This window comes from Paenibacillus sp. Root52 (assembly GCF_001426865.1).
Taxonomy (GTDB): Bacteria; Bacillota; Bacilli; order Paenibacillales; family Paenibacillaceae; genus Paenibacillus.
This window is the reverse complement of sequence record NZ_LMFO01000012.1, coordinates 621640-679310: the sequence shown is the minus strand read 5'-3', so window position 1 is coordinate 679310 and position 57671 is coordinate 621640. Positions and strand designations below refer to the sequence as shown.

Here is a 57671-nt window from a genome sequence, read left to right as displayed (position 1 = left end):
CGCCAAGTTGATCTTTACCTTCAATAATTTTAACCTTCATCTCACGCATCCCCGCATAAAAGGCCGCATACATTCCGGCAGGGCCGCCTCCAATGATGGTTACATCATAAATATCTTCTTCACGCATTGTGGACACATCCTGATTAATTAGTTATGGAATGCGAGACTCGGTAACAGAGTTCTTTTTCTAGAATTCATTTTTTTCCTCAAAAGCAGCAACAATATCATCAATGACATAGCTATCTGCAAGCGGAGCCATACCCAGATTAAACCACTCTTTGCCACCTACCATGTACACATGATCTTCCTTGACGGCTTTTAGATTTTTCCACAATGATGTCGTTAACATCTGTTCGAATCTCTTTTTAATCTCCGGATTATTCTCGTCATCAAGCTGAACGATTAGATGATCTGCATCGTACTCAGGCAGCACTTCTAGGGATACGGACAATGCCTTTTCGGACTGCGGGAAATTAGGAACTGGCTTCATTCCAAGTCTTTTGTGAACAAAGTTGCCTCGGTCGATGTTCTCTCCATGCATTACAATTTCCTTTTCCATTACCCGAATGTATAGCACCGTCTCATCGCCAATCAGTTTGTTCAATGTATTAGCGGCCGTCTTCTCCTTCTCTACTAAATCTTGTATGACCTTCTCGGCCTGCTCTTCCTTGTTTACAATTTTGGCGATGTCACGTAGCTCATCACGCCAATCATCACGACCTAGCAATAATACAGTTGGTGCAATTAGCGTCAACTGATCGTAGTCTTTCTGCGACCACCAGGCTGGAGCAATAATCAAGTCTGGGTTCGCTTCCATAATGGCTTCAAAATTTGGTGTTTTGCCAATGCCCATTTTCATCGTATTCGAGAAAGGCTCTGACAAATAAGAAGGGGAATCGTCATGATAATTTTGAACAGCAACAGGCACAATGCCAAGGGCATACAAGAATTCTGGATATACTACGGATAGCCCAACCACCCTTTGTGGTGTTGCTGGAATTTCAATTTCTCCCATCTCACTACTCACAGTCTTTACGATACTTTCTTGTGACGTTGCTCCACTCTCCGCATAATCCTGTCCGGAGCCTGTGCTTACTTCCTGCCCCTTCGCACCACACGCGGTAATTACGAGCAGAATCAATATTGTGCTTACTAATGCTAGCCATTTAAATCTCATTTCTGTATGTACCCCCTATATGTCAATAAGTAATGACAATGTCTAATTAATAATAATTATCATTATCATTGTGATATAGGAGTAGTATAATCAAATTCAGTCTAGCATGATATTGACGATTCAGACTTTTTACTATGGACGATCGTGCCACAGCTTTAATAGTTCATGCAGCATAAGTTCATGGGTGAACGCAGTATAATCCAGAAGAACGCTAGACATTAATACGTCCATCTTACCGTTTCGTACCGCAGCAATGTTATTCCACTCGTCCGAAGCTCGAAGGCATGTCCAAGTCTGTTTAGAAGTCTCATCTTCACCTATGATCAACAATAATCTTCCAAAATGGAGCGTGGATACTTCCTGTAGGGTGACGGAATCCTTGTTCCATAGAGTCTCTGCACCTGCAGGAACATTCATTTCCATATCTTCATAGAAAACAGAAGCAATGCTAGCAGAACCAAGCACCTGCAAATGCTCGCCGTACACTTTGAGCACAAGCAATTCGTCCTCACGAATGGTCACTGCAAGCTCTTCCTTCACTTGAGCTGCACGCTCTTCGTACCTCTTAAGCCACACCTCTGCGATATCTGATCTATCCAAAAAACGAGCAACCACTCTCAAATGCTCTTTCCAGTCATTGTTTTCCCAAGGGACGGTGCAAACGGGAGCAACGGACTGAAGCTGACTTTGTAAAGACTCGGACAGATCTGTGGATACTGTCACAATATAATCTGGTGAAAGTGATTGAAGCTGTTCTACCCAAGTGTTCTCCCCTAATGCGAGCGGGATCACCTTGTCCGTCTGATATTTCCGCCGGTAATAATACGTCCATGGATGACTTGCTGGAGCGGCACATGGGATGATCTGCAGTGCAAGCAGGATCCCGATACTGAGCGGATGAACGGCAGCAATTTTTTGTTTGCTATTTCGTAGGAATGCCGCTGGTGGAATACCCGAGATTTGTTTGAATTTGCGGCGGAAATACGATTCATCCTGATAACCTACATATGATGCAACATCCTTGAGTCGATAATTGTGATCGCTCCTCATCAACATCTGAGCTTGCTTGATTCGGTAAGAGGTCAAATAGTCCATTGCACTACAACCATATCTCTTCTTAAAAACACGCATAAAGTGCCTTGAACTCATTCGCGCAACAGCTGCCAACTCTTGAATGCTTAATTTATTCGTATAGTTCTGCTCCAAGTAGACCTTCACCTGTTCAACAGGTAATGCCTGTTCGTTCTCTGCTGCAAGAACACCATCAGAAAATATCGTATACATTAGCTCCTGAAAACGAATCTGACCATAATACCGTTGCAAGCCGTCTTTGTCCAAGATGAACTGATAGATCATCTGACAGAGTTCACCAACAACGACCGATGAAAGGGAAGTGAGCTCACCGTTCACCTCATAACGGAGAAGCTGCTTCATTCGATCCAAAGCGACCACTTTGTCTTGCTCTCGTGTAAACATTACATCAAAGCTCATATGATACACACCGTATTCATCTAAGGAATGTACATTCGCCTCTACTAATTGCCCAGGAAAGCCGATATACAGTCCACCTGAACGCAGCTCCACAAAATTCCCATCGATCCTTAACCAGCCCTGTCCACTAACCACAAATATAAGCATATACGTTTCAATAAAATGCTTTTTCAAAGACCATTCGCTCGTATTCTCATTCGTATGATCTATATAAGTGAGTTTAAAATGAATATGATCCAGCGGATCAAACCGAGCTGATGGTATGTTCACATAGATATCGTGCAAAAGTGTTCCCCCCAGCCCTAATGTAGATTTCCCTAAGCTGTTTCAATATAACATATGAAACCTTGCATGATCTAAGATAATACACTTCATTAGATGACCATCGTTTATGGATATGTTGAATTGACAATATGGGAAGTACTAGATAGAAAAACACTCCAGTAACCTTTATACCTTGCCTCCAACGGATAGGGTACTCTTATCCGAGAAGATCAAGTCAAAAGAATACTAGAGTGTTATAACGCTTAAGAAATGTTCAAGTTTGCTCTACAAAAATTTGTACTGAGCCTCAATAAGCCCATTATACACACCTTGCTGTTTAATCAACTGCTCATGATTTCCTTCTTCTTTAATTTCACCATGATCCAGTACAATAATATTGTCCGCATTACGAATCGTCGAGAGACGGTGAGCGACCATAAAGGATGTTCGACCTTGCAACAAAACCTTCAACGCCTCCTGGATTTTCAGTTCAGTTTCCGTGTCAATACTTGCTGTCGCTTCATCCAGAATCAAGATACGTGGATCTGCCAGCAATGCACGAGCGAAGGATAATAGTTGGCGTTGACCCATGGATAAGACATTTCCGCGCTCTTCAACTTCAGTATCATATCCACCCGGAAGCTTCATAATGAATTCATGAGCGTTTACTGCTTTTGCAGCTTCCTCCACTTCTTCATTTGTTGCATCCAACCGCCCGAATCGAATATTATCACGGATCGTACCTGAGAAGATAAATGTATCCTGCAACACGATACTGATCTGACTGCGCAAGCTCCCTACAGTTACATCCCGAACATCCCGACCATCAATCGTTAAACGCCCGTCAGATATATCATAGAAGCGGCTGATTAGGTTAATGATTGTACTCTTACCAGAGCCTGTGTGACCCACCAGTGCAATTGATTGACCTGCGTCTGCCTTAAAGCTGATTCCCTTCAGCGCCTGTCTGCCTTTCTCATACTCGAATACAACATTGTCAAATACGATATCCCCTTTAATTGAAGGAAGTGGCTTCGCACCTGGTTTGTCTGCAATACTTGGCTTCTCATCCATGAATTCGAAGATCCGTTCAGAAGAAGCCATCGCAACCAGCAATTGATTGTACATTTGACCTAGACGATTGATTGGATCCCAGAAGTTACCAACGTAGTTGGCAAAGGCAACAAGCAAGCCGACAGTCAACTGATTATCTTGAATCAGGTATGCACCAAACCAGAACAGAATCAATGTACCGAAACCACCCGTAATTTCAATGAGTGGTCCGAAGCCCTGGTTCATCGCCGATGCTCTATCCCAAGACTTCTTGCTGGACAGGTTCATGTTGTCAAAGTATTTCATGTTCTCTTTTTCCTGCGTATACGCTTGAGTCACTCGAATCCCTTGAATGGATTCATTCAAGTGGGAGTTAATACGGGAGTTCTTCATACGCACGTCCTGCCAAGCACGGCGAATCAATACGCGCAGTTTGGTCGAGATAATAAACATGATTGGAACCGTGATAATGACAGCAAGCCCCAGCTTCCAGTTGATTAGCAACAAAATTACGATGATACCAAGCAACTGCACACAGTCAATCATGACGTTAACTGCACCATTTGTGAACAAGTCCTGCAAGGAGTTAATGTCATTCGTGACACGTACAAGCACTGAGCCTGCTGGTCTTTTGTCAAAAAAGTTAAAGGACAATTTCTGAATATGCTTGAACAGGTCTGATCGAAGATCGTAAATGACTCGCTGTCCAATAATATTGGTCAATTTGATCCGATACGTATTGGCAGCCCACTGAATTAAATACAGTACAAGTACCGAACCAGCGATCAAATAAAGTAATGTCATACTAGGCAATCCCGTCTGAGGTGCTATCGCACGGTCAATCGCCAAACTGATTAAGAACGGTACAGACAATTTGGTGATTGTTCCCAATATCATCATTAAGATGACCAGTGGCAAGAGCTGTCTTGCATAAGGCTTCATATATGCAAACAATCGACCAAACTCTTTCCAGTTAAACGGTTTTTCTATAATTTCGTCATCTTGATATACGAATCGTTCATTTAATTTCTGATTCGAGGTTCCCTTGACCTCGCGCCTATCTGCTACCGTATCGGCACTCATGAATTCACCTGCTCCCCAGCCTCCCGCTTACCGCGGGCAATGTAATCTGCATATTGAATCTTATAAACATCCTGATATGGTCCAGGTACTTCAATAAGTTCTTGGTGTTTACCGCGCTGCACGACACGTCCTTCATCGAGCACCAGAATCTCATCCGCATGTCGGAGTGAAGATATCCGGTGGGCAATAATAAATGTCGTTCTGCCACGCATAACCTCTTGGAAGCCGGATTGAATCTCATGCTCGGTTTCCATATCTACCGCACTGGTTGCATCATCAAGCACTAGAATTTTCGGGTTTTTCAACAAAGCTCTTGCGATGGCGATCCGCTGTTTCTGACCACCTGAAAGACCCATTCCACGCTCTCCGACAACCGTGTCATAACCACCAGGGAATTCCATAATGAAATCATGTGCTTTGGCCAGCTTCGCTGCCCGGATGATTTCATCCATTGTGACATTTTTCAATCCGTAGGAAATATTGTTACGAATACTTGAGGAGAACAGGAACGTCTCCTGGAACACTGAAGCAATCTGACTACGTAAACTACGAATACCGATGTCTTTAATATTTTTTCCATCTAGCTTAATCGTTCCCGAGTTAACGTTATACGCCCTCATCAGGAGCTGAATAATCGTCGATTTTCCTGACCCTGTTCCGCCGAGGAAACCGATAACCGTTCCAGGAGGTGCATCAAAATTGATATCTGTCACGGCTGGCATTTTGTTGCCATACGCAAAAGTTACGGACTCGAAGGTTACATGTCCATTAACATGATCAGCCTCCATAATAAGTGGATCTTCTGTTTCTTGTACATCTACTGGCGTATTCAACAGTTCTAGTACGCGTTCACCCGAAGCTTTTGATTGAGTATAGTTGTTGATATGGAAACCTAGGTTCCACATTGGTCCAATTATGTACCAGATCAAACTGAAAAAGGCAACGAGTTCACCAAGTGTTAGCGTTTGCTGAATAACCATTCTGCCACCGATGACCAAGAGCAAGACCACACTTACAGAAGCGAGGATCTCCATGATCGGAAAATAATGACTCCATAAAGTTGCCGCATGAATCTGATTCGTTTTGTAACGTTCATTGCGTGTAGAGAACTTCTCCACTTCATATGGTTCACGAGCAAAAGACTTAACCGTACGCACACCTGTAATATTCTCCTGTACGGCTGTCGTGAGTGAACTCAGCGCGAGTCGCATTTCTTGGAACGCAGGGTGAATTCGGGATTCGAATCTTAGCGCAACGAAGGCAAGTAGAGGAATACAAATGAGTGTATACAGGGTAAGCTGCCAACTCATCGTCATCATCATAATTGCGCCGAATACGACCATCAATACCATGTTGAGAATCTGGGCGAAGCCAAATCCGATAAAGTTCCGGATCGCTTCCAAATCTCCCGTGAGGCGGGACATCAGATCTCCCGTTTTGGCCGTGTCATAATAACGGAAGGATAAAAATTGAAGCTTTTCATAACAAGCATTACGTAACCGGTATGCCAAAAAGTTACCCAGTCGGCCTCCAAAGAAACCGTGTAAAAATTGCATACCTGCCTTCAAAATAACAACACCTAACACAGTTAAAGCAAGTATGGGAACGTCTTCAAAACTTCGCGGTATAATTACGTCATCAATCAAAATCCTAAGCAGGTTCGGATACACAAGCCCGAGTGCAGTCGCTAAGGCGAGGAACAAGATTGATACAAATAAATACGATCGCTTTTCCCAAAAAAAGGTTTGCAGTTGCCTGAGAACATCCATGTTTCTCCTCCTCTTGTCTAGTTCAAAATAGTATGAACATTTATGAAGTTTATCACCGTCCCCCCTTCGCGGCAAAGCGAATAACAGACCATATTCAGGCTACTTTCTCCTTAATGCGGCATTAACAGGGGTAAACAACCACCTATCAATCAAATGTTTGAATATTCTCTTCATTTCAGGTTGTTCGTACAAAAAAAAGGCTCCCTTGTTGACCTCTTGGTCGGGAGCCTTTTTGAACATGAATTCATAGGTACACACTTCGTGTAGATTTATTCGTGTACGAATTGCTGTACTTGTAGGGAAAGAGCATTCCATTCGTCCGCAAGTATGCCACTTGTCAACGTTTCGTTCAGCGCGTTTACCGCTTCTTGAAGTCTCTCCTCTAACTGTCTGGCTTGATATTGTAATGACTGCTGAAGCTGCACATCATAGAATTCAATAAGCTTATGCTGGGCAGGAGGTAACACATCAGCAACCATTTGTTTAATAACAGGCTCCAATATTTCTTGCAGTCGCTGACGTCCACCTCCTTCGAAGAACTGCTTAGGATTGCGTAAATAACTCTGATAGGTTTTCCAGCCGGATGGCTCCTCTAATCGAATCTCCTCAAGAACCGGTGTTGTCCATTCCTCATTAAAGGATAAGGATAGATCCATCCCTCCAGATAAACGTTTCAATTCCTCAATACAATCCGTGATCTGCTTCTGCAGCCATGTCTGACCCGTCTGTTCTAATCGTAGTGTGGTTGCCAGTAGCTCCTGTTCAAGCTCAACTGCAATCATGCGCAACAGTTCACGTCCACATGCAGCAAAGGCGCTTTTCAATTGACCGCGATCTTCTCGTAGTACTGACGGATGAAATGCCTCAGCCATAAACGTACCGAGTCGATATGCGAGTCGCTGTCTCACATGAAAGAGCAACTCACCTGTTTCTTGTGTCAGCTCCTCCTTCATGGATCGTTCAGAGAGGGTACGAATACGGCCTACGGATTGGTCCATGATGGCATTCAGCTCCAGGCGACGCTGCTCTAATACCTCTTCACCTTGCACCGCATCCTCTGCTCTCTGCTTCAATCGCTGCACTACACGGGTCAATTCTTCCGCTGCTCCGTGAACGGCAAGATCGGCAAGCTCTCTACCAGCGAAGCGATTGAATTCTTCTTCAAACCGCGTGAAGCCCGATTGCTGAAGCAACTCAGCATTACCGGTGCTCTTACCATCCATCGCAAGCAAGCTGGACACCGGGAATAATCGAGGGGAACGAATTCCATTGGTACGAAGCTGGGTACTCACATGATCCAGAACTTGTTCCAATTCCTCTTCTGATGAAGAAAGATCACTCGCATTCACAACAAAGAACATCTGATCCATTGCTGAGCTGTCCTTCACCCGGCCTAATTGAGTCAGGAATTGTCGATCTCCCTGTGAGAAGGCATGGTTATAATACGTTACAAATATAAGCGCATCCGCATTCTTCATATAATTAAACGTTACTCCGGTATGTCGGGCATTCACCGAGTCAGCTCCTGGCGTATCCACCAGGACAATGCCTTGCTCCGTAACTGCACAACTATAGTAGAGGTCTATGCTATCAACAAAGCAGGACTTCCGTTCATTTGCCACAAAGTTACGATAACCGGCCAGATCAACTAACACATCTTGACCTAATTGATCCGCAGTATCCTCCCAACCAGCCGCAGCCGCCTGCAAAAAGCTATAATGAGGTCTTCCTGCTGGATGTATATCTTGAGGCGATAGCGATTTGACGCGTTTCTGCCAATCGGCTTCAGGCTCACCCAAGCCAAGCAAACGGAATGAATATGCAAGATCCTCTTGGAAAGCATTCCGAGTCTTCATCCGGACTCGGGCAGTGCCATGCTCCGCTCCACCGGACGGAGCCATAATGCGGTTAATCGCCGCTGTTGTTGGGTGCGGCGAGACCGGTAAGATAGCTTCGCCGAGCAAAGCGTTGGCGAAGGAGGACTTACCTGCGCTGAACGCACCGAACAGCGCGAGTGTAAACGTGCCGCCGGCAAGCGAAGCCGCGCGTGCACGCAGATCCCGTACCGCCGACCCCATGGCGGGGTACGGCTCTACCACCGCAGCGGCGGCTTCCAGCCGTGCCGCCGCTGCGTCCAGGCGCCGGCGACGCTCAGCGCCAGCCGCCGGGTGCCCTTGCGCCGCTGCTGCTGTGCGCGGCGGCGTTGCCTGTGGCTGCGCAGCCACAGGCGTGGTGCCCGTGTGCGAGCCGGGAGCTTCGCTCGGCGGCTCGTGCGCGGGCACTTGCGGGCTCCGCACCTCCGGCAATAGCTCGGAGGGGAGGGAGCCCGCAGGAGGCAGCAGGCTTCGCAGCCCTGCTGCCTCCGCTGCGGCGGCGCGCTGAAGCGCAGTGTAGCGCGTCGCCGCAGCGGATTGCGCCAGCAACGCTGTGCGGCTGGCGTCCAGCGCTTGAAGCGCGGCTTCGCCTTGCGCGCTCAGCGCTTCAAGCATGCGGTCGACCAGCATCATGGCCGACTTGCGGTAGCGAGCCTCAATCTCGCCTCGCAACTCTTTGCTATATTGAAGTATATACTCAGGAGACAACTCTGCACTTGCACTTCGTTTCATCTCAAGCAAAGCCTCATCCACGACAGGAAGCTCTGCATTCAGCGCTTGTTCCCACCCAGCTCCCCAGAGATGATGAGATTCACCTAGCTGTCTAAGCATCGTGCGGATATGAACCTCCACTTGTCCTTGAACTTGGTCTTGCAGCAATCCAGCAAGCTCTGTCGCTCGGCGTTGTTTCTCCTGCTCCGTTTTGCCGCCCGAAAATAGGAGTCCCACCCGGAATCCAGGTTTGCGACTTTCCAGAAATGCACCTGCCGACGTACGGATATCTGCTGGTGTGAGATTGGCATTGGCCAGAAGAGGTTCAAGTTCTGCCCGAAACTTCTCTCGTTCCCGTGAGGGCTTGGAACGAAGCTCAGCTTCTTCTTGCTGAATTGCCGCTAGCTCATGCTCCAATCTCTCCAAGCCTTCCGGCCCACCGATTTCCTCAAGTAAACTCGCTTCTTCCTCTTCTCGTTCTTCTGCTCGCCGCTCTAAATGTTGTTCTGTCACATGACTAGCGGAACTCACCAAACTATGCTGGATCAGACCCTCTTTATGTTCCAACATATGTTCAATAAGCTCAGGAATCTGCTTCCACTGGTTGTAGCGGTGATCCTTGTCTCGAAGTGATGTGAACAGTAGCCCATCATATCGAACTTCCCAAGCATTAAAGATCGTTTCAACACCTTCAATATACGTATCAAACGAAAGCTCTTTTTCTCGATGCTTATCAATCTGATTCACGATCAAGAACAACGGTTTGCCCCAATCCGACAAACTTTTAGCAAATGACAAGTTGCTCTCTGATTGCACATGATTATAATCCATCACATAGAACACCACGTCAGCTAAATGAAGTGCTGAATGTGTCGCCAATCCATGACCTCGATCTGTTGAATCCACACCAGGTGTATCTAACAGTACTGCATCATTTTTTAGCAAGGGAATATCATCCCATACTTCAATCGAACGATATGCGCCACCATTTTTGCAATACGCTTCTAACTGCTCAGGGGAAACCTCCAGCGTACTGCCCACGCCTGATGCATTGTCAGCGCTTTCGTGATCCGTCGTATGAATAATCGCTCGCGGTGCACCATTACGGATTGATACGACGTTAGCACTTGTAGGCACAGGACTTGAAGGCAGTACCCGTTTACCACACAAGCTATTAATCAGACTAGACTTACCGGCTGAGAAGTGCCCGCAGAATGCGATGGTCAATTGCTTCATTTCCGCCTTGCGGATCAGATCTGTTATAGCCTGTACTGCCGTATGGTCTCTCGCCTGCTCCATTGCCTCTCGCAGTGGAAGCAGAGGTTTAGCCATCTCTACTGGATAATCTGTTTTCGTCATGACTGGCCTTTCCCCCTGGCTCCTCAAATTGGCATCATTCGTGATAATGCCTTTCTCTTATAGAAGTTGTTCAAAAAGTCCCATTGGATTATAAAAGAAAAAATCACATACTTACTCAGCGTTTTCAGCATTAAAGTTGGATTCTTTTTGAACTCGCATTTATAATAGTCCCATTTTAACATTACCTCGTGCGAATTTGAACGATTTCTATGTATTAACGCACAGACAAAACATCTACCATGCTCTACAGATCCTGCCGGCTCAACCTATAATGAATTCCATATATATAAAAAAATAAAACCGAATATATCGGTTTTATCGATGGTACTTCACGAACATGCTGCACCTTTAGTATGCGGTATTGCTTCGTAATGAGCATGCCAACATAGATGCAACATATCCATGGGTATAGGTGTAAAATTAAGAAACCGCGTTCTCCATTGTAGGCAACAAGATTTCAAATACTTGTCCATGCTGAAGAATTGTAATATTTCTTCCTTTGTCTCTCATAACTACAACTTCTGGTTTTGTGGACATGCGCTCCAAATAATGCTCAGGCACATCGCCAGAATGACTTACAGTGATACCTTCTACTTCTTTTTCTTCATTTTCAGCCATTTCTTGCTCCACAACTTGCTCAAAAATATCGGAGAAGGCTTCAAAATTGTCAGTGTAAACGGAAATGCATTTCATCGTTACTCATCCTCTTCTAATCATTAATTTATTTTTCGTTTAGGGGTACTACTACGTTCCTTATCTTTCCTGATTTGGGACGTTTTCATACGCTTTTTCCCTTCCCTGCATATATCCAGCAGAGGGCAGATATGGCACGCTGGGTTCTGAGCCTTACAATGGTAGCGTCCAAAAAAGATGATCCGGTGATGGGTCAACGTCCACTCATCTCGGGGTACGCGCTTCATCAATTTTTTCTCGACTTCAAGAACAGAGTCATCCCATCCAGCTAGTCCTAGCCGTTTGGATACACGTTCTACATGCGTATCCACCGCAATGGCAGGAACACCAAACGCATTAGAAACAACAACGTTTGCGGTTTTCCGTCCGACCCCTGGTAGCGTCACAAGCTGATCATGTTCCTGCGGTACATCACCGCCATACTGCTCTATTAAAATACGGCACATGTTCTGAATATGCTTGGCCTTGTTCCGATACAGGCCGATTCGCCGAATATCCTGTTCCAATTCCTCTATAGGAACCGCCAGATAATCAGCAGGGCTCGTATACTTTTGAAACAAGTCTGCGGTTACCTTGTTTACTGTTTCGTCAGTGCATTGGGCCGACAATAGGACAGCTACCGTCAATTCAAACGCATTGCTGTGATTTAATTCGCAATGTGCATCAGGAAACATCGATTCCATCGTATCGAGTATGTGCCTAACTGTCGCTGCATTCATGAAGAGCTACCTCCCACAGAATCACCACACATGGTGGAGCCTTACTTCCAAACTTATTTCGAGTACTTTACGAGGACACAAAAGCTTGCAAAAAAAACGTCCTGATGCGGGAAAGATCCCGCATCAAGACGGTCATTCTTTGATCCTCGAAAAGAAACGATTACTGTTTTTGGATCTCCATCACGATGTTGTTCAGGAGATACAATACAATATTATCATTATCTCTGAGAGATTGCACGCTTAAAGTGTTGTCGCTCTGGTGAACATATACTCCTGTACCCAGTGCAAAACGATAGTTAGTATCCGTAGTTGTCTCACGCTTCACCAGAATTTGGTTCCCTACGCCATCGTAAGACCAGAACTGTTTGCTCAGGATTGTCATCACTCTGAAACGAGTGGAGTTATCCGTATCCTTCGTCATTTCGACTCGATCACCCACAGTAAGACTTCCCAGTGTCGTTAAAGTAGAACCTGATTTAATTACTTTGACGGGGCCACTAACCGGAACTGTCTCGGACTGACCGTTGAATAGTTTCAGTGTAACTGAAGTTGCATCAACTGAAGTGACCTCAGCGAGTGTACGTTTCACAACCTGAACAGCTTTCGGAGTAATTCCTTCAAACGTAACGTTGATCAAGTTTCCTACTGTCAATTGTGAAGCAGTTAACGTCTGACCGCTTTCTCCAGTCAGCGTCGCTTGATCAAAGTAAAATTGACTTGTCAGCAAATCTGATTTTACACGAATACGACCATTCGTTTCAATACCCGTAATTTCGAATTGAGCAACGGATTTCAACGCTACCTTTTGGATATAATCCTGGTTCGCGCCCAACGTGATTGTAACGTTGTCGCCAATTTTCAAATCTGCGAGACTTGCACCAGACTTATTATACATTTCCACTGTAGGAGCGATTGTATAAGGAACGGTGACTGTCTGATTACCAGACAACAAGCTAATTTTTCGGTTGGAAGTATCAATATTGCTAATGGTACCCTCATACTTGTAAACAACCTTAACGGAAAGCGCACGAGTACCCACATACGTAAGATCCAGCTTGCGTCCTTCGCTTAGTAGAGACTCTAGACCTGCCATGGTTGGCTTTGTCGAATTATAATCCAACTTTGTTTTTTCATCCAATGTAAATACGAACGGTTTTTTGTTGCTATCCAGCACAGTAAGTACTTTGGTTTTTGCGTTATAAGATACGACAGATGCACCATTCATCGGTTCCATTTGGCGGCCAATGACCTGGATACGTGTCACACGATCTTCAGCGTTCAGTGTTAACTCTACTTGATCTCCATTTGTTGCATCTGTGATCAGATCATTTAATGAAGCATCCTGTATTCCGTTAATGACAACTTCCGGTTTCTCAACCAGCAGCTTAGCTTCAAGGGAGCCACCTTCACGCTTGAATGTCAATGTAGACTGATTACCACCAATTTCCACCAGTGTGCCTCGAACAGACTGCTCCACACCCTGTGACAATTCAATCGTTTGTAAAACGCTATCTCTCACCGTATATTTCACAGCACTTCCCGGCTTAAGCTCAGCTAGCGTCAGAATCCGATCCTGATAACGAATCATAAGACTGTCACTATACGTGTACTGCTCTGTTGTTCCTGCAGTAGTAACCAGCTTGATCGTTTTACCAGATGTCACGACTTCAGCGATCACTCCAGTATCACTTTTGTTAATAATGCCTGATTTGACACGGATAACCACTGTCTTTTTGTCAGCGGAGAAAGTCTCACGTTGCACTTCAATGGTACTATCCGCTGTAATATCCGATAATTTAATTGCTGTTCCGTTCTGATCAATGAATGCTGTTGATTCATCGTATCCAAACGTCTCGTAGTTTTCACCAACGAAAACACCAATTTTATTACCTGACAACGAACGTGCAAATGTTCCTTCTACTGTCTCTACCTGAGGTGTTGCATCGATTACTTCCACATAGGAAGCATTGCCTGCTGAACCTACCACCAGCACTTTGGTATACAATTGAACATTCGCTTGTGGTGAACGAGTTTCACTGTCCTTTGTGAAATAAGGCGTATTGCTGTTCACGGCAAAAGTCGTCAGCTTACCATCAACGACCATCGTAATTCGACCTTCTTCAAGTCCAGTAACATATCCTGTGTATGTGTTAGGATAAGCTGTATCTGTCAACGATTCACCTCTACTAAAGAACGTAGCAAGTTGTGCACGTGTAACAGAGCCTGTTGGATTAAACTTGTTTCCATCTACACCTTTAGCAAGATCTAGACTAACTGCTAGGTTTACATAACCTTTGCTACCATCAGAGATGCTTGCATTATCGGCAAAGCTTGTCGATTGATTATTTTGAGCTTTTGCTTCTGCATCCTTGTTCAACGAACGAATAAGTAACTTCGTAATCCACTCACGAGTAGCAGGCTTCTGTCCCCAAGATGTTTTGGACACATCGACCGCTTCTTCTTCCGATTTATCAATCAATCCCAGTTCCAACGCCAATGCGACGTAAGGCTTGAAGTAGTTGCCTACTTCCATAGTTGTCGGTAATGCCGCAGCCGAGCTGTCATTCAACTGGTTTTGTTTATTCATAAACCGAATGGCCATGGTTACCGCTTCTTGTTGCGTTACCGCGTCTCCTGGACGAAATAAGCCTTTTTCACCGAGGAGAATTCCTTGGTACGCCAGTTTGTATACGTGTTTTTCAGCCCAATATCCTGCTTTGATATCACTGAACAAACCGGTTGGTGCAGCCGTATTACTTACTGCAGTTGTCTGGCTCTGCCCAGCATCTGTTGCTTCAGCTGCCAAGGCAGCTCCGCCAGCACTAAGAGCCATCATGCCTGCAAGCACGGCTGAAACTACTTTTTTAGAGTGTGATGGATTATTATATTTAAAAGTCACCTATGATTCCCCTCTCTCGTGTAAAGCGGCTGAAATTCCGCAGAGTACACGGTAAAACAACATTTGAAGATCTCTATTAAGATTTCGTCATTGGATGTTCCAAATCCACATGGCCCATCAAACTCTCGGACTGTTGTCCGTCCACCAATAGATCAACTGTTTTCACTTCATCAAACTGGAAGAATGTTTTTTTCAATGCATCAATGGCGAACACTTCTCCACCAGCACCAAGTCTAGCCGTATCCGGCATGTGGATATCCAGTGTAAGAGCACCATCCTTGAATTGAACAGACTTCAGCTCGATCTCCTTGGACCACAGTGGAACGAGTGTGTCATCTGTACTTTGTTGTAATGCTTCAAAAGCAGACTTATATTTGTCTTCTTCTGCCACATAGGTCACAGTTGCCGTAGATTCATGCAGTTCTAACTCCTCTGGATCTGTGAAGAATACGTTGATCGTTTTCTTCTCTGTCGCTTGCGAAGTATCTGTTTTTCCTGTGTTCTCCGAGCTTGGGCTTGTACCCCCTGTTGAATTCGTACCTTCTGATTCAGACGTAGTCGTGTCTGGTGTTGGTGTCGAAGACGTTTCATCTGGCTCTACAGTGGTAGGTTCAGTAATTTCCGTCTCACCTTGCACTTCTGTCACAGTATCCTCGGAACCTGCACCTTGCGTCTGAGGTGGAGCGGCTGTCGGTTTATTTCCACATCCCGCAGCGACCGCCATAACCGTTACTAGTAGTGCTGCAATCCATAATTTTTTGTTCATTCTAACTCCGCCTCCTGTACATAAGGAATTCACCCTTATTTGATTCCCAGATACTCCTTGATCCCTGCAACGATACCTTTGGCTACACTATTTTGGAAACTTTCCGTAAACAGTGCTGCTTCGTCACTCTTGTTGCTCAGGAATCCACCTTCCAGCAGAACAGCGGGCATCGTTGTTTCGCGAGTTACATGGAGACTAGCCGTTTTAACACCGCGATCCTTCAACCCTGATGATTGCAATAAATGCTTATGCATTACTTTTGCTAGTGCCTGGCTGGTAGCACGAGAATAAAATGTCTCTACACCATTCGCCGCCGCAGGTCCACTGTTAGCATGGATAGAGATAAAAATATCTGCTTTCAGACTTTCAGCGATCCTCACTCGTTCTTTCAACGCTAAAAATGTATCATCGCTGCGCGTCAGCACAACGTCAATGTTCGATTCTTTTTTTAACAAGGCTTCTACTTTCAGTGCCATTGCTAAGTTAAAGTCTTTTTCTCGTTTGCCTGTTACGCCGATCGCACCTGGATCTTGGTCACCGTGCCCTGCATCAACAACAACTACCTTTTTACCATTGTTGCCTACTGGTGGCTGTGGTGTTGCGCCTTCTTTGTTCAAGTCAACGATAACTAAGCCAGAATCGTTCTGTACGTCATAACCTTTGCTACCTGACAAATCAATAACAAATCTTACGGTTGATGGCGTATTGCTGTATAACGAATAACGAATCTTGGATACATCTGGGTATCCGTTCACAACAAGTTGTCCATTCTGATTGCTATCAAGAGCTTGTCCTTGACTGAAAGAATCAGCAAATGCCGTATTAGGCAGATCGATAACAATTCGATCCGGTCCTGTCATCGTGAAGACGTTCGGCTTCGTATCTCCGCTCGTTGCAATTAAGAAGCGGTTATCGCTGAAGCTGATGCCGTTCACCAGTACAAGACCTTCCTGCGTATCTCCGCTGTTATTGCCGGAGTTCGGGGGAGTAGTCGTTCCGTTTCCGGAACCTGAATTCTGGGTAACTAATGTTACCGTCTTCGTGGTATTGTTCCAACCCACCTTAAGACCCATTTGTTCACCAACAAATCGGAGCGGAACAAGTGTCGTACCATTTTTCACGAGTGGCGGGACATCCAGGTTCACGTTACTGCCGTTCACCGTTGCCGTCTTCTGTCCAACAATCATCTGCATGGCAGTGTTGTCTTTGCTTATAGTCACGGTGCTTGTCTTCTGTTGCCAGTCCACACCATATCCCAGGCTTTCGGAAATGACCCGAATTGGAACCATCACACTGCTGTTGATGTTTTCCGCTTTGGCATCCGAAGGTTGCACAATCTCTTTCCCATCTAGGATAATTTTCGTATCTGTTGCTGCATGACTATAGCCCGGGAAAACGAGCCCAAAGACAAATAACAGTACCAAAAAACCGAACTTCTTCATCCTTCACCCCTACCATTCTCATATTTTTTTGCCACACGTTGCGGAATTTCAGCTCTGACTGACTACTTGGGCATTACCAGACACCTATTAGACGCCTCCAACACGCAAAAGTTGCGAATATATTCCATCATCACTGAAAAAAAAACGTTGTTAAATCAAGCTTTTTCTACATTTTTATGGTTTTAATTTCCCATTATTCACAACTATGCATCTTGAAACAACGAACTGGCCTAATCATTAGAATTACGACTATTTCAATCTTTGTTCAAAAATTCTACTATTCCATCGACGATGGCTTGTGCACATTTGTTCTGATAATCTTCGGTGAACATTATCGCTTCATCCGATTCATTACTTAAAAATCCAAGCTCTAGAAGAACGGCTGGCATTGTTGTTTCCCTCGTCACGTGCAAACTTGCCGTCTTAATGCCACGATCCTTAAGTCCCGTAATAGGCAGTACATATTTATGAAGGATATCCGCCAACTCCTTGCTCTCTGAGCGAGTGTACAGCGTTTCTACCCCATTAGGCACAGGTGTCGTAAATTTATTACCGTGAATGGACACAAAAACATCAGCATGATTCATTTCAGCTAAATCAACACGCTGCTGCAAGGACAGTTCCGTATCATCCTTCCGTGTAATGACAGTCTGAATGTCCGTATAGGGCTGGAGTAGTGCTTGTACTTTGAGTCCTACAGCCAGATTAAAGTCCTTTTCATATTTGCCTGTCACACTAACCGCTCCAGACTGTCTTCCTCCATGCCCTGGATCAATGATAACGACCTTTGTCCCGTTAGGAACTTGCACAGCAGGAGGCGGAGTGATTGTTGTCTCTCCACCACTCGGGGTAAGATCGATGAGTATCTTTTGATTGTCTCCCTGTGACCACTTCGCAGTAGCGACATGACTTAAGTCAAAGACAACTCGCACAGTAGCGGGAGAATTGCTAAAGTTAGCATACCGAATCTGGGTAACAAATGCGGAGTCCGTGACTAGAAAACTGCCACTTCCATCTGGCTTGGAAGCTTGTCCTTGAATAAATTGTTGTGAGAATGTAGTTCCCGGCAAATCTACAATGATACGATCCGGATTCGTAAGCGTGGACAGCTTCGGAGTGATGTTTCCGTTGGTTTCCAAACTAAGCTGATTTCCGCTAAAGTTAATGCTATTTAGCTCTGAAAGATTGACCGATACAGGTGTTTCTATCAAATCTTCCTCGTTATCTACTTCTACTACCGGAGGAAGGCTAGATAGGCTTACGGTCTTGGTTCCATTGTCCCAACCTACATTTAGACCCATGCCCTCACCAACAAAGCGCAACGGAACTAAAGTCGTTCCTTGTCTGATTAAAGGAGGCGCATCCAAGCTTACTTTGGTTCCATTAACAGTGGCTTCCTCTTGCCCAGCAACCATCTGAATACTTCTTGCTCCTTTTAGCACACTAACCGTCTGCGTTGCTTTCTCCCACTTCACTTCATAGCCCAAATTTTCGGACACCACTCGGATGGGAACCATCACTGTCTTGCCCGTATTTTCAGCAGGAGCTCCCGTTTGCTGCTCAATCGTTACACCGTCCAGTACGATGGAAGGAGGCGTGTCAGCATGTACCATTGTAGGAAATACGCAAAGGAATAAAATAAATACAAAGACTGCCGACCATTTTCTCATACATCATCCACCATTCTGTTGGTCTGTTGAGATTTCCAATATCTCTAGGTACAAGCACTTGTCTTACGTTATGTAGCCTTCCATAATCTACTAACCAGTTTATCAGATATCCTGTCATATTCCGGTTACAACGTTGTCATAATTGGTCGGAAATATGGCGAAAAAGAATAAACGTCGGTAGATGTTTTTTTATTTGTGAATGTAGAATCTATCAATCGTGTTTGTATTGACGTTAGCACTTTTAATGAGGTAACTTTGATTATACATATTATGGAACTTCAAATAGGTCACGAGGTCTAAGATATTACAATTACAATCTATGCACATGGAGGTATGGCGTGTTTACTTTATATAAGAAGAAACCGGATGGTAAACTACTGTACGCAGAATACTGGATCGAAGATGGACAGCTTGTCGAACATGCTGGAACCGTTGGCACGTTAGGCACAACAAGTCGAATTGATTTTCCCGCGGAATATCATCATACAAACGAATTCAAACGTGATTTTCTATCACGGTATACTAGTCAAGGCTATGAAGAAGCTTCCAAGCAAGAGGCTGTCATCTTAATCATCCAATATCCTATGAAGAGCATATCAGGGAGCAAACGTGATCTATGGCTTAAGGATAAAGTAATGGAGGTATTAACAAGTGAGCTGGGCTGGAGAGGTCTAGGATTCATAGACGGCTTCGATATGGGCAAGACCAGCAATCCGGTAATACAATACGCCTTGAACATATACTGCCATGTTGTAGATGAGAAGCTCGGCATTCAAGCCGTCAAGCGTGTACTTAGAGAAACAAGATTGGATTACACTCAGGTCAAAATCGCATCGAGAGCCATGAACTGTGATACAGCATATGTGTTACAATATTCGGCCAAGAAAGACTCCGTATTTTACGTATAAGAGCTCGATGAATGATAGTAGCAATCGATCAACATATGCTGAAATGAAAAAAGCTTCTGAATCACAGACTGGAACCAGGTCCATACTGTGAATCAGAAGCTTTTACTCTTATTATTTTAGCAATTAACCAAACAATTTTGCCGCATGGCGTTGCTCATATGCTGTAATTTCATCGTCATGTTGAAGTGTCAAACCGATATCATCCAGTCCTTGCAATAGGAACTGACGACGGTGCTCATCCAGGTCAAACTCAATACGCAACCCGTGTGCATCTGTAATCGTTTTGTTTTCAAGACTTACATTCAATTCGTAGCCATCATGAGTTGCAGTGCGTTGGAACAGATCTTCCACCTGTTCTTCTGACAACTTGATCGGCAAAATTCCGTTTTTGAAGCAGTTGTTATAGAAGATATCCGCAAAAGATGGTGCAATCACACAACGGAATCCGTAGTCCATGATCGCCCATGGTGCGTGTTCACGAGAAGATCCACAGCCAAAGTTAGCGCGAGAGATCAGAACTGATGCCCCTTCATAACGTGCTTTGTTCATTTCGAAAGAAGGAATGTTGTTGCCCTCTTCGTCAAAACGCCATTCGTAGAACAAAAATTGTCCAAATCCAGTGCGTTCAATCCGTTTCAAAAATTGTTTAGGAATAATTGCGTCTGTATCTACATTGACCCGGTCAACCGGTGCAACGATGCCTTGCAGTGTTTTGAAAGCTTCCATATGATCCGTTCTCCCTTCTATTCGTTACAATTAGATAACTGCTTCCGTCTTGAAATTCCAGTCACGTACATCAACAAAGTGACCTTTAACCGCCGCTGCGGCTGCCATTGCTGGAGATACCAAATGCGTACGTCCTCCGCGTCCTTGACGTCCTTCAAAGTTACGGTTGGATGTTGAAGCACAACGTTGACCTGGTTTCAATACGTCTGGGTTCATCGCAAGACACATACTGCATCCTGCATCACGCCATTCAAAGCCAGCTTCTGTGAAGATTTTATCAAGTCCTTCTTTTTCAGCCTGGATTTTGACACGTCCTGATCCCGGAACAACAATTGCCGTAACATTACTGGAAACCGTGTGGCCTTTGGCTACTTGTGCAGCCGCACGCAAATCCTCGATCCGTCCATTAGTACAAGAACCGATGAACACATAATCCACTGGAATTTCGGAGATTGGTGTTCCAGGGGTAAGACCCATATATTCAAGCGCTTTTTCTGCCGCTTTACGTTCATTTTCAGTAGGTAGTTCCGCAGGAACAGGTACTTTGGAAGAAATGTCAGTTCCCATACCTGGGCTAGTGCCCCAAGTTACTTGTGGAATCAATGACTCTACATCGATCTCAACTACGCGATCAAACTCCGCGCCTTCATCGGTCACAAGCTCTTTCCAAGCTGCAACAGCTTCGTCGAATTTTGCATCTGCAGGTACATACTCACGGCCACGCAGATATTCAAATGTTGTTTCGTCTGGAGCAATCATACCTGCTCTTGCGCCACCTTCGATGGACATGTTGCAGACCGTCATACGCTCTTCCATGCTCAGTTCACGAATAGATTCGCCTGTGTACTCGATAACGTATCCAGTTGCGAAGTCAGTACCATATTTAGCGATTACTGCGAGGATCATATCCTTCGCCGTTACACCCGGGTTGCGTTTACCAACAAAACGAACTTCCATCGTTTTGGCTTTGGCTTGTTGTAAACATTGAGTCGCCATAACATGCTCTACTTCACTTGTTCCGATCCCGAAGGCAAGTGCACCAAACGCACCGTGGGTTGAGGTATGGCTATCACCACAGACAATCGTTTTACCTGGATGAGTCAGACCCAATTCAGGACCCATAACGTGTACGACACCTTGATCAATCGTGTCCAAGTCATATAGCTTAACGCCGAAATCACGGCAGTTCTGCGACAACGTATCAATTTGTTGTTTGGAGATTGGATCAGTAATGTTAAAACGATCTTTCGTTGGAACGTTGTGATCCATTGTTGCAAATGTCAGTTCAGGGCGACGAACTTTACGACCGCTCAAACGCAGACCTTCAAATGCTTGTGGAGAAGTTACTTCGTGTACAAGGTGCAGATCGATATAAAGAATGCTTGGCTTGCCTTCTTCCTGATGAATTACGTGGTTTTCCCAAATTTTCTCAAACATCGTTTTTTTACTCATCATTTTCACCTCATTATAAGTTCGTTCCTTGGAAGAGCCTCTTGTTTCGTCCACATCAGTGAAGCTCTTGAATGACATAAATATATCACTCGTCCATTCATTGTTCCAAGATATAATATCTATAGATGTAATAGGATTAACCTATAACGAGGAAAAACCAAATAAACCACTGCTCTCAGCAGAGGTTTCAATTGATAACAATTATCATTATCATAACCCTATACTACGTTTCTAAACGGATTGTGTCAATGTATTTTAGCAAAAAAGGATTAAACGACTTGAGGGTGATATAATAGTGGCAATGATGAAAGGAATGACCAATGACGATGGAATTTAGACAGCTCCAATATACGTTGCAGATTGCGGCAGAACGTAATTTTTCCCGTGCAGCAGAGAAGCTACATATCGCACAACCTTCGTTAAGCCAGCAATTATCCAAATTAGAAAAAGAATTGGGCGTGCTCCTTTTTCAACGAAATACGAGCACAGTGGAATTGACCCATGCTGGTGTTACCTTTGTTGAACAGGCTCAGAAAATCGTGGATGCGGTTGAGTTGCTCAGACAGGAAATGTCAGACATTTCACAACTTCGTAAAGGCAAAGTCGTTGTAGGCAGTATGCCAATTACCGGCTCCCATCTACTACCGCATGTTCTGCCTGCATTTCAACAAACTTATCCTGAGATTGAAGTAACGTTGCTGGAGGACTCGGGTCTTACGCTAGAGAAACTAACGGCAAGCGGCAAAGCCGATCTTAGCTTGTTATCCCTTCCGCTACAAGAACCAAGTCTATCCTATGTTGTAATCGGTGAAGAACGAATTGATTTGGCCGTGCCTCCAACGCATCCATTAGCACAGCGAGGTGATCCTACCAATCCCATTCCCGTAAGGATGGAGGAGCTTCGTGAAGAGTCTTTTGTTGTCTTGAAGAAAGGACAAGGTTTCCGCAAACTAACCTTTGACCTCTGTGAGCAGGCTGGTTTTGATCCCAATGTCGTGTTCGAGAGCAATAACATTGAAACCGTACAATCCCTAGTAGCCACAGGCATGGGTATTACTCTGGTTCCGCGCTTTATCGCACGAGCACCTCGCAGTGAATTTGTACCGGTATATGTGCCTTTGGCTGAGCCTGTACCGAGCCGTACTTTAGTTGTTGCGTATCGTCAGGGACGAGTATTATCCAAAGCGGCTGAAGCCTTCATCCACACCTTCAAGCAGACGGTTGCGAAGCTGTCTGAAGATGATCATTAGACATATATCATTCGAAGTACAGTGCTGCGTTGACTTACACTTTACTCAAGACAAATAAAAGGGAAGACCCTAGGGTCTTCCCTTTTATTTCATACAGCGCTTGCCTATTACAGCAAGACATTCTTCAAGTTATTCGAGCGTGTTGCACTGTTCGAGCACAATGTTTCACACGTTTATTGTTTAATCATCTAAGTTAACGTAGAAACGTACATAGGTCGTTTCGATCTGACAGTTTATTTACGTAAATTACGATCACTCGTCAGCCTGTTCTGCTGATTCATCAGACGTCCTTCATCTGGCGTTCCTTGTTCAGGGGGTGATAGCCCTCCTGCACCATTCTCTAAGAATTGTCTTAAGTGATCTACCCTTGTGTTATCCTGTTCCAGTCTCCTGAGCGTATCTTTCACATGGTTGTCCATTGATTGATCATCCTCCTTGGTGACGGGATAGTTATCATTACCCGTCCACTGAGAGGATAAACACTTATTCCCAATATTTTATTTATTTTTCACCAAAGTAAAGTCCCGGTCTCCGATCCTCAAATACCGGAATACGTCCACGAACTTCATCCACCAAGGAAGGACGAATCATTCCCGTTACGATCTCCTCCCCTTCTCCGCCCTCAGCTACAATCTCCCCCCAAGGGTCGATAATGAGAGAATGCCCGAAGAATTCTGTGTCTCCTCCTAGTCCTACACGATTACATGCGATCACATACATCTGATTCTCGATGGCTCTAGCCGTCAGAAGTGTGCGCCAGTGATGCAGGCGGGGTTTTGGCCATTCAGCTGGTACGATCAGAGCTTTGGCCCCATTCAGAGCTAACGTCCGCGCGAGTTCCGGAAAGCGGATATCATAACAGATGGAAGCCCCTGCCGTAAGACCATTTTCCAATTCAAAAATTTCCGGCTCTGCTCCAGGCTGCAAATACTTTTCTTCATCCATTAATCGGAATAAATGCAGTTTATCGTAACGTGTTACCTCACGACCTTCCCGATCATAAGCATACATCGTATTGTAAATTTGGTTATTGCGTTTCTCAGCAATGGAACCACCAACAATCGAGATTTGATGCTTTTTAGCAAAAGCAGATAACCACGCTCGTGAATATTCCCCTTCCGGGTCAGCCAGCTCATGAATTTGCTCCAAGGCGTAGCCTGTATTCCACATCTCAGGCAATACAGCCAAGCCCAGATCAGGATATTGTTCCACTGCTCGCTCAAGCAATGATTGCATATGTTGATGATTAGCCTCAGGATCTCCTAATTGAATATCAGCTTGTATCAAGGCTACTCGCATTTCTCCTTGTTGTTGTGTCATGACTAGCGCTCCTCCGAAATGTAATATTGGATATCATAGCTTGATCATCCTGACGTCTGCAAGTGCACTTTTAGAGGTTGTTCAAAAAGTCCGTTTTTGACTACCTATCAGAACGCCGACTTAACAGTTCTGGCAGTAGGTTTAGTAGATTCATACGGGTTAGTGCATCACCCAAGTTCCATATCGTTTCTTCAAGCAGATATACGTGACCATTTTTCACTGCGTTCAGCCCTTGCCAAGCAGCACTCTGCATTAAAGCTTCCGTCGCCTGTCTTGCAATGGGATCTTCAGGTAACATAAGAAAAACACGGTCTCCTGCATATTGGTGCAACGCCTCAGCAGCAATTTCTTTATAGGCTCTGCCTGCAGCCAACGCTTCCTGTATTTTCGCAACTGGCTTGAATCCCAGGGGGTGATATAACATCGGAGCAAGTCCAATGTTACCCATCACGAATAATCGCGCACCACGATGATAGACAAAAACAGAAGCGGTTTCCCCTGGTTGAATGAATGCCTGGAGCTTTTGCCACATTTTCATCTCATTTTCGGTATACGTCAACCACCATTGCTCTGCCTCAGTAAATTTACCAAACCAACTTCCGATCATGTGGATACGATCGGTTAGCGTCGCATGAGAGTTATACGCAAGTGTCGGTGCAATCCGAGAGAATTGTTCAAATTGCTGTTCATCGCTGCTGTCAAAAATAATTAAGTCCGGTTTCATCTCCACGGTTTCTTCCACATTCATCGGCTGCACCGCATCATATGCTCGTTGATTCAGAATCGGAAGATCCATGATCAACATATCTCCTGCCGATTCCCCGTAATACATAATGCGTTCAGGAACGGCTGGAATGTTCACATCATGAGAAGAGAAGTCTTGAACAAGTGTCTGACGCTGAAGAGATCGGTCATATTGGCGTGGAGCGAAACCTGTTGATTGGCGAAAACGTCTGCTGAAATAGTATTCATCCTTAAAACCAACCCTGCTTGCAATGTCTCTGAGTGGTTCATCGGATTTGCCTAGCCATTCTTTGGCGATTTGGATTCGCACATGATTCACATAATCCAGTGGCTTACGCCCTGTGAGCTGTCTAAACAACGTCGTGTATTGAGCAGACCGCAGCCCTGCTAGCTTTGCAAGTTTTTGTACAGTGATCTCCTCGGCATAATGTTCGTCCACATACTTTATCGTACTGTTTACTTTTCCTTCTGGACTCAGTTCCGTCTCCAATGAAGTATATCTGTTAATCATCATCCCCATTAGTTTCTGAAATTGCACATTCAACCCAGCATATTCGCTGTATGTATGATATTCACGCATAGGAAGCATGGATTCTAGAATCCCGCTCAACTGAGCGTATGCATAACCTCCCAGCTTGTTACGGTGCTCAAATAATGAACGCGTGTATAATTCAGGATCATCTGTTAACACATGAAATACATCATATTCAACCACCACATACTGTAAAGCTACCTTATCATCATGTTCAATCTGATAGCTCTCGCCTGGAGCCAGGGGATAGATCCTTCCGGATGAAAATACATACTGCTTGTGACCAATGTAAAGACGTCCGGTGCCTTCCTCACAAATCAAAAATGTATGTTTTCGGCAATCCTTCTCCAGCATCCTTTGTTCAGGTTGCTCCTTACGCTGCTCTATACTACCAAACCGGAACATAAATGCCGAAAAGAACAGCGTGCCCTCAACCTGTTTCGACACAGGCATTAGGTTCACCTCATCATTTATATACATAGTTCATTCACCTATATTGAGAATAATTATCACTTCATATACTTTTGATTATATCGTAGGTATGCACACTTATCCAGAATATTGCATGGATCCATACAACAAAAAGAACATATCAACAAAAATATTGAATGTTCTTCATGTGTGAGTAATCACAACTATTGATTTGGCAGTATTTCGTACCTTGATATTATATTAGAGCTGTTTCCGCATCTTATGGCGTGATCTGTTTAGGAAGTTCTTCCAAAAGCCACTCTCTAGATACCGCATCACTTGAAGCTTTGACAATATCAAATTGGTATACGTGACCTGCCTTCACCGCAGGCAGGTTCTTCCACACTGAGCTATCAAGCAGTTCTTTGGTTGATTGTTTCGCTTCCTCTGGTACAGGATTTAAGATAAAGATTCGATCACCTGCGAATTCTGGCAGTTTCTCTGTTGAAATCTCAGCGAAGCCTAACCCTTCATCCAATACCTTCTGGATTTCTGCTGTTGGCTTCATTCCACCTGACCCATACAACAATTGAGGTAATCCTGCACCCGCCATGACGAACAATCGATTGCCCGGATACATCGTGAACACCGACGCGGTCTCATCGGCTTTCAATCCATTCTCATGAAGTTGCTGCCACATCGCTTCTGTCGATTGCTGATGGGCTGTGATCCACGCTTCAGCTTCTTCCTTTTTATTCAACATATCACCTAATGTACGCATTCTATCTTCAATCGTTGCAAACGAATCAAATGTCACTGTTGGTGCTACCTTAGAGATTGCCTCATACTGGTTCTCATCACTGTTGGAGAAAATAATTAGATCCGGGTTAAGCGAGAGAGACTTCTCTACGCTGATCGGGAATCCCACGTCCTCAGCTTCTATGACTTGATCATCATACACGGTTCCTTCTTGACGAAGTATGCCCACGGGTACCACGCCGAGCGCCAGAAGATCTCCCGTAACCTCACCATGGTAAATCACTCGTTTAGGTGTTACTGGAATTTCTACCTCATGGCCTGTCCAATCTTTAAATATCCGAGTTTGAGCTTCTTCGTTACTAGCTGAAGTCGCTGCTTGATCATTCTCTGTTGTTGTACCGGACTGTGCCTCACTGGCTGTGCTAGACTGTTCTGTAGAATTGGCTGTAGAAGTCGATGCCTCGTTGCCACAAGCAAGTAGAAGCATGGATAACCACGTTAGCGTCAATAGAACTGCCGTATTTCGTATACCTTTTTTCATTCCTATTTCTCCCCCTAGATCTCTTCATGTACTTTATTTCTCTGTAAAAGAAAAATCGATCTTATCAATGATATTGATTATCATTATCGATTTGTATCATAAAACAAATCATCGTTTATGCTCAATGGACAAACGTAATTTTCTACTTTTCGTTTTGTACAAAAACCCGAAACATCCACGTAGTTAGGAAACATCAGTGCTCTTTTCCCTCTATACAGCTCGGGATTGACGTGATAAATTAATGAATACTTATTTCCATTTTTAAATAACCGGAGTGATGATACTAATGACGAATTCACAGCATAATTCAGGTCGTTCAGCCTTTACGATACCTACATCTGATGTAATGACACAGTTGCCTACACAGTTCTTCGCAAGTCTTGTGCAGAATGTGAATCGCGAAATTAACGCTGGACATGATGTCATTAATCTTGGACAAGGCAATCCCGATACACCAACGCCACCTCATATCGTAAAAACGTTGCAGGACTCGGCTGAAAACCCGCTCTATCACAAATACTCACCATTCAGTGGATATGCCTTCTTGAAGGAAGCGATTGCGAAGCGATATAAGGAAGATTACGATGTTGATCTTGATCCAGACACAGAAGTTGCAATTCTATTTGGTGGCAAAACGGGTCTCGTTCAATTACCGCAAGTGTTACTTAATCCAGGTGACGTATGCTTGGTTCCAGATCCAGGCTACCCGGATTATTGGTCTGGGGTAGCTCTTGCCAAAGCACATATGCATTTTATGCCACTACTGGAGTCCAATGCTTTTTTGCCTGACTACGAAGCAATCTCTGCTGAGGACAAAGCGAAGGCTAAGCTAATGTATCTGAACTATCCGAACAACCCGACATCTGCCACAGCTCCTCTTTCTTTCTATGAAGATACAGTGGAATTTGCTGTTCAGAATCAGATTGTTGTAGCTAGTGACTTTGCCTATGGTGCAATCGGATACGATGGGCACCGCCCTGTGAGCTTCCTCCAAGCACCAGGTGCTAAGGAAGTCGGAATTGAATTCTACACCCTATCCAAAACGTATAATATGGCTGGATGGCGTGTAGGTTTCGCCCTTGGGAATGCGGACATTATCTCGAAAATCAATCTATTGCAAGATCACATTTATGTCAGTCTGTTCGGTGGTATTCAATCAGCTGCTTCAGCAGCATTGACCTCCTCTCAGCAATGTGTCACAGATCTAGTGGCACGGTATGAATCTCGTCGCAATGCGTTTTATGATGCACTTGAGCATATCGGTTGGCAGGCTGCCAAGCCAGGTGGTTCATTCTTCAGTTGGCTACCTGTGCCTGAAGGTTTCACATCTGCTGCTTTTGCTGACCTACTCTTACGAGAAGCCAAGGTTGCTGTAGCTCCTGGAATTGGTTTTGGTACGCATGGCGAAGGTTATGTTCGTGCTGGGCTATTAAGTGATGAGACACGGTTACGAGAAGCTGTAGAGCGCATTGGTAAGCTCAACTTATTTAAGTAATAATCGTAGCTTTTATCGTTTGTCTTGAGATTGATCGCTTCTCAGTCCGAGAAGATGAAAAGAAGCTAGAAATGGGGAGCATTAGAGGCTGTATATCCCTTTGCATCTGCGGAGTTTCCATGGTATGTTATAGAGAAATATTGAACGAAACGTGATGACGGGACCAGTACGAGAGGAACAAGACACGCACAGAGAGTAAATTCCATGAGGCTGCAAGAATTTACCGTGACTTCTCTCCGAAACCTACCCCTGAGCGGCCTGTTTTTATATATGCGTGTTCAAATATACCGTTTGGGCTATCGATAAGATGGGATGAAACTGGTGAACTTTTTGAACAAACACGATATGAACAGGACAGTGCCTTCTGTTACAGGGCATTAAGCCGGATGATATACTCATCAATAAAGGTGGTACCGCGGAAGTAACAAACTTTCGTCCTTTTTATAACAAAAAGGGCGGGAGTTTTTTTGTACCTGTATAGATTTTCCTTTAAGAGGTTGTTCAGAAATTCGCATTGCATGACGATGCATGACTGCGGCTTCACGAGTCTTCTATAGGCTCTGAAAACGATACTTTTTGAACATTGTTCTGTAACGAGTCATTCATTATGTTTAAGGAAGTGAAAGCATGTCCTCACGTATAGTTGTTAAGATTGGTAGTAGCTCGCTTACTACGGAAGAAGGCGGACTCGACCGCGACTCCATTGCTTTTTTTGCTGGAGAAATTGCTGCGTTAATGCAAAATGGTCATGAAGTGCTTCTCGTCACATCAGGCGCTGTTGCCGCAGGATTCCGAGAGATCGGATACGTGCACCGCCCTAAATTGCTCCATGAGAAACAAGCAGCGGCGGCTGTTGGGCAGGCATTGCTGATGCAAGCATATCAACAGGCTTTTGCGGCGCACCGCGTTACTACGGCACAAATCCTTCTGACTCGAACCGATTTTCATAGCAGAAAACGGATGGGTAACGCGGGGATGACCGTCGAGGAATTGCTGAAACAAGGTGTTATTCCGATCTTTAATGAGAATGATACGGTATCTGTCGATGAGCTCAAATTTGGAGATAATGATCTATTGTCTGCTCTGGTCGCGAATCTAGTGAAGGCGCAACACTTGGTTATCCTGACGGATACCAACGGCCTCTACACCGCAGATCCACGCAAAGATCCTTCTGCTACACGATACGATCGGATTACAGAAATAACAGCCGAGATTTATGCCTTTGCAGGAGGTTCCGGATCATCTGTGGGTACCGGGGGTATGCGCTCTAAGGTGGATGCAGCCAAAGTAGCAACACGTGGAGGCGTACCTGTCTTTGTTGGCCGTGTGAATGAGCCTGGTGATATGCTCCAAGCTGTGGAGGGCACAGGTAAAGGAACCTATTTCGAAACCAAGCTTGCTTCTCTATCCCGTAAGAAACAATGGCTTGGCTTCATGTCTACTCCGCTTGGAACCGTCGTTGTAGACGCTGGTGCAGAGGAAGCTCTCGTGCATGGCGGACATAGTCTTCTCCCCGTCGGTGTTCGGCGGGTGCTTGGCACCTTTCATGCCGGTGATGTCGTCGAAGTCCTTGGACCCGATGATACACTGCTTGGCCGTGGGATTGTAAATTACGATGATGACCAACTGCGACTTATCGCAGGACTACCTAGTGGTGAGGTTATCAAAACATTAAATAGCATTCATCGACTTGAGGTTATCCATCGGGATGAATGGATTACTTTGAAATAAGGCTGGGCAACAGGCTTAGGTTGATTTATTTTTCATACGAATCAGAGAAAATGGGAGGAATACAACAATGAGTGAAGTGAGACAAAAAGCCATTCAGGCACAAGCCGCAGTTCCACAATTGAACCGACTGACTACAGATCAGAAAAATAAAGCTCTCCTTGCCATGGCAGATGCTCTCCTGGAGAAGTCAGATATCATTATTACTGCAAATGGTGAAGATCTGGAGCGCGGTAGACAACAAGGAACGCCAGAATCTATGCTTGACCGGTTAGCGTTAAATCAAGAACGAATTGCGGGAATCGCAGAGGGACTTCGTCAGATCGTGGATCTGCCAGACCCTGTGGGTGAAGTTCTTGAAACCTTTACGCGTCCAGATGGTTTGCACATTCAGAAGTTAAGAGTACCGATCGGGCTCATTGGTATTATCTATGAAGCACGACCTAATGTTACAGTAGATGCTGCAGGGTTATGCCTCAAGACTGGCAATGCAGTTCTACTGCGCGGCGGATCATCTGCCCTCTCCTCCAATCGCAAAATTGTAGAGGTATTACACGAGGCATTGGCAAAGACAGATTTACCTCCAGACGCCCTACAGCTTGTGGAAGATGCCAATCGTTCGTCTGTGGACGAGATGCTTAAACTGAATGGATTGCTAGATGTCATTATTCCTCGCGGCGGAGCTTCACTCATACAAAATGTAGTTGCGAATGCGACAGTACCAGTCATTGAAACAGGTGCAGGCATCTGCCATACCTATGTGGATGAATCTGCCGACCCGGTAATGGCAGCAGAGATTGCAATTAATGCCAAAGCGCAACGTCCATCCGTATGTAACTCTATGGAAACTCTATTAGTACACGCTGCTTTCGCAGAGCAACATCTTGCAACCGTTGCGGAACAATTCCGAGAGCTAAACGTGCTATTAAAAGGTTGCGATACTGTGCGACGTATTGTCCCTTCTGCCCAACCAGTTAGCGAAGAAGACTATGCGACAGAGTATAACGACTACATTTTGAATATCCGGGTTGTATCCGGCCTGGAGGAAGCCATGCAGCACATTGCACAATACGGCACCAAGCATTCCGAATGTATCGTAACGGCGAATACAGAAAACGCTGAGCGTTTCTTGCATGATGTTGATGCAGCAGCCGTGTATCATAATGCTTCTACCCGTTTCACAGACGGCTTCGAGTTTGGTTATGGAGCCGAAATAGGCATCAGTACTCAAAAGTTACATGCACGTGGTCCAATGGGATTACCTGCACTTACATCAACCAAATATCGCATTACTGGCGATGGTCAGATCCGTCAATAAGTTCGCAGTTTAGTTATTTAGGAGGACGATAATCATGAGTCAAGAACAACAGACGTTATTACAACAGAAAATCACTTTCCACGGAGCAGGTGCGATGGCCGAAGCAATCGTACGCGGATTAATCTCCCGCCTTGTCGTACGTCCACAGGATATTACGATGCTGAACCGCAGCAACCAGAAACGTCAGGAGGAACTCAGCAGCCGTTACGCGGTTCATACCGGAACTGCGGCACAATCCCAGGAGATTCTCTCGGGTTCATCCGTTATTGTATTGGCCATGAAACCAAAGGATGCCGCTGCTGCTCTGCGGGAATTGGGTCCCCTTTTATCACCAGATCAACTGATCGTATCCGTCATTGCCGGATTGTCTATACGTACGATGCAAACGCTGCTCGGTCGTAAACAGCCTATCGCTCGTACAATGCCAAATACATCAAGTACAATTGGACTTGGCGCTACAGGCCTTGCCTTCTCGGCCGAAATAACAGACGACCAGCGTAGCACTGTTATGACCATGTTTGAAGCTGTCGGGATCGTGACCATTGTGCCTGAAGATAAGTTAGAGATTCTTACAGGGATTTCGGGAAGTGGACCGGCTTATGTATACTATCTAATGGAGGCTATGATCGCTGCAGGTATTCGAGGCGGTTTGTCCAGTCAACAGTCACGTGATCTAACCGTTCAGACGGTGCTTGGTGCTTCCCGAATGGTTCAGCAGACAGGGCTGGAGCCAATGAAGCTTCGCAGTGATGTTACGTCTCCTGGAGGTGCAACTCAAGCTGCACTGAAGAAGCTCGACGAAGGCGACTTCTTTGAAAATGTAATTGCAGCCGTTAACCGTTGTGCTGAGCGCTCACGGGAAATGGGGGCTGCTTTGGAAGGAGATTTTAAATGAATAACATGTGTACTGCTACATATCGTTTGCATGACGATCATGCCGATTTTCGTAAAAAAGCGGAATCCATTGCCGTTGGCATGACTGTTGGCAGCTGGACTGAATTACCACAGGCCAAACGCGAAGCGATGCAGAAGCATCTAGGAGAAGTCATTAAGGTTGAAGTGCATGAGCCTAACGGTATGTCTCCTGGTGAGCGTTATGCTGATATCACAATTGGATATCCAGATGTAAACTTTAGCCGAGATATTCCGGCTCTGCTTGTTACCGTATTTGGTAAAATTTCGATGGATGGGCGCATTAAGCTTACACAGCTTGGCTTCTCAGACAATTTCCTGAGCGCATTCCCTGGTCCTAAATTTGGACTAAACGGTGTTCGTGATCTGCTTGGTGTACATGATCGTCCGCTGTTAATGAGTATTTTCAAATCCGTTATCGGACTAGATGCAGACGAGTTACGTGAGCAGTTTATCCGTCAAGCGCTCGGTGGCGTTGATCTCATCAAAGATGATGAAATTCTGTTTGAGAACAAACTAACTCCGATTGAAAAAAGAGTCGAGGTTTGTATGAAAGCAGCCGAGCAGGCTCGTCAAGAAACTGGAAAGAAACTGCTATATGCAGCGAATCTGACCGGTTCGACCTCACAACTGAAAAAACAGGCTGAACGTGCCATTAACGCCGGAGCTAATGCCTTGTTATTTAACGTATTAGCGTACGGATATGACGTTCTACACGAGCTTAGCAGCGACCCGGATATCAATGTGCCAATTATGGCTCATCCAGCCCTTGCTGGCGCAGTGTATCCATCTCCACATTACGGTATCTCTGCTTCCGTCTTACTTGGCCAATTGATGCGACTTGCGGGTGCAGACATCGTCTTGTTCCCATCTCCATATGGCTCAGTAACGATGCCAAAAGAAGAGAATATGGCGATTACTGAACAATTGTTGTCGACTGAGCTTCCTGTGCGTGCAAGCATGCCTGTTCCTTCAGCAGGAATACATCCTGGCCTTGTACCGCTGATTCTGCGGGATTTCGGTACCGATGTGATTGTAAATGCTGGCGGAGGCATTCATGGACATCCTATGGGCACTGAAGCTGGTGGACGTGCATTCTTGCAGGCAATCGAGGCATCGCAGCGTTCGATTCCTCTGGCACAACATGCATTGGAGCATCCGGAACTCAAAAGCGCATTGGATCTATGGGGTGGTGAACGATGAGAAGTGATAAACAAACCGTCATTTTCTGCGATTTTGATGGAACCATTACGCTTTCGGACAATATCGTTGCCATTATGAAAAAATTCAATCCTCCTGGTATTGAGGCTATTATGAAAGATACCATTGAACAAAAAATAACGTTGCGTGAAGGCGTTGGGGCAATGTTCGCCCTCCTGCCCTCCTCACAAAAAAATGAGATTGTGGAATTTGTGCTTGGACAAGCCGGTATTCGTGAAGGCTTCAGCGAATTTCTAGAATTTGTACGCCGTGAAGGCATTGAATTCAATGTGACCAGCGGAGGCATGGACTTTTTCATCGAACCCTTGCTCGCACCATTTGATATCCCGCAGGATCATGTGTATTGTAACGGAGCTGATTTTACGGGTGAAACCATTCGGATTGAATGGCCGCATCCTTGCCAGCCTCCTTGCGAGAATGGCTGCGGTATGTGCAAAACTACAGTCATCCGTACCTTCCCTGCAGATCAATATAATCGAATTCTGATTGGCGATAGCCTTACTGATTTTGAAGGTGCTAAAATCGCCGATCTGGTCTATTCTCGTTCTATTTTAACGGATAAATGTATTGAACTTGGTGTCGATCATGTGCCATTCACTACCTTTTACGATATCATCGAAGATATGAAACAGAAGCAAACACAAGGAGTGCTGTAAAGATGGGGTTTGAGAAAATTACTTTGGAACACAAACGTCAAGTTCTCGAAGAACTAGCGGATGTTAAAGCACTGTTTGCCAGCCGTAACTGGTTCCCAGGTACAAGTGGAAACTTGTCCATGCGTGTTGGTGATTTTGATCCGGAACAGTTTTATTTTGCAGTAACAGCTTCCGGCAAAGATAAATCTCTGCGTACGCCAGAAGATTTCCTGTTCGTGGACAAGCAAGGTAAAGCGATTGAAACAACAAACCTGAAGCCTAGTGCAGAAACGCTAATTCACTGCGAAATCTACCGCTTAACGGGTTGCGGCGCGGTATTCCACGTACATACCGTATATAACAATCTAATTAGTGAGTTCTTCGGCGCTGATGGCCAAGTGCCAATCCAAGGAATCGAATTGATCAAAGCATTTAACATTTGGGAGGAAAATGCGGAGATTCGTGTACCGATTCTGCCTAACTTTGCTGATATTCCTTCAATTGCTGAATTGGTTCCAGATGTACTTGATGCCAAAGTACCGGGTATCTTGCTGCGTAATCACGGTATTTATGCATGGGGTAAAGATGCTTTTGAAGCCAAAAGACATCTAGAGGCCTTCGAATTTTTGTTCGAAGTGATGTATCGTCAGCTATTGCTTAAAGGGGCTACATCGTAATTAATATGATGTAGCTTTCTTGGAGAAAGCTTTCAGACGAACGCTTCGCTTCAAAAAACATAAAACACGCCGATGTTCCAATGAGGAACTATGGCGTGTTTTTTGATTTAGGATCGATCTTCACGATCTTTGAACAAGAAGAGACTGTCGAGTTCATCGTCGGGATTTTTGCCGCTTCCACTCTTGATCGGACGTTGCTTCCCAAAGAGCAGCTTCAATCCTCCAACGATAAGTAGTAGCGAGACGATCATTGTATTCAGGTAGGATCGAATCTCGTACGTCAAGAATACGTTGGGGAACATCTCACTGAGTTGCGGAATAATAAGACGAATTGCTAAGTAGTACAAGCCCAGTGCTGCAATGCCGAACCCAATCAGTCGTTGATGGCGCGCCCAATCCTTGAAGATGGGATGATCCTCTAACGGTTCCCGTCCATACCGGCTTGAGCATTGAAGACCGTCAAAGAAGCTATAGAACCAGATGAGTGGAATCATAAACAAAAATACGGATAAACGAAGCAAATCTAGAATGTATATACTGCCCAGGAACAAAAACATGAGCTGCATACCTCTTTTTTGTAAACCTAAGTAGAGATGCCCCGCGCCTGGGAATGCCGACAACAGCGTTGCTAGCATTCTGCTACGTCGCCCATTCACTTTTCCCATTTCCAACTCTTCAAACAGCGTGCGGTCTTCTATTACCTCACCTGCCTGCTTGCGATGAATATGCTGTACCGCATCAAACATACAGTACACCCAAATGACAGGTAGAATCAGCAGGAACATTAAGAAGTTCTCTTCATTCGTAATAGATGCTACAAAAACCATCATTGCAAAGGATCCAAAGAAAGCAATTAAGAACGATAGTCCTCGATGCAACAGCCCCATATGAAGATGTCCAAGTCCAGGTATAAATGAAAGGAGTATCGTGAAGAATCGTTCACCTTCAGTACCTTTGCGATACATCGGATTACCATATGCCCCTTCAGGACGATCATATCCTTCATAGACGTGATCTGCATGGCTTTCGTTCGGCTCAAGCGAATCTACCCTTCGGTCATGATAAGAGTCACTCACTCGGCCGTAAGGTGCCCTATATCCTTTATATTGTTCTTCTCGATAGCTTGTCGAACTCAACAGCACGATAATCATATCAAGCATGCTGATCCCCCAGAAGAATACGGATGCCACAGCACCAAAGATCACCAAATCATGTTCCGACAATACAATACCCAACATGAAGAAACCGACAAGTGTTCCAAAAAAGAGAAGCGGGTAGACTACAGCCCGAATAGGTCTTCTCCAATATAAGAATCCAAGCCCAGGAATCATATTTAGTAGAAATGCGAGTAATTTATTACGATCTGATTGCACAAACGTCATCCTTTCTTTTCAGGCAATACGAACTAATTTATGGTTTCGGTTTGAAGTTATCCAGCCATGATGTGGCTGCCTCCGTCCATTTCTCCGTAAATGATCCGCCATGCTCACCATCTTGAAGATGATAAGGAGCTACCTTGTCAAACAACCCCGATGATAGGAAAATCAGCGTCAGGCAGGCTGCCACAGCGTAATGAAATACTTTATGTTCAAGCCAGCGGTAACGATGCGAACGTGGTAGAGGCCGGACATTGGACGGTTGCATTTGATTAATCTGATGCATGATCGAGTCGGCAAATCCCGTTGGATCACTCAAGGAAGGCAATTCTCCATGAACATCGAGAGCTTCTAGATAATTGTGCATTTCGTCTGGATTGTCTATAAGTGCTTGTTCCATATACAGTGACTGATTGGGGGGGATTCGCCCTACTATATATTCGGACCATTCCTGAACGGTATACACACCTGATTTATTCACGCCACTCATCCTCCTTCCAATGATTTCGTATCCACTGCCGCGCACGATATAATCGGGACTCTACTGTTTTCACAGCCACTTGGGCATCGTGGGCAATTTGCTCATAATTTTTCTCTTTTAAATAATATGCCGTGATGATATCACGATGCTGAGCAGGCAATTGGCTAATTCGAGCTCGTAGAGCTTCCTTACGTTCTTCTCGAATAAGCCTTGTAAGGACATCTTCTTCTCGTCCAGGTAAGTGATGGATTCTCTCTTCTCCACCTAGATCTTCATTGCTTCGTCTACCGAGCTTACGCTTGGCATCAATTGCTTTGTGAAACGCAATGCGGGTAAGCCATGTTTTGAAGCCTTCGGATCGGTAATCAGGGAGAGATTTGTACATCTGTATGAACGCTTCCTGAGCTGCATCCTGAGCTTCTTGATCGTTTCTTAGTACCGAGTAAGCCACATGGTATACATGCTGGCTATACTTATCGATCAATAAGCGAACCTGAGATGTGTCTCCTTCACGGATTCGTTCAATTATGCGCGCTTCATCAATAACTCTCCCCTCCTCTCCATTACATTAGACGACAAAGCTTCACTCTGCCCCTGCATATTATTTCATTTTTTTAATAACATGGTTGCCTTTCGCCTGAAAAGCGGAATTTTCATCCTGAATCATATCACAATAAAAAGACAGGCACAGAATAACATCTGGCCTGTCTGATTGTCTGAATAGAGATACTTCTATACGTTGAATTAACGACCACCACTGCGAAAACGTTGCGTATACGCTTTGGCGTCTTGAACCGTCTTCACGCGATTACGGCTCCATTCAAGTAAGATTCGATCAATGTATCGGAAATGTACCTTGCCTGCAAACACAGCCTCTTTCAGCGCCATCAGAATTAATTCTTCTTGATACCGATCCTGATCCAACCAACTGGAGATCGTTTCACATTCCATGGGTGAAAGCGGACGTCCGAATTCTTTTTCGAAGATGGAAAACATATTACGCTCTTCCTCTTCTATTTGAACACTGTTCGAATTCGAACGTGCGTTATGTTCCAGCTGTTGTTTCTGTAGAGCGGCAACATCCTCAGCCACACAAGTCGCTAATCGTGCAAACAGCCCATGCAGGTCATAACGTTCGTACTGAATATCTCGTTCCTCATCCCGGTGCTCATCAATGGCAACATATCCATCCTTCATCAAGCGTTGCAGCATTCTCGCAATGCCTTCAGGGGCTAGTCCCATACGACCAGCGAGCTCTTCCAAGGTAGGAAACTCATTGAATTCTGCCTGTTGAAAGCCCAAAAGTTGAATGAGCAAGAGCACCTCTGCATCGGAAAGACCTAACTGATGATAATAGCGTAATAACGCATAAGGAAGCTGCGCTGTTCCCGATGTCATCCCATAAGCTGCTCCATTGATCCAGGCTTTGGAGCCGGTATTTTCCATAGAATCACGGTTAAGCATTAAGGATACAAACGATAGAGCATACGAGGGAATGCAATTGTTTCACGTACATGATCCAATCCACAGATCCAAGCTACCGTCCGCTCCAATCCCAGACCGAAACCAGAGTGAGGTACCGATCCGTATTTACGCAAATCCAAGTACCATTGATATGCTTCATCCGAAAGCTGGTGCTCATCAAAGCGTTGTTTCATCAGTTCTGGATCATCAATCCGTTGCGAACCTCCGATGATCTCTCCATAACCTTCTGGTGCAATCATATCTGCACAGAGGACAACTTCAGGTCGATTCGGGTCAGGCTTCATGTAGAATGCTTTGATGCCTGCTGGATAGTGAGTGATGAATACCGGTGTATCATACTTCTCAGCAATCGCTGTTTCGTGTGGTGCACCGAAGTCCTCTCCCCAAGGGATATCGAAGCCTTGTCCATTTAGGAACTCAATCGCCTCATCATATGTGATGCGTGGGAATGGTGCAACAATACCTTCAAGTTTGCTGACATCACGTCCAATTGATTCTAGCTCTGCACGGCAGTTCTTCACCACGGATTGTACAACATGCGCAATGAACTTCTCTTGTACTCGCAAGCTCTCTTCATGATCTACAAACGCCATTTCCGGCTCAATCATCCAGAACTCAATCAAGTGACGACGCGTTTTGGATTTCTCTGCGCGGAACGTAGGTCCAAAGGAATACACTTTGCCAAGTGCCATCGCTGCTGCTTCCATGTACAACTGTCCACTTTGTGTCAGATATGCATCTTCATCAAAATACTTAATGTGGAACAAATTCGTAGTCCCCTCTGCAGAAGATGGTGTCAGAATTGGTGGATCAACCTGTGTGAATCCGTTACCATCAAAAAACTGCTGAACAGCGCGGATGATCTCTGCACGAATCACCATAACCGCACGTTGTTTAGTCGAACGCAGCCACAGATGACGATGATCCATCAAGAAGTCAACACCGTGCTCTTTAGGCGTAATTGGATAGTTCTCCGTGAGATGAATAATTTCGACATCGGTAACCGTCATTTCGTAGCCGGAATTGCTTCTCGGCTCTTCACGAATAATACCTGTAACATATAGCGAGCTCTCTTGGGTAAGACTTTTTGCTGCATTCCAGATCTCTTCGCTCACTTCACTCTTTACAACGACCCCTTGAATATATCCGGTTCCATCACGCAGTTGCAAAAATTGAATTTTGCCGCTGGAACGTTTGTTGTTAATCCAGGCGCCGATCTTTACGGTCTCGCCTACATGTTCATTCACGTTACGAATTACACACTCCGTGCTCATGCCCATATCTCTCCCTTAGTGCTGAATTTGAAAATGCAGCGGGCAGGCTTATGCCTGTCCCCTGCACTTCCTTGTCATGCTATATTCACTTTACAATTAGATTACTGAGAATTCAATACGATTCGGTGTGTATCTCTTGCAATCACCAATTCTTCGTTCGTTGGCACAACAAGAACATCCACTTTGGAATTGCTAGTTGTGATGCGGCGTGGTTCGCCGGAACGGATAGCATTCAAAGCTTCGTCTAGTTCAACACCTAGGTACGTCAGTTGTTCACAAACTTTTTGGCGTAGAACAACAGAGTTCTCGCCTACACCTGCTGTAAAGACGATTACGTCTACACCGTTCATTGCTGCTGCATATGAACCAATGTATTTACGCAGACGATATTCGTACATTTCGAAAGCCAGTGTGGAGTTAGCATCGCCATTCTCCATACCTTCAGTAATCTCTCGCATGTCGCTGCTGATCCCAGAGATCGCGAGCAATCCACTGTGCTTGTTCAGCATGGAGTTTACTTCACTTACGCTAAGTTCTTCCTTGTTCATTACATAAGGTACAATCGCTGGATCAAGGTCACCACTACGTGTTCCCATCATCAAACCTTCGAGCGGAGTCATACCCATGGACGTATCTACAGAAAGACCACCTTTAACTGCTGTTACACTACCACCGTTACCCACGTGACAAGTGATAATTTTCAGGTCTTGGAGCGGACGATCCAGATATTCTGCTGCTGCTTTACTTACATAATCATGGGAAGTACCGTGCGCTCCGTAGCGACGAACTTTATATTTTTTGTAAAGTACACGCGGAATTGCATACAGATAAGCTTTTTCAGGCATTGTTTGATGGAATGCTGTATCAAAGACCATAACTTGAGGAACGCCTGGCATATTCAATTCAGCCGCACGAATACCCATCATCGCTGCAGGATTATGAAGCGGTGCGAGGTCGAACAAACGGCGAATTTCAGCTTTGGCTACATCATCAACCAATGCGGATTCTTTAAATGCTTCACCACCATGAACAACACGGTGTCCCACAGCTTGAATTTCGTCTACGGAACCCAATACTCCGTTTTCTTTGTCTGTCAGCATATCGATAACTTTACGAATTGCAGTCGTATGCTCCAGAATTTCGCTAACTTCAGTCACGTCTTCGCGACCTGCTGGCTTGTGAGTGAGAATGGAGGAGTCCATTCCGATCCGCTCAACAAGACCTTTTGCGAGTACGGATTCGTCTGTCATATTATACAATTGATATTTAAGCGAGGAACTCCCCGCGTTGATTACTAATACTTTCACAGTCTGTCACCATCCTTGTCGTACTTGAAGAATCCTTCGCCCGTTTTTACACCCAAGTGTCCTGCACGTACCATTTTCTTCAGGACAGTCGAAGGACGATATTTCAATTCCCCGAATTCACGGAACATTCTTTCGAGTGCTGCTTCAACGGAATCAAGTCCGAAACGGTCAGCCATCTCAAGTGGTCCATGCTGGAAGTTATATCCGATACGCATTGCATCATCGATGTCTTCAGCAGAAGCAACACCTTCTTGCAATACATGCAGTGCTTCATTGATCAGAAGGCAGATCAAACGTGATGTAACGAATCCTGGGGATTCATAAATCATAACGCCTTTTTTGTCAGCCACTTCTTCAACAAAACGTCTAGTCTCATCAAATGTGGAATCAGACGTCTTCAAGCCACGAATAATTTCAACAAGATCAACCCGGGATACCGGGTGAATAAAGTGCATACCAATAACACGCTCTGGGTACTTGGTCGAGCTTGCAAGCTCGGTCAAACTCAGCGTGGATGTATTACTTGCAAGAATAACATTACTTGGGCAAACTTGATCCAGTTGGCTAAACACTGCTTTTTTAGCTTCCAGGTCTTCCGTAATCGTCTCAATGACCATATCGCAAGAACCCAGTTCTGCCAAATGAGCAACTTTGTTAATACGGGAAAGGATCAGTTTTTTCTCTGCCTTCGTAATTGCCCATTTCTCTAGTTGTTTATCCAAGTTGGTCTCGATCATATTATAGGCATAATCAAGCTTCTCCGTTGTATGCTCCACCAGAAGCACATCAAGTCCTTTGGCTGCGAGCATTTGGGAAATACCTTGCCCCATCGTACCGCCGCCGACAACTCCTATTTTTTTAAAAAACATGGTTCTGTTCCATCCTTTCGGTTCTCTATTTCTCTATTGTACCCTGTTCGCCGAAAATTACAAATTTCGACCCAACATATAATAATATCTTAGCACGACTGAAATGTAAAAAAAAATAACCGACATAAATAAATTATGCCGGTAAAAGGGCGCTGTCACGAAATTGACAACGAAATTGCTCCCCAGACAACACTTCTTCTCTCATCAAGGTATCTAGAGAGTTGTCGAATATTGTCCGTTGCTCTTCAAGCATTCGTTTCGTTTGGTTCATAAGCTCCTGCAAAATGACTTTATTCTCACGCATCAACTCTTCGGTAGTAACCATATCCATATTCACAATACCGAGCGATGTCAGACCAGAAGCCATCATCGTCTGTACAACATTTGTCGCTTGTTCAAAGTCATTGCGCGACCCCGTACTACGACCACCGTAATACATTTCCTCTGCAGCCGCACCACCAAGGGCAATCATAATCTGTTCTTCCAAGAAACGTTTAGTATATAAATACTGTTCTTGTTGTGGAGTGTGACGTACATAACCAAGAGCCTGTCCACGGGGACTGAGCGCTACCTGACTAACACTACCCGGACGAACTAACTCCGCCATAATGGCATGTCCCAATTCGTGAATAGCTACCCGTTTCTTTTCTTCTACAGTGGACTCACGATCGGTCTTCTCACCCATCATAACTTTGTCAATTGCCATCGACAGATGACGCTGTTCGATACTGGACAATCCATCTCTCATCGCGTAAATCGCAGCTTCATTCATCACACTTTCAAGTTGTGCTCCAGAGAACCCATAAGACTCTTCAGCCGTCTTCTCAAGGCTTACATCCGTCATTATAGGCTTATTAACCGCATGCAGTTCCAAGATGTGCTTTCTACCCTTCTTATCAGGCATGTCCACCTGAATATGACGGTCAAAACGTCCCGGACGAGTCAATGCACTGTCTAACATTTCTTTACGGTTCGTTGCAGCAATCACTAAGATTCGAGGTGTTTCGGATGAATAGATTCCATCCATTTCAGTCAGAAGTTGGTTCAACGTTTGGTCGTACTCACGTTGTTGTCCACCTTCACGCTTACCACCAATGACATCAATCTCGTCGATAAAAATAATGGCATTTTCTTTATTTTCTTTGGTTGCACGCGTTCTTGCATCACGGAATAAATCACGAATTCTACCCGCACCGACGCCAACGTACATTTCCACAAACTCACTACCTGATGCAGCGACAAACACGGAATCCGTGTAGTGAGCGGCAGCTTTGGCCATTAAGGTTTTACCTGTTCCCGGAGGCCCTGTGAGCAAAATACCTTTCAGCGGGCGAATCCCGAATTTTTGAATTTCTTCATGCCGAATAAGGAAATCTAGCGCTTCTCGTAATTCTTGCTTGGCACTATCCTGACCACCAATTTCTTCAAACGTCAGCTTGGATGGCCCTTTTTTCTTCCGTTTACGCTCTTGACTTGCCCCAACAGTAATGCCACCACGCATCTGCATCATGAACAGCAATCCACCGACCAACAATACAGCAAATAAAATTGGGATGATATTTACACCCACAAAAGCAAGAAAGATAATTAGCACTGGAACAAATCCAATTACAACTTCTTTAGTCCACTTAGGCATTTGGCCACACTCCTATCTGTCCTGGCACACGTGGTAGAATAATAAACTTGCTTGCGTCTCCATCTCGTAGACTAACGTACACGTTGTTATCATCCATAGCGGTATTTACTTTAATTCCATTGGTAGCCATCTTAGACAGCGTTGGTGTGATCTCGGTATATTGTTTGTTTTCCATCGCTTGAGCTACGGTGAACATCGCATCACCCCACCAATTTTCTAATGCCTCGTTGGAGTGATCAATGACGTCAAGTTTAAGAGTACGATTGCCAATAAGGGTCTGTCCTTCTTTGTGAATATATTGAACTAATCTCCCCAAATCAACGTCTGGCTCAAGATCAAGTTTCATTTGTACGCTATTGCGGTTAATAGTTAAATGAACATCATTGACTCCATCATACTGGGTAATCATTTTTTCGATTGGATTCTGCATGGCCACTTGGCGATACACAAACCAACCTCCAAACAACAGGACGGCAGAAATGACGACAGTTAAAGCAATCGGTAATACTTTTAGCTTCAAATGAGTTTCCCTCCCAAATTTGGCCTATACTTTAGCCTGTAGGCGTTAATAAAATTTGCAACCAAAGTCCTGTGTCGTAATTAACAGGATTTATTTGTTTTGTTTATTCATCATGTAATGTTGAATACATATCTGAGTATATCACATCGTATATACAATTTCGAAGGCTAAAATATGAATAAATTATTAATTTTAACTATTCAAATCCAATAGAATGACAAAAACACCAAAGAACCGTGCAGTCTGCTATCATCTGCCGGTACTTTGGTGTTTTATGGTACTAAACAAGTTAGACTTCATTATAGTTTTAGTAAAATGTAATGTTGTTCAACTGTAGCGTAGGCTAGCTATTGGGTAAAGTGTAGACCAAATCTACCTGTTCCCCATTGCTAAATCGATAGAAACGATAATAATTGTGGGTATCATCATTATAATACACTTGCCATACATAGATTCCGTTCACGACACCAGGCATAATACGCTTTATTTCTCCACCCGGTACCTCTGAGCTAAATCGATTGCGAATCTGAGTTTCAGACATGCCATTCTGAACCAGTTCACTGTGCACTACATTAGAGCCTGTTACCGGCTTGTTTGTATTGTCGAACTTCACCCATACGAGAACATCCTGCTTGTCCTTATTTTTACCTAGAAAGGTCCAATAAATGTTGTCTGCGCCCTCTTTACCGCCCCAGACATACTTACGAATATCTTGAGTGAACGTAATGTCTTGCTGCTGTGCAGCTTCAATAGCCATAGCTTCTTCATTGCGCTGATCCTGAGTGACATAGACATAATAACGTTGAAGTCCAAACAGGAGCAGAACTAGAACCAGCAACGATATCCAGATCCACTTCTTTTTTCTCTTCAAAAGCCGAACTTCCTTTCCTCTAAAACGCTGCATGATTAACGGGCAAGCAAACCATCAAATGCCGATTGAGACTCACGCAAGATGCGCTCTTCGTCCATCGTGAGACATTCGCCGTGTTTAATCACTTGTTTACCATCCACCCATACATGCTCCACGTCTTTCGCTGAAGCCGAATAGATGGTATGTGAGATTAGATCCGTATGCGGATAGAAATGAGCTTGTTCAATGTTAAGGGCGATAAAATCTGCCTTCATCCCCACTTCTAATAACCCTGTATCATCTAAGAAAATAGATTTGGCGCCATAAGCCGTTCCTAACAGAAGAGCTTCTCCAGCTGGTACAGCCGTTGGATCACCCGATACTCCTTTATGAATCAGAGCTGCCAGTCTTATCTCTTCAAACATATCCAGGTTGTTGTTGCTTGCAGGGCCATCGGTTCCCAAGGATACCATCACACCAGCTTTCAGAAGATCCGGTACACGAGCGACACCTGAAGCAAGCTTCAAGTTACTACCCGGATTATGGGAAACTGCAACATGATTTCGAGCCAAAATTTCAATTTCTTCGTCATTCAGGTGTACCGCATGAGCAACAAGAGAAGGACGGGAGAAGAATCCCAGTTTCTCCAGATGAGCAACAGGACGAAGTCCATAATCAGTCACATTTTGCTCCACTTCTCGGATCGTTTCTGACATGTGTGTATGCAGAGGCAGATTCAAGTCGTGTGCAACTTGTACAAGCTTCTCTATGTAATCCGGCGGACATGTGTATGGAGCGTGCGGTGAGATAACCGTTGTGATGCGGCCATCCGCTTGTCCATGCCACTCACGGGCAAATGCAGCCGATTCTTCCAACTTACGCATCTGCTCTTCTTCTGAACACAGACCAATAACTCCGCGAGCAAGGGAAGCACGAATACCGGATTGTTCTACCACTTTAGCCACTTGATCCATATGATCATACATATCGAGGAAAGCTGTAGTTCCGCCTTTTAGCATTTCTAACACGGATAGGGATGATCCCCAGTACACATCTTCAGCTGTCATTTTGGCTTCCATTGGCCACATTTTTTCCTGTAACCATACCTGCAGCGCTAGATCATCTCCATGTCCTCTTAGTAGTGACATCGCTGCATGACCATGCGTATTGATCAGACCCGGTAGGAAAAGAAGTCCTTTCCCATCCACTTTAGGCAGGCTCTCGTCCCCTTCCGGCAGCGTCTCACCAATATGCACAATCTTATCATTTTCCACAACCATATAACCTTGAACCACTTTCCAGTCCAAACCACTATTTACAGCAAATTTGCCGTTATGAATAACCCATTTATTTGTCGTCATCTTCCTCGTCGTCCTTTCCATTCTCCAGGTAATAAGCAAGGCTGAGTAGATCCGTCGTAAAGTCAGCATGGTGAATGCGAATATGCGGCGGCGTTTTCAAGATCGTTGGTGCAAAATTAAGTATAGCCTCAATACCCGACTCGACCAGTTGATCAGCTACATTCTGAGCTTCTGTATCTGGAACTGTAATTATGCCGATACGAATATTATCCTTTTGGACAGACTCTGATAATTCATTCATTGGTTGAACTTTCAAGCTATTAATCTGAGTGCCAATCTTGGGACCATAGGCATCAAACACGGCAACAATTTTCATGTTGTCTTTCAAGTATGCATTGTAATTAGACAAGGCGTGTCCAAGATTACCCGCACCAACCAATGCTACGTTGATTTGCTGATCAATCTTCAGAATGTGGCGAATCTTTTCGATCAAGTAGGAAACGTCATAGCCAATGCCTTTGCGACCAAAATCACCAAAATAGGCTAGATCCTTTCGGATCTGAGCTGGATTAAGATCCAAGCGTAGTCCTAGTTCTTGAGAAGAAACCGTAGTAACCTCACGTTGACTCAATTCACTCAAATAACGCAAGTAAACTGGCAAACGCCGCACGACAGCTTCTGATATTTTATCTGATTTCATTCGTTTACTCCCCTTTACCAATGTGACCCTGTAGATAGATTAAATAGGAGGCACCCTGCATGCCATACAAAATTACGGTTTACGTGGACAGGATGCCTCTTTGATATACATTATGATAGCAGTAATCTTTATTCCTCAATTATTGAATCTTATAAATTTTACAACTAATTGCGATCATGGTGCAACGCTTGCGCGTATAGCCTATTCCGAAGCCTCATCAGTAGGCTGGTCTAACCACTCACGAATACGTGGAACCATCTGTTCGGTTAGCATATGCTCCATTTTGGGACCTGGTAACGAATATAAGAAATACTTACCGTAATATGCTTCAATGACCCGTGTATCGTATACAATGACGATGCCTCTGTCCTTCGCTGTCCGTACAAGTCTTCCGAAGCCCTGCTTGAAACGAATAACAGCTTGTGGCACAGATAGCTTCATAAATGGATTTTTCTTCTGTTGTTGCAACAGCTCGCTTTTCGCTTCCAATAATGGATGATTAGGGGGCTGGAATGGCAATCGAACAATTGCCAGACAGGTGAGTGCTTCCCCTGGAATGTCTACACCTTCCCAGAAGCTGCTTGTACCCAAAAGTACTGTTGCCTTGGCATCTTGGAAGCGGCGTGTGAGTTTCGAACGGCTACCACTATCCACCCCTTGACCGAGCAGCGAGATATCGTTACCCGCCAAGGCTTCCTTAAGAGGTTCATACACTTGTCTCAGCATCCGATACGACGTGAAGAGCACCATCATTCGTCCACGCGTCGCAATGGCCGTTTCGGCTAATGAATGCACCAACATATCAACAAAGTGCGCATCCCCTACGCTGCCTTTTAAACTTGGGAAATCACGTGGAATAACAAGCAAGGCCTGATCCCGATAACGGAATGGAGACGGTAGCAAGGATGTAAGCAGACGGTTATGGTCTGCTGCTTCCTGCAATCCTAGTTGCTCAATCATAAATTGGAATGACTTATCTACAGAAAGTGTAGCTGAAGTCAGAACAACGCTTTTCTTTTTGTCGAAGAACAATTCCTTCAGTTGTACGCTGACATCTACAGGAACCGCATAGAGCTGAAGCGATTTACTTCGGAACTGTCCACTTGCTTCCATCCAATAAACCGTATTGACATCATCCATACGCATGAAGAAACGTAGATTCTCTTTGAGTAGGGCAAGATCCTTCAGAAGGCCTGTAATATCCGTAATCAAGCTATCAGATTGATAGTCATCTTGCTCTTCCTTGATCTCAAGTAACAGCTTATCACCCTTACGAATCAAGTCACCTAACGTTACGTATATTTGATTCTCATCCTCTTGAAGCGCCTGCCACTTATCAGGCTTCTGCGACGGCTTCAATCGAAGAGAGAATTGACCTGTTTCTCCTGGAGAAGCATCACTACGCTCAGGAAGAAGATTAAATAAAGATTCACTCAATCTGTCCCACATGTCCTTGACTTCAACAGCAAGTGGGAACATCTGATCAATAGCTGAACCCCATTGTACTGATTTTTCATGGCTTGATAGCTGGGAGCGAAGCATAGGCAACTGACCGTTACGGCTATCTTTAAACAGACGTGTAAGCGTATGAACCATCGTGAAATATTTCATATGCAAGCCTAAATGTTTGCCTGCTACGTCCTCTAGGTGATGAGCCTCATCTATAACAAGACTCTCATATGCAGGAAGAAGCTGATGACTTGCTTTCACATCGGTAAATAATTTGGAATGATTCGTAATTACGATATCTGATAAGCCTGCTTCATGCTTCGCCCGGTGATAGAAACATTTACGGAACCATGGACAAGATCGCCCCAGGCAGGATTCGGACTCGCTCTGCACCGTCTCCCAGAAGTCCCCACCACGCGCGCTCAGGTTCAGTTCTTCGTCGTCCCCTGTTTCTGTCTGAGCAAGCCAAACAATCATCTGTGCTGCTGTGAAATAGTCCTCTTTGGGTGTAGCAAATTCACGTTTGTTGATTTTATGTTCGAATTTGCGAAGGCACAAATAATGACCCCGACCTTTGAATACAGCAGCTTTAAACGGAAACGGTACAACTTCAGTAAGCATCGGTATATCCCGTTCTCTAAGCTGCTCCTGCAGATTAATGGTGTGAGTGCTCACCATCACTTTCTGTTCTTGCTTCACACTTTCATAAATGGCTGGTAGCAGATACCCCAGAGACTTACCTGTCCCCGTACCTGCTTCAATAAGCAAGTGCTTCTCTTCATCCAGAGCCTGTCTCACACTGCCGAACATTAAAGTCTGTGCTTCCCGTTCCTCGTAGTGATCCAGGGTATCTCTGAGATTGCTTCGAACCTGATCCATGAATTGCTCAAAACTGACACCATCCAGCGGATTACCCTCCAGCTCATTGCGTGGAGCACCAATGTCCATCCAATCACTCACATTAAGCGCTAATTGGCGATAATAGGTGTGTCCATCCAGATCCTGAATAGGTTCAGCTTCCTTCTCACTTCGCATACCATCGAGGTACCAACCGAAATCGCTATCCTCTGGTGCAAACAAGTCAGACAAACGCTGAATCGTAATAAGTGGCAATTCCCGTAGCTCATCCAAGCACTTCAGCAGTACATGCGCGGTAGCTAACGCGTCGCTATCCGCCTGATGCGGACGGTCATGCTGAAATCCGAATTCAGTCGATACATATCCTAACTGGTAGGAGCTAAGTGAAGGAAATGAGATTTTGAGAAAATCAATGGTATCCAAAATTCGTCCTGTGAATGGCAAATATCCACAACGGTCTAACGCATTTTGAAGAAAATGAAAATCAAATGCGACGTTATGACCAACCAGAACGACATCGTTCAACAGTGGAACCATCTCCATCATCATCTCTTCTAATGAAGGAGCGTCCGCAACATCTTCTTCGGTAATACCGGTTAACCCCGTAATAAACGGTGGAATCGGTACGCCCGGATTCACATAAGAACTATATATTTGAGATATGCTGTAGTCATGATCTATGATGGCAAGTCCGGCCTGTATAATTTCACCGTCGGACTGCGTGCCGGTTGTTTCGAAATCCAATACGGCAAATTTCATTGCAATGTACGATCCCTTCCATTCCAGTCTATGTTACAGCATAGCAAAAAAAAGGACGTTTGAAAATTAACTGACAAAAAAAGGCGGTGCCTCCTCCGTAATCCCTGAGGAAGAAACACCGTCTTCATGCTGGCTACTCCATTTTTTATCCCAATGCAGTCAGCCAATTCCGAATTGCAATTGTCCTTTGTTTTGCCTGCAAGCTTCCATATTATACAGTGGTTCGGTCAACGTTGGGTCATGCTGAAGCGCCTGTGCAAACAACGAACATGCTCCTTGTGGATTCGCAAGCTTGGCTTCAATACATCCAAGGGCATTGCAGACCAGCCCCTTTAGACGTGGTGATCCGTTAAGTCGCAATATACGATGTAAGTGTGCTAATGCCTCTGTGTTTTGTTCCAAATTGAGATGAGCAAGCGCCAGATAATAACGAGTCAATGCACTATCTGGATAGTCGGCTACAATCCGCGAGAATTGTGTAATGGCTTGCGGGTACATCTGCAATTTGAAATAGCCTTGACCGCGGCTAAAGCACTCCAAATGAATTTCAGGTAGTGCCGTAACGGCCTCCTGCTCCGGTTCAAGCGACGCAGGTTTGACCAGCTCTTGTTCACGTACCTGACTCATCTTCTCCTCAAACATCAGCCACTCATCAATCATGCCATCACTCATCCGCTTGAGCAAATTCCACTTTTGAAGCAACTCCTGTTTGTTCAGGCCTTCAGCGGAAGGGTAGCGCTTGATAATTTCATCTAACATGTCGTTCATTTCTGCGAAAACATGCTGGAACATCGATGCATCCCCACCCTTGAAAAAATGAATTAGTGCAGTGACCTGTACTCATTTTTTGCTTGATGCACCGATTTCATTCCCCTTACCAGTCGATTACATAATTGTTGCGTGGATCTCTTGTTTCAAGGTTTGAACAGGCTTATTCTGCTCGTCTACAAAGACAACGGTTGGTTTATGAGCATTAGCCTCCTCCTGAGACATCATCGCATATGAAATAATAATTACGGTATCACCAGGTTGAACCAACCGAGCAGCCGCTCCATTAAGACAGATCACACCGCTGCCACGCGGGCCAGGAATCACGTACGTTTCGAGACGTGCTCCATTGTTATTGTTAACAATTTGAACCTTTTCATTTTCCATCAAGTCGGATGTTTCCATCAGATCTTCATCGATGGTTATACTACCCACATAGTTCAAATTCGCTTCCGTGACGGTAGCGCGGTGAATTTTGGATTTCATCAGTGTTCTAAACATGAGACAGCACCTCCGATTTGTGCAACTTAATATTATCAATCAATCTTGTTTTTCCAAATTTAACTGCAAGAGCAATTAATACATCCTCGCGTCCGTACACCATTTCATGATCAGCTAGAGGCTGTAAGCTTGGAAAAGCTTGAATTTCGGCATAATCAATGACTGCCAGTGGTGACGCCTGAATCACCTTACGTAACATCTCGCGAATGTCCGCCGCAGTTACCGAGGGATTCGTATCTATAGTCTCTTGAGCTAATCGAAGTGCCTGTGACAGTACGAGTGCCTGCTCACGCTGTTCTCCACTTAGATAGACATTCCTTGAGCTTAGAGCCAAACCGTCGCTTTCACGCACAATTGGGCAAGGTACAATCTCCACCGCCATGTTCAAATCATTGACCATCTGCTGAATAACTGCCACCTGCTGCGCATCTTTCATGCCAAAAAATGCACGCTGTGGTTGCACGATATTAAATAACTTAGATACCACCGTTGTGACCCCATCAAAGTGCCCTGGGCGGGATGCTCCGCACAAACGATCCGTTAATCGGGAAACAGACACTGTTGTCTGCGTAGGTTCTGGATACATCTCGCTCACAGAGGGAATAAATACAATATCCACACCCTGCAACCTTGCTGTCTCCACATCCCTAGCTTCATCACGAGGATAGCTATCAAAGTCTTCGTTTGGTCCGAACTGAATTGGATTCACAAAGATACTAAGTACAACGATATCGCTCTGCTCCTTGGCTGCTCGCATCAAGCTCGCATGTCCCTCGTGGAGATAACCCATAGTAGGCACAAAACCAACCGTGGCTTCACCCGAACCACTGTTCTGGCGCAATCTGCTAATTTCCTGTCTTACTTCGCTTATTGTGCGGATTACTTTCATCCGTTGTTCGCCACCTTTTCTTTGCGATGTCCGTATAATTGGTCTAGTACGCCATCTGCTGCTGTGAATACATGCTCTTGTGCTGGGAATGAACGGTCTTTGACTTCCTTCACGTATGCACTGATGCTGTTACGAATCAGTTCTCCTACATCCCCGTAGGTTTTGACAAAACGTTTGGGCGTATAAGGTGAAGCGTATTGCACCACATCATGGAATACCAACACCTGACCATCACAGCCACGTCCCGCTCCGATACCAATCGTAGGAATTGAAAGTTCTTCTGAGATCGCTCTTGCCACTTCTTCCGTTACCAATTCCAAAACAATCCCGAACGCACCCGCTGCTTCAAGCGCCTTAGCTTCGTCCATGAGACGTTTCGCATCAGCCGCATCCTTACCCTGAATACGATAACCACCGATCTGATTAACGGATTGAGGGGTCAGACCGATATGCCCCAGAACAGGCACACCTGATTGAACTACCGCTTTCACGGTATCCGCAATCTCCATTCCGCCCTCCATTTTAACGGCGTGAGCATGCCCCTCCTGCATTAGGCGACGCACGCCTTTAAGTGTCTCATCAACGCTGCCGTGATAGGTCATAAAAGGCATATCTGCAACGATAAAGGTATTCTCTGCCCCGCGTACAACGGAGCGTGTGTGATACACCATATCATCAATCGTTACAGGGAGCGTTGAGTTATAGCCGAGCACAACATTACCGAGTGAATCTCCAACCAAAATAAGGTCAATGCCTGCTTCTTCGGCAAGCTGTGCGGTTGGATAATCATAGGCAGTAATCATGCTCAGCGGAACGCCATCCTGTTTATATTTTTTCATTTTTACAATGTTTAATGCTTGTTTGTTTGCCATTTAGTCATGGCTCCTTTCACCTTTTCAATGTAAACACAACAAAAAAAACCTTTTAGTTTTCCACTAAAAAGTCCCGAAAAGTCAAAAAAGAGTCACTTGCGATCGTCCCTTCTGTCTCGGTCCTCTTCGGCTCAGAGCAGAATCCAACATCTCACTTCAACATCAATTCAATTGCTGGTTACATGTTCAAAAGTTTCGCAATCAAACGCGATCTTATGGAACATTTCCTAATACTGTTCAATTCAAGCCAATAAGGCATACTGTTGCGTGGAGTGCAATTCGGTCTTCATTAGCCGATATCGCCTCACAAACACAGTATACCAAAGTTCGGCTTAAACTTCACGTCTTATGTTCATTTTAATCTTGGAAATTCGACAATTCTCTAGTCAGTTAACGAAATTTCGCCAGAGAAAACCGTAATCCGTTCTCCATCCTTTTTCTGTACAATTAGTGCACCAGAAGAATCAATCCCCAGTGCCATTCCTTCAACAATGCCATGAGCATTGGATACTTTGATGTCACGATGGAGCGAGACGGATAATGCTTCCCACAAAGCAGCAATCACATTAAAGCCTTGCTTTTGATACATATCATATAATTGCTCTAGCTCTGTTAGAATTGCTGCTGCAAGTAAAGTTCGGTCTACCGTTTTGCCTGTTTCTATTTGGAGAGACGTCGCAATCGGTGACAGTTCCTCAGGATAATCCTGCTTGTCAAAATTAACATCGACCCCGATTCCTGCAATACAATATCTCAGTTCATGATCTTCTAGAGCTGACTCCATTAGAATTCCACATATTTTACGCCCATTAACCAGCACATCATTCGGCCACTTAATTCCAGCATCTACGCCTGTAAATGAACGAATCGCGCGACAAACGGCAAGCCCTGTTAACAATGTTAGTTGCGGTGCGTTACGGAGAGATTGCTGTGGACGTAGCAAGATACTCATCCATATGCCCTTACCTGGAGGAGAATACCATCTGCGACCATAACGGCCTCGTCCATTGGTTTGTTCCTCCGCAAGTACAACAGCACCTTCGCTGACACCTTCGTCTGCGAGCTGTTGCACCTCTCCCTGGGTAGATGGCGTCGATTGCATAATAATCGCCTTACGTCCAAATACTTCTGTTTGCAGCGCCAACTGGAGCCCTGCTTCATCAATGCTATCAGGCTTCGTAAGAAGTCGATATCCTTTTCGAGAGACAGCTTCGAACTCATAACCAAGATCGCGCAGCTTATTCACATGCTTCCACACGGCAGTTCTGCTGATTAGTAAATTTTTGCTAATCTCTTCCCCAGATACAAACTGTCCATCCGCTTTTAGTAACATATGTAGCAGTTCTTCATGCTTGGTCAATGGCTCCCACCCGCTTCACTTCTGCACTCAGCGCTTCAGACTGATTTGCTATATTTCCAATCGCGGTTTCTCTCAGCAGATGCTTCATGAGCTGTCCCAACCAAGGCCCGCCTTTGCGATCTAGTAAACCGAGAATCGCCTCGCCAGTAATATTCAGATCCTTTAATTCCTGTACCTGCATGGACTGGCTCCACTCTGAAGCGTGGGCTTGAATATAGTTGAACTGATCTTCCATTGAGATCGGCAGTTCTCTCCAAGCGGCTGGAAGAATGGATTGAATCATCAGCCAGTCTTGAGTGGCACGGATACCGCATACCAGTACCGCTTGAATCCACTCCTCTCGCAGCGCCTCTACAGGTTTATTTTCCTGCACAATGCTATTGGTCATCGCTTCCACTTGGAGAACTCCAGTCATACGGGTACGTTCGTCGTTAGAGAAAGTCCATTGACGTAACAGCGTATCCGCCTCATCCTTTGAATAGTTCCCTGCCAGCAGAAGTAATGCCCAACGGAGTATGACATGCTCACCCTTGAGCTCTTCAAGATTCATCAGAAGTGTTCTATTAAACCGTTTGGCATCGACAGGGGCTTTGACTTCTTCCAATATTCGACTGCGAAGCAGAAGCTCCATACCTGCGAGCGGTTGTGAACCTGCCATCATTTTGACCATCTCGGTCCGCACTCGTTCCATAGCGATATGTTTTAACAGATCTCTCTGAAGGAGAAGTCCCTTCCACGTGTTATAGGCAATGCTAAAGTGGAAAACTGATGCAAAACGCACACACCGAAGGATTCGCAGTGCATCTTCACCAAATCGCGCCTTGGCTTCTCCCACACAACGAACTCGCTCCGCGCGAATATCAATTTGACCACCGAAAGGATCAACGATATTTCCGTCTGAGTCCATTGCAAGAGCATTCATGGTGAAATCGCGTCGCTGCAAATCCTCTTTGATATCCTTCACAAAGTGTACGGCTGAGGGTCTTCGATTATCCTTATATTCCGATTCTGTGCGAAATGTTGTTACTTCGAAGTAATAGCCACCAGAGCGAACGGTCACTGTACCATGCTGAAGCCCAGTTGGGATACAGTCTTCGAACAACTGCATCACCTGCTCAGGAGAAGCCGAAGACGTAATGTCCATATCATCCACTGCTCTTCCTAGGAGCTCATCGCGTACACAACCACCCACCCAATAAGCTTCATAACCATGCTCGTTCAACGTACGAATCACACGTTCACTTTGTCGTGCCATCTCTTGATCCACCTGTACCCATTGAACCACTTAACTCACCTCATTACTGTCCTGCACTTCGCTAAGCACGTCCAAATGCTCTTACGAGGTCAAGATTGTATCAACCACATACCGGCTTGAGACTCGGAACTTCACGTCCCAGCACGCGGTAGTAAATTTCTTCATATTCATGACGAATGGCATCATTGCAGAAATCATGATGAGCTCGATGTAAACAAGCTTCTCTGAATTCAGCAGCTAGACGATCGTCGGTTAACAAACGAATTGCATTCTCCGCCATGGACTGCGTATCTCCGATCGGAGACAAGAATCCTGTTTTGCCGTGTAACACCAGTTCAGGAATACCGCCAGCCTGTGAACCAATCGTTGGCACACCACAAGCCATTGCTTCAAGCGCAACAAGGCCAAAGCTTTCTTTTTCCGATGGTAGCATCAGGACATCAGCCATGGAAATCACTTGCGCGATATCATCCTGTTTACCCAGAAAATGCACGCGATCACTCAAGCCCATTTCATTGATCTTCCACTGAATTTTGGGGAGGTCTGGCCCTTCGCCCACAAACAATAATCTAGCAGGAACTTGTTCCTGCACCTGCCGAAATACCTCTACCACATCCTGCGTTCTCTTCACTGGTCGGAAGTTAGAGATGTGCATTAATATTTTCTCATTCGGCGCTGCAAAATCACGACGTAAGCTGGCCGCATCACGTGGATAATAAATTCGTTTATCAATAAAATTATAAGTGAGATCGATTGGACGTTGGATATCCAACAAATCCACCGTCTCACGAATCAAATCACGAGATACAGCGGTTACCGCATCACTTTCATTGATCGCCAGACGGATAAGATCCTTCAATGATTCATCCTGTGCAAGCACTGTTATATCTGTACCATGAAGGGTTGTGACTACTTTCAGGTCATCTCCCACCATCTGCTTAGCTAAGAAAGCACATACTGCATGCGGAACCGCATAATGTACATGAAGCAAATCGAGTTGCTGTGCCTTCGCTACTTGTGCCATCTTCGTCGCGAGAGAGAGATCATAAGGCGGATAACGGAACACGTAATAATCGTTAACCTCTACCTCATGATAGAATATATTTTTTTGAAACGAACCCAGTCTAAACGGGATACTGTTGGCAATAAAGTGAACCTGGTGCCCCTGTTCGGCAAGCAATTTGCCTAGCTCCGTTGCGACAACGCCAGACCCTCCTAGGGACGGATAACAGGTGATGCCAATCTTTAACTTTTGATCCATCCAATGGACGCTCCTTTGATCCCCCGCGAGTGCAGGTTAATGTAATGCAACGGAAAACGAATCATCATTCATCATCTATAATAAGAAGATTCACCGTTATTTATGATTTGCTGAACCAAACTGACGAACAACATAAGGTGTTAAAGTCGCGAAACCTTCAGCAAAAGGGATGAGGCTACGCTGCCCTAATAGAGAATCCCTTGCTCTTACCCGCTCAATGTATCCTTGATTCAGTGGAGTGGAGACAGTACCGGCCCCCATCTCAAACTGTGAACGATAACATAGCAGTGAATTTTCCTTT

At 44.9% G+C, this 57671-nt stretch carries 48 protein-coding genes (2 of these 48 only partly in view); 9 read left to right on the top strand and 39 right to left on the bottom strand.

The annotated features are described in order from the left end of the window. The 12 genes from ASD24_RS14630 to ASD24_RS14575 form a co-directional block, all read right to left on the bottom strand. Positions 1–127, bottom strand: the 5' end (the start) of a protein-coding gene (locus tag ASD24_RS14630; RefSeq protein ID WP_056696859.1) for an NAD(P)/FAD-dependent oxidoreductase. It extends 896 nt beyond the left edge of the window; 127 of the gene's 1023 nt are visible here — the first part of the coding sequence; its start codon is at positions 125–127; its stop codon lies off the left edge, out of view. Positions 128–187: 60 nt separating this feature from the next. Further along, positions 188–1177, bottom strand: coding sequence for an ABC transporter substrate-binding protein (locus ASD24_RS14625; RefSeq protein WP_056696857.1), 990 nt, complete (start codon positions 1175–1177; stop codon positions 188–190). A 132-nt stretch (positions 1178–1309) separates the two neighbouring features. Beyond that, positions 1310–2953, bottom strand: a complete 1644-nt coding sequence (locus ASD24_RS14620; protein ID WP_056696854.1) for a helix-turn-helix domain-containing protein — start codon at positions 2951–2953, stop codon at positions 1310–1312. A gap of 264 nt (positions 2954–3217) precedes the next feature. Then, positions 3218–5068 (bottom strand): ABC transporter ATP-binding protein, encoded by a 1851-nt coding sequence (locus ASD24_RS14615; protein ID WP_056696852.1) that lies wholly within the window; start codon positions 5066–5068, stop codon positions 3218–3220. After that, positions 5065–6837: an ABC transporter ATP-binding protein gene (locus ASD24_RS14610; protein ID WP_056696850.1), complete on the bottom strand. Its 1773-nt coding sequence runs from the start codon at positions 6835–6837 to the stop codon at positions 5065–5067. Before ASD24_RS14610 ends, ASD24_RS14615 begins: the two co-directional genes overlap by 4 nt. A 269-nt stretch (positions 6838–7106) precedes the next feature. Next, positions 7107–10781, bottom strand: coding sequence for a dynamin family protein (locus ASD24_RS14605; protein WP_056696848.1), 3675 nt, complete (start codon positions 10779–10781; stop codon positions 7107–7109). A 420-nt stretch (positions 10782–11201) separates the two neighbouring features. Beyond that, a complete protein-coding gene (locus tag ASD24_RS14600; RefSeq protein ID WP_056696846.1) occupies positions 11202–11474 on the bottom strand; it encodes a hypothetical protein in 273 nt (90 codons plus the stop codon). A gap of 23 nt (positions 11475–11497) precedes the next feature. Beyond that, positions 11498–12193, bottom strand: a complete 696-nt coding sequence (gene nth, locus ASD24_RS14595; RefSeq protein WP_056696845.1) for an endonuclease III — start codon at positions 12191–12193, stop codon at positions 11498–11500. 160 nt (positions 12194–12353) lie between these two features. Next, positions 12354–15092, bottom strand: a complete 2739-nt coding sequence (locus ASD24_RS14590; protein ID WP_056696843.1) for an S-layer homology domain-containing protein — start codon at positions 15090–15092, stop codon at positions 12354–12356. A gap of 76 nt (positions 15093–15168) precedes the next feature. After that, positions 15169–15858, bottom strand: coding sequence for a GerMN domain-containing protein (locus ASD24_RS14585; protein ID WP_056696842.1), 690 nt, complete (start codon positions 15856–15858; stop codon positions 15169–15171). A gap of 35 nt (positions 15859–15893) precedes the next feature. Beyond that, the gene (locus ASD24_RS14580; protein WP_056696840.1) at positions 15894–17300 is read right to left on the bottom strand and encodes an N-acetylmuramoyl-L-alanine amidase family protein; all 1407 of its coding nucleotides are present in this window, start codon (positions 17298–17300) and stop codon (positions 15894–15896) included. Positions 17301–17554: 254 nt separating this feature from the next. Continuing rightward, positions 17555–18970, bottom strand: coding sequence for an N-acetylmuramoyl-L-alanine amidase family protein (locus ASD24_RS14575; protein WP_056696838.1), 1416 nt, complete (start codon positions 18968–18970; stop codon positions 17555–17557). A gap of 338 nt (positions 18971–19308) precedes the next feature. On the opposite strand from ASD24_RS14575, the gene ASD24_RS30320 reads away from it, so the two are divergent. Then, positions 19309–19878: a hypothetical protein gene (locus ASD24_RS30320; RefSeq protein ID WP_235540569.1), complete on the top strand. Its 570-nt coding sequence runs from the start codon at positions 19309–19311 to the stop codon at positions 19876–19878. A 123-nt stretch (positions 19879–20001) separates the two neighbouring features. On the opposite strand, the gene leuD is transcribed toward ASD24_RS30320, so the two are convergent. Further along, positions 20002–20604 carry a 3-isopropylmalate dehydratase small subunit gene (gene leuD, locus ASD24_RS14565; protein WP_056696836.1) on the bottom strand — a complete coding sequence of 201 codons (603 nt, stop codon included), beginning with the start codon at positions 20602–20604 and terminating at the stop codon, positions 20002–20004. Between the two features lie 30 nt (positions 20605–20634). Next, positions 20635–22056, bottom strand: coding sequence for a 3-isopropylmalate dehydratase large subunit (gene leuC, locus ASD24_RS14560; protein WP_056696989.1), 1422 nt, complete (start codon positions 22054–22056; stop codon positions 20635–20637). Positions 22057–22382: 326 nt separating this feature from the next. Between leuC and ASD24_RS14555 the strand changes: the two genes are divergently transcribed. Next, the gene (locus ASD24_RS14555; RefSeq protein WP_056696987.1) at positions 22383–23306 is read left to right on the top strand and encodes a LysR family transcriptional regulator; all 924 of its coding nucleotides are present in this window, start codon (positions 22383–22385) and stop codon (positions 23304–23306) included. Between the two features lie 233 nt (positions 23307–23539). On the opposite strand, the gene ASD24_RS14550 is transcribed toward ASD24_RS14555, so the two are convergent. The 4 genes from ASD24_RS14550 to ASD24_RS14535 all read right to left on the bottom strand — a co-directional run bounded on the left by ASD24_RS14550 (position 23540) and on the right by ASD24_RS14535 (position 27613). Further along, positions 23540–23725 (bottom strand): hypothetical protein, encoded by a 186-nt coding sequence (locus ASD24_RS14550; protein WP_056696834.1) that lies wholly within the window; start codon positions 23723–23725, stop codon positions 23540–23542. 82 nt (positions 23726–23807) lie between these two features. Then, on the bottom strand, positions 23808–24626 hold the full coding sequence (locus ASD24_RS14545; RefSeq protein WP_056696830.1) for a carbon-nitrogen family hydrolase: 819 nt from the start codon (positions 24624–24626) through the stop codon (positions 23808–23810). A 100-nt stretch (positions 24627–24726) separates the two neighbouring features. Continuing rightward, positions 24727–26382 carry an ABC transporter substrate-binding protein gene (locus ASD24_RS14540; RefSeq protein WP_056696828.1) on the bottom strand — a complete coding sequence of 552 codons (1656 nt, stop codon included), beginning with the start codon at positions 26380–26382 and terminating at the stop codon, positions 24727–24729. A gap of 211 nt (positions 26383–26593) precedes the next feature. Continuing rightward, positions 26594–27613, bottom strand: coding sequence for an ABC transporter substrate-binding protein (locus ASD24_RS14535; protein ID WP_056696826.1), 1020 nt, complete (start codon positions 27611–27613; stop codon positions 26594–26596). Positions 27614–27899: 286 nt separating this feature from the next. Here ASD24_RS14535 and ASD24_RS14530 point away from each other — a divergent pair, with 286 nt between their 5' ends. The 7 genes from ASD24_RS14530 (at position 27900) to ASD24_RS14500 (ending at position 35599) form a co-directional block, all read left to right on the top strand. Then, positions 27900–29108: a pyridoxal phosphate-dependent aminotransferase gene (locus ASD24_RS14530; RefSeq protein ID WP_056696825.1), complete on the top strand. Its 1209-nt coding sequence runs from the start codon at positions 27900–27902 to the stop codon at positions 29106–29108. A gap of 627 nt (positions 29109–29735) precedes the next feature. Further along, on the top strand, positions 29736–30839 hold the full coding sequence (gene proB, locus ASD24_RS14525) for a glutamate 5-kinase (protein ID WP_056696823.1): 1104 nt from the start codon (positions 29736–29738) through the stop codon (positions 30837–30839). 67 nt (positions 30840–30906) lie between these two features. After that, entirely contained in the window at positions 30907–32154 is a 1248-nt protein-coding gene (locus tag ASD24_RS14520; protein WP_056696821.1) for a glutamate-5-semialdehyde dehydrogenase, read from the top strand. Positions 32155–32188: 34 nt separating this feature from the next. Then, positions 32189–33049, top strand: coding sequence for a pyrroline-5-carboxylate reductase (gene proC / locus ASD24_RS14515; RefSeq protein ID WP_056696819.1), 861 nt, complete (start codon positions 32189–32191; stop codon positions 33047–33049). Beyond that, positions 33046–34269, top strand: coding sequence for a 2,3-diketo-5-methylthiopentyl-1-phosphate enolase (locus tag ASD24_RS14510; RefSeq protein ID WP_056696818.1), 1224 nt, complete (start codon positions 33046–33048; stop codon positions 34267–34269). The genes proC and ASD24_RS14510 overlap by 4 nt, the downstream gene beginning before the upstream one ends. Next, positions 34266–34943, top strand: coding sequence for a 2-hydroxy-3-keto-5-methylthiopentenyl-1-phosphate phosphatase (locus ASD24_RS14505; protein WP_056696815.1), 678 nt, complete (start codon positions 34266–34268; stop codon positions 34941–34943). The genes ASD24_RS14510 and ASD24_RS14505 overlap by 4 nt, the downstream gene beginning before the upstream one ends. A gap of 2 nt (positions 34944–34945) precedes the next feature. Beyond that, positions 34946–35599 (top strand): methylthioribulose 1-phosphate dehydratase, encoded by a 654-nt coding sequence (locus ASD24_RS14500; RefSeq protein WP_056696813.1) that lies wholly within the window; start codon positions 34946–34948, stop codon positions 35597–35599. A gap of 107 nt (positions 35600–35706) precedes the next feature. Here the strand turns inward: ASD24_RS14500 and ASD24_RS14495 are convergent, their stop codons facing one another. From ASD24_RS14495 to bshB1, 21 genes are all read right to left on the bottom strand, one after another. Beyond that, on the bottom strand, positions 35707–36981 hold the full coding sequence (locus tag ASD24_RS14495) for a DUF6677 family protein (RefSeq protein ID WP_082560407.1): 1275 nt from the start codon (positions 36979–36981) through the stop codon (positions 35707–35709). 28 nt (positions 36982–37009) lie between these two features. Beyond that, positions 37010–37456 (bottom strand): hypothetical protein, encoded by a 447-nt coding sequence (locus ASD24_RS14490; protein ID WP_056696809.1) that lies wholly within the window; start codon positions 37454–37456, stop codon positions 37010–37012. Continuing rightward, a complete protein-coding gene (locus ASD24_RS14485) occupies positions 37449–37940 on the bottom strand; it encodes an RNA polymerase sigma factor (protein WP_235540567.1) in 492 nt (163 codons plus the stop codon). Before ASD24_RS14485 ends, ASD24_RS14490 begins: the two co-directional genes overlap by 8 nt. 260 nt (positions 37941–38200) lie before the next feature. Further along, positions 38201–38902 carry a DnaD domain-containing protein gene (locus tag ASD24_RS14480; protein ID WP_056696984.1) on the bottom strand — a complete coding sequence of 234 codons (702 nt, stop codon included), beginning with the start codon at positions 38900–38902 and terminating at the stop codon, positions 38201–38203. Positions 38903–38919: 17 nt separating this feature from the next. Beyond that, positions 38920–40215 carry an asparagine--tRNA ligase gene (asnS, locus tag ASD24_RS14475; protein WP_056696807.1) on the bottom strand — a complete coding sequence of 432 codons (1296 nt, stop codon included), beginning with the start codon at positions 40213–40215 and terminating at the stop codon, positions 38920–38922. 101 nt (positions 40216–40316) lie between these two features. Continuing rightward, on the bottom strand, positions 40317–41522 hold the full coding sequence (locus ASD24_RS14470; protein ID WP_056696806.1) for an acetate kinase: 1206 nt from the start codon (positions 41520–41522) through the stop codon (positions 40317–40319). Next, positions 41519–42391, bottom strand: a complete 873-nt coding sequence (locus ASD24_RS14465; protein WP_056696803.1) for a 3-hydroxyacyl-CoA dehydrogenase family protein — start codon at positions 42389–42391, stop codon at positions 41519–41521. The genes ASD24_RS14470 and ASD24_RS14465 overlap by 4 nt, the downstream gene beginning before the upstream one ends. Positions 42392–42524: 133 nt before the next feature. Continuing rightward, positions 42525–44027 carry an AAA family ATPase gene (locus tag ASD24_RS14460; RefSeq protein ID WP_056696802.1) on the bottom strand — a complete coding sequence of 501 codons (1503 nt, stop codon included), beginning with the start codon at positions 44025–44027 and terminating at the stop codon, positions 42525–42527. Further along, positions 44020–44547: a hypothetical protein gene (locus ASD24_RS14455; protein ID WP_056696799.1), complete on the bottom strand. Its 528-nt coding sequence runs from the start codon at positions 44545–44547 to the stop codon at positions 44020–44022. Before ASD24_RS14455 ends, ASD24_RS14460 begins: the two co-directional genes overlap by 8 nt. 343 nt (positions 44548–44890) lie before the next feature. Then, complete coding sequence (locus tag ASD24_RS14450) at positions 44891–45418, bottom strand: hypothetical protein (protein WP_056696796.1); 528 nt, start codon at positions 45416–45418, stop codon at positions 44891–44893. A 35-nt stretch (positions 45419–45453) separates the two neighbouring features. Further along, positions 45454–46758: an amidohydrolase gene (locus ASD24_RS14445; RefSeq protein WP_056696793.1), complete on the bottom strand. Its 1305-nt coding sequence runs from the start codon at positions 46756–46758 to the stop codon at positions 45454–45456. Further along, positions 46745–47398, bottom strand: a complete 654-nt coding sequence (locus ASD24_RS14440; RefSeq protein ID WP_056696791.1) for a redox-sensing transcriptional repressor Rex — start codon at positions 47396–47398, stop codon at positions 46745–46747. Before ASD24_RS14440 ends, ASD24_RS14445 begins: the two co-directional genes overlap by 14 nt. Positions 47399–47599: 201 nt before the next feature. Beyond that, on the bottom strand, positions 47600–50464 hold the full coding sequence (dinG, locus tag ASD24_RS14435; protein ID WP_056696789.1) for an ATP-dependent DNA helicase DinG: 2865 nt from the start codon (positions 50462–50464) through the stop codon (positions 47600–47602). A 159-nt stretch (positions 50465–50623) separates the two neighbouring features. Then, positions 50624–51232 carry a tetratricopeptide repeat protein gene (locus ASD24_RS14430; RefSeq protein WP_235540565.1) on the bottom strand — a complete coding sequence of 203 codons (609 nt, stop codon included), beginning with the start codon at positions 51230–51232 and terminating at the stop codon, positions 50624–50626. Between the two features lie 117 nt (positions 51233–51349). After that, a complete protein-coding gene (gene panD, locus ASD24_RS14425) occupies positions 51350–51733 on the bottom strand; it encodes an aspartate 1-decarboxylase (RefSeq protein ID WP_056696783.1) in 384 nt (127 codons plus the stop codon). Next, a complete protein-coding gene (gene panC / locus ASD24_RS14420; RefSeq protein WP_056696781.1) occupies positions 51726–52622 on the bottom strand; it encodes a pantoate--beta-alanine ligase in 897 nt (298 codons plus the stop codon). The genes panD and panC overlap by 8 nt, the downstream gene beginning before the upstream one ends. After that, positions 52619–53494, bottom strand: coding sequence for a 3-methyl-2-oxobutanoate hydroxymethyltransferase (panB, locus tag ASD24_RS14415; protein WP_056696779.1), 876 nt, complete (start codon positions 53492–53494; stop codon positions 52619–52621). Before panB ends, panC begins: the two co-directional genes overlap by 4 nt. Positions 53495–53876: 382 nt before the next feature. Beyond that, complete coding sequence (locus tag ASD24_RS14410) at positions 53877–54854, bottom strand: biotin--[acetyl-CoA-carboxylase] ligase (protein ID WP_156395449.1); 978 nt, start codon at positions 54852–54854, stop codon at positions 53877–53879. Further along, a complete protein-coding gene (locus tag ASD24_RS14405; RefSeq protein ID WP_327205240.1) occupies positions 54841–56139 on the bottom strand; it encodes a CCA tRNA nucleotidyltransferase in 1299 nt (432 codons plus the stop codon). The genes ASD24_RS14410 and ASD24_RS14405 overlap by 14 nt, the downstream gene beginning before the upstream one ends. Positions 56140–56209: 70 nt before the next feature. After that, positions 56210–57370, bottom strand: coding sequence for an N-acetyl-alpha-D-glucosaminyl L-malate synthase BshA (bshA, locus tag ASD24_RS14400; protein ID WP_056696777.1), 1161 nt, complete (start codon positions 57368–57370; stop codon positions 56210–56212). Between the two features lie 96 nt (positions 57371–57466). Beyond that, positions 57467–57671 carry the final stretch of a bacillithiol biosynthesis deacetylase BshB1 gene (gene bshB1 / locus ASD24_RS14395; RefSeq protein WP_056696775.1) on the bottom strand. The gene runs 497 nt beyond the window's last position, so only the last 205 of its 702 coding nucleotides appear in the window; its start codon lies beyond the right edge, outside the window; it ends in the stop codon at positions 57467–57469.

Bases quoted from the DNA above. Each gene is read 5' to 3' on its own strand.
- ASD24_RS14575 (WP_056696838.1), bottom strand. From the start codon at position 18,970: ATGAGAAAATGGTCGGCAGTCTTTGTATTTATTTTATTCCTTTGCGTA.
- ASD24_RS14530 (WP_056696825.1), top strand. From the start codon at position 27,900: ATGACGAATTCACAGCATAATTCAGGTCGTTCAGCCTTTACGATACCT.
- ASD24_RS14510 (WP_056696818.1), top strand. From the start codon at position 33,046: ATGAATAACATGTGTACTGCTACATATCGTTTGCATGACGATCATGCC.
- nth (WP_056696845.1), bottom strand. From the start codon at position 12,193: ATGAATGCAGCGACAGTTAGGCACATACTCGATACGATGGAATCGATG.
- ASD24_RS14430 (WP_235540565.1), bottom strand. From the start codon at position 51,232: ATGAACGACATGTTAGATGAAATTATCAAGCGCTACCCTTCCGCTGAA.
- ASD24_RS14445 (WP_056696793.1), bottom strand. From the start codon at position 46,758: ATGACGACAAATAAATGGGTTATTCATAACGGCAAATTTGCTGTAAAT.
- asnS (WP_056696807.1), bottom strand. From the start codon at position 40,215: ATGAGCACGGAGTGTGTAATTCGTAACGTGAATGAACATGTAGGCGAG.
- ASD24_RS14535 (WP_056696826.1), bottom strand. From the start codon at position 27,613: ATGAAAAAAGGTATACGAAATACGGCAGTTCTATTGACGCTAACGTGG.
- ASD24_RS14440 (WP_056696791.1), bottom strand. From the start codon at position 47,398: ATGAAATCAGATAAAATATCAGAAGCTGTCGTGCGGCGTTTGCCAGTT.
- ASD24_RS14545 (WP_056696830.1), bottom strand. From the start codon at position 24,626: ATGACACAACAACAAGGAGAAATGCGAGTAGCCTTGATACAAGCTGAT.
- ASD24_RS14480 (WP_056696984.1), bottom strand. From the start codon at position 38,902: ATGGAAAATACCGGCTCCAAAGCCTGGATCAATGGAGCAGCTTATGGG.
- ASD24_RS14500 (WP_056696813.1), top strand. From the start codon at position 34,946: ATGGGGTTTGAGAAAATTACTTTGGAACACAAACGTCAAGTTCTCGAA.
- ASD24_RS14610 (WP_056696850.1), bottom strand. From the start codon at position 6,837: ATGGATGTTCTCAGGCAACTGCAAACCTTTTTTTGGGAAAAGCGATCG.
- proB (WP_056696823.1), top strand. From the start codon at position 29,736: ATGTCCTCACGTATAGTTGTTAAGATTGGTAGTAGCTCGCTTACTACG.
- dinG (WP_056696789.1), bottom strand. From the start codon at position 50,464: ATGAAATTTGCCGTATTGGATTTCGAAACAACCGGCACGCAGTCCGAC.
- ASD24_RS14460 (WP_056696802.1), bottom strand. From the start codon at position 44,027: ATGCCTAAGTGGACTAAAGAAGTTGTAATTGGATTTGTTCCAGTGCTA.
- ASD24_RS14505 (WP_056696815.1), top strand. From the start codon at position 34,266: ATGAGAAGTGATAAACAAACCGTCATTTTCTGCGATTTTGATGGAACC.
- bshA (WP_056696777.1), bottom strand. From the start codon at position 57,370: ATGGATCAAAAGTTAAAGATTGGCATCACCTGTTATCCGTCCCTAGGA.
- leuC (WP_056696989.1), bottom strand. From the start codon at position 22,056: ATGAGTAAAAAAACGATGTTTGAGAAAATTTGGGAAAACCACGTAATT.
- ASD24_RS14540 (WP_056696828.1), bottom strand. From the start codon at position 26,382: ATGTATATAAATGATGAGGTGAACCTAATGCCTGTGTCGAAACAGGTT.
- ASD24_RS14600 (WP_056696846.1), bottom strand. From the start codon at position 11,474: ATGAAATGCATTTCCGTTTACACTGACAATTTTGAAGCCTTCTCCGAT.
- ASD24_RS14580 (WP_056696840.1), bottom strand. From the start codon at position 17,300: ATGAAGAAGTTCGGTTTTTTGGTACTGTTATTTGTCTTTGGGCTCGTT.
- ASD24_RS14605 (WP_056696848.1), bottom strand. From the start codon at position 10,781: ATGACGAAAACAGATTATCCAGTAGAGATGGCTAAACCTCTGCTTCCA.
- proC (WP_056696819.1), top strand. From the start codon at position 32,189: ATGAGTCAAGAACAACAGACGTTATTACAACAGAAAATCACTTTCCAC.
- ASD24_RS14555 (WP_056696987.1), top strand. From the start codon at position 22,383: ATGGAATTTAGACAGCTCCAATATACGTTGCAGATTGCGGCAGAACGT.
- ASD24_RS14585 (WP_056696842.1), bottom strand. From the start codon at position 15,858: ATGAACAAAAAATTATGGATTGCAGCACTACTAGTAACGGTTATGGCG.
- ASD24_RS14495 (WP_082560407.1), bottom strand. From the start codon at position 36,981: ATGACGTTTGTGCAATCAGATCGTAATAAATTACTCGCATTTCTACTA.
- leuD (WP_056696836.1), bottom strand. From the start codon at position 20,604: ATGGAAGCTTTCAAAACACTGCAAGGCATCGTTGCACCGGTTGACCGG.
- panD (WP_056696783.1), bottom strand. From the start codon at position 51,733: ATGTTTAGAACACTGATGAAATCCAAAATTCACCGCGCTACCGTCACG.
- ASD24_RS14615 (WP_056696852.1), bottom strand. From the start codon at position 5,068: ATGAGTGCCGATACGGTAGCAGATAGGCGCGAGGTCAAGGGAACCTCG.
- panB (WP_056696779.1), bottom strand. From the start codon at position 53,494: ATGGCAAACAAACAAGCATTAAACATTGTAAAAATGAAAAAATATAAA.
- ASD24_RS14520 (WP_056696821.1), top strand. From the start codon at position 30,907: ATGAGTGAAGTGAGACAAAAAGCCATTCAGGCACAAGCCGCAGTTCCA.
- ASD24_RS14625 (WP_056696857.1), bottom strand. From the start codon at position 1,177: ATGAGATTTAAATGGCTAGCATTAGTAAGCACAATATTGATTCTGCTC.
- ASD24_RS14465 (WP_056696803.1), bottom strand. From the start codon at position 42,391: ATGTTTTTTAAAAAAATAGGAGTTGTCGGCGGCGGTACGATGGGGCAA.
- panC (WP_056696781.1), bottom strand. From the start codon at position 52,622: ATGAAAGTAATCCGCACAATAAGCGAAGTAAGACAGGAAATTAGCAGA.
- ASD24_RS14550 (WP_056696834.1), bottom strand. From the start codon at position 23,725: ATGGACAACCATGTGAAAGATACGCTCAGGAGACTGGAACAGGATAAC.